This window comes from Pseudomonas sp. HLMP (assembly GCF_046365545.1).
Lineage (GTDB): Bacteria > Pseudomonadota > Gammaproteobacteria > Pseudomonadales > Pseudomonadaceae > Aquipseudomonas > Aquipseudomonas guariconensis_B.
In genome coordinates, this window is record NZ_JBDLLR010000001.1 from 3,432,437 (window position 1) to 3,486,709 (window position 54,273).

The window sequence follows — 54,273 nt, forward strand, 5'->3', positions numbered from 1 at the left end:
GACATTGGCGCTGCTGACTACATTGGCGATTTGCCCACGGCCAGGATGAACCTCAAGCTCAACCTGCGCGCCCAAACGATCCTCAGGCAACTGATCGCCGAGCATGGCATCGACTGCCAACTGCGCCCGGACGGCAAGTACCAGGCGGCGGTGGAGGACAAGGGCCTGGCGGTGCTGGATGCCTACCGCAGCGGCCTGGACAAGCTCGGCCAGCCCTACGAGATGATCGACGCCCGTGACCTGCCCGCGCACCTGGGCACTGCCTTCTACCGCAAGGCGCTGTACACCCCCGGCACCCAGCTGCTGCAACCGGCGAGCCTGGTCAAGGGCCTGGCCGATAGCCTGCCGGGCAATGTCACGCTGTACGAGAACACGCCGATCAGCCACCTCGAGCAAGGCCGGCGCACCACCCTCAGGCATCCGGATGGCGAGATCGTCGCCGACCAGTTGCTGCTGACCAACAACGCCTTCGCCAGCCACTTCGGCTTCTTGCCCGGGCGCCTGCTGCCGATATTCACCTACGCCAGCATGACCCGCCCACTGAGCGAGGAGGAACAGGCGCGCCTGGGCGGCAAGCCGACCTGGGGCATCATCCCCGCCGACCCGTTCGGCAGCACCTTGCGCCGCACCCCCGACCAGCGCCTGCTGGTGCGCAACAGCTTCAGCTTCAACGCCGACGGCCGTGCCCAGCAGCGCTACCTGGACCGCGCCGGGCGCCAGCACCGCGAATCGTTCGAACGGCGCTTCCCGATGCTCTCGGGCATGCCGTTCGAATACACCTGGGGCGGTTCCATGTGCCTGTCGCGCAACCACCTGTCGTTCTTCGGCAGCCTGGCGCCGAACATCCATGGGGCACTGTGCTGCAATGGCCTGGGCATCACCCGCGGCACCGCCACCGGCACCCTGCTGGCCGACTGGCTGGCGGGCGAGCGCGACGAACTGATCGATTTCCTGCTCGGCGGCGCTGGGCCGAACCGCAACCCACCAGAGCCGTTCCTCAGCCTGGGGGTCAACATGAACCTGTTCTGGGGCCAGCGTCGCGCCGGCCTGGAAAGCTGAAGGAGGCGGCATGCACAGCCTGGGCATCCTAGGGGTCGGCGAGCTGACCGAAAAAGTGGTACATGGCCTGCGCCGCAGCGGCTTCACCGGCGCCATCCTGCTCTCTCCACGCAATGCCCAGCGGGCCGCGGCCCTGGCCCGGGAATACGGTTGCCAGGTGCTGCCCGACAACCAGGCGGTGGTCGAGCAGGCCGAGCTGCTGGTGCTCGGCGTGCGCCCCGGGTCGCTCGGCGAACTGGCGGCGCAGGTGCAGGTGCGGCCTGGGCAGCGCCTGGTGTCGCTGGCGGCCGGGGTGAGCCTGGAGCAGTTGGCGACGGCCTTTCCTGGCGCCCGTTGCGTCCGCGCGATGCTGTCGTACGCGGCGCAGTACAACCAGTCCACCGTGGTGGTCTGCCCGGCGGATGGGCCCACCGAACAATGCCTGGGCCCACTCGGCAACCTGGTGGTGGTCGCTGACGAGTCGGCGTTCGAACTGGCCACCGTCGCGGCGTGCATGAACGGCTGGTTCTACTTCCTGCTGCACGACCTGCAGCAGTGGCTGAGCGATAAGGGCCTGCCGCCGGAGCAGGCGCGGGCCCTGGTGCTGGGCAACCTGCAGGACTGTGTGGCCAGTGCCCAGCGTCAGCCCGAACAGCCCCTCAAGGCCCTGGGCCAGGCGATCGCCACGCCGGGCACCTTCACTGCCGACGGCCTGGCGGTGCTCATGCACCAGCCTTCCAGCACGAGCTGGGGAGCGGCCTGCGAAGTGGTGCTCGATGGCCTGTTGACACGGTCGCGGTAGCGGTATTCGCGGGCACACCCCGAGGCCGGTTCAGCGGTCATGGGCTGCAAAGCAGCCCACGCGAGCCGCTGCGGCCCTCACAACTGCCGGTACACCCGCGCCGTATCCTCCTCGAAATACCGCAGCTCTTCCTGCCGCCGCACCTCGGACCAGCCCAACGCCGCCGCCATGCCCTGCGATAGCTGCTCCACGCGCTGGCGCCCCAGGTCCGGGTCCAGCCCCCAAGGCAGGCGCCGGCGCACCAGGTCCACCAGGCGTACCACATGCTCGCGGGCAACGAGGCGGGCAATGTCGTCCGCCGCCACCCGCTCCCGCTCGAGCATGCCCTTCGGCGCGGCGCCACGCTTGCCCAGCCGCCGCTCCACCGCCCGGGCGATTACCCGCGCCGCGTGGCGGTGGAGCATGATGGTCGAGCCGGTCAGGGTGAGCAGGTCCGGCTTGTCCGCCGCTTCGCTGAGGCGCACCGGCAGGTAGGCGGTGCGGCCGTCGAGGGTCGAGGTAGGACGCACGCCGCACCAGCAGTGCTGCACGTCGGCGCGGGTCAGCCCGAGCTCGGGGAACAGGTGGTTGGCCTCGCCGAGGATGTAGTCGATCTCGCTGTCCTGCACACGCACCTGGTCCGGGTTGTCGGTGAACGTCGACTCGGTGGGGCCGATGAAGTGGAAGTCGCGCCAGGGGAAGACATAGAACGGCTCGCCTTTGCTGGAGAACGCCTCCAACCCCTGGCCACGGTAGGACTCGGGCAGGCGCACCATGACGTTGACGCCCTTGATGCCCAGCACGCGCGTATCGCTGTCGCCACCCGCGCCCGGTACCCGGTCGACCCAAGGCCCGGCGGCGTTGATCACCACCCGGGCCTTGACCCGGGCCTGACCCAGGCATTCCGGGGCCTGCTCATCCAGGGTGCCCCACCAGTGGCCATCGGCGCGCTCGAGCTGGCTGACGCGGGTGTAGGTGCGCAGCGTGGCGCCACGCCATTCGGCGTCCAGCGCCGTGTCCACGCAGATGCGCTCGGGCCAGGCGTACATGTACTCCTCGAACACCCCGACTCCGCGCAATGGCCCGCCCAGGTCGGCGGCCATGGCACTCTCGCCTGCGGCCTTGTCCCGCGACAGGCGCCGGTAGGCCAGCGGCACCTTCCAGCCGCCCAGGGCCTCGACCAGGCGAAAGCCCATGTCCACCAGCCATGGCGGATAACGGTCGCCCTGGCGGAACGGATAATGGAAGCGGTGCTTGGTCAGGTGCCCGGGCATTTCCTTGACCAGCTCGGCGCGACAGCGCATCACCTCGCGGGTGTAGCGCAGGCGCTGCCACATGTCGAGCGGGCGCAGCGGGATCTGCCACAAGGGGTAGCGCGCAGCCAGGTAGCCCAACCCGGAATACAGCATGCGGCTGGAGCGGGATGAGGTGCCGGCGCCGATATCGCCACGGTCCACCAGCAGGGTGCGGAAATTGCGCGCGGCCAGTTGCCGGGCGGCGGCGCAGCCCACCGCGCCAGCGCCGACGACCAGCACGTCGAAGCATTCGCCGTCGAGGCGCTCCAGTGCCGAGCGGGTCATGCGGCGTGCTCCATTGGGATGGCCTGGGTGTTTTTCATGTCGAGGGTCTCCGGTTTCTTGTGATTGTCCCGACACGATAGAAAGCCTCCTGCCTTGCCCCCTAGAACATCCATGACAACTTGCATAAGCCGGCGGCCACCTTCCATGACTCGTCCCAGGCGTTATATGGCCGGCCAGCGCCCCGGTGCGATAGTCCCTGCATGACCACCCCTGCTCGCAACACCTCAAGGAGCCTGTTTTCATGAGCCAAGTACTGACTGTCGTGCGCAATGCCGCCGAATCGCCCCTGGGCGAGCTGGCACCTGCCAAGTTGCCGATCGGCGAGCCGATCGCCCAGGCCGCCACCGGGCAACACCAGACCGATGAGGCGGTGAACGCCAGCATCGGCGTCTGGGAAAGCAGCCCGGGCGTGTTCCGCCGGCACCTGAAGAACCGTGAGTTCAGCCATATCGTCAGCGGCTGGTGCACCTTCACCCCGGACGGTGGCGAACCGGTGGAACTGCGCGCCGGCGATGCCGTGCTGTTTCCGGAGAACTGCGAGGGCGTGTGGGATATCCGCGAGCCCCTGCGCAAGACCTATGTGCTGTTCTGAAGGAGCGCCAGGATGATCGAACGTATCAACCCCGGAGCGCGCGCCAGCCAATTGGTAATCGTCGATGGGCGCATCGAGACGTCGGGGATCGTGGCCCTGGCGCCTGGGGATATCGCGGCGCAGACCCGCTGCGTGCTGGCCCAGCTCGACGACTGGCTGGCCCAGGTCGGTGCCACCAAGAGCAACCTCACCCGCATGCAGATCTGGCTGGCCGACATGGGCGAGTTCAAGGCGATGAACGAGGTGTACGACGCTTGGGTTGGCGACCGACCACCGGTGCGGGCGTGCGTGGGCGCGGCGTTGGCAGCGCCTGAGTACCGGATCGAGATCCAGGCCTTCGGGCAGCGTTGAGAACGCCGGGGCTGCTGTGCAGCCCCTACAATCCTCCTGCTACAACTCCGGGTCCAGCCCCACCTTGTCCCCATGCCAGTCGAAGCGTTCCACCTCATGCCGCCGCTTGCGGAAGCTGTACGGCGTCTCGCCATACTGCTTGCGAAACCACAGGATGAAGTGCGAAGCATCGGAAAACCCGCAAGCCAGGGCGATGGTGGTGATGTTCTGGCTGGTATTGACCAGCAGCCGCCGCGCATGGTCCAGGCGCAGCTTGCGCCAGTAATTGGCAGGCGGCTCCTGAGTGTTGGCGACGAACTCCCGGTGCAGTTGCCGGGGGTGGGTGCCGACCGCCTCGGCCACAGCCTTGAGGGTCATCGAGGCATCCAGGTTGGCGCGCATGAAGGCAATGGCGCGCTGGACACGATCGTTCTGGTAGACGCTGGCCGCTTCCTCCCGCGCCTCCTCCGCCCGCTCGTCCACCAGCAGGTACTCCAGGCCCTTCTGCGCCCGCACCGCGCCGCAGTGTCGGCGGATCAGGCTGGCCGCCAGGTCGATGGCGGTGCCGCCGGGGCAGGTGATGATGCCGCGATCGTCCACGTAGCTCTTGTCGATCACCATGGTGGCCAGGGGAAAGCGCTCCTTGAACTCATCGCGCAAGGTGAAGTGCACCGCGCAGCGCCGGCCATCGAGCAGGCCGGCCTTGCCCAGCACGAACGAGCCGGAACACAGGGCGATGATCGGTACGTTCGCCGCATGCAGGTCGCGCAGCGCCTCCAGCAACCAGGCCGGCGGATTGCGGGTCTCGCCCAGCAAGCCGCCGGCGAGGACGATGTAGTCGTACTGCGCCCACAGGTTCAAGGGCTTGGTCGGCGAGACGGGCATGCCGCAACTGGCGCTGATCGGCTGGTCGTCGAGGGTCATCCAGTCCCACTGGCAGTACACCTGCTGGCTGCGGAACGACTTGTCGGCGGCAAAGCGCAGCGAGTCCACCAGGCCGGCCACCGGCACCAGGGTGAACTGGTTCATCAGCACGAAGCCGACGCGCAGTTCCGGCTTGACCGATGTGGCGATCTGCGGGGCTTGCAGGGGTTCTACTCGTTCTTGGGAAACCATGGACGCGGGCCTTGCGACATCCGGGATAACGCCATTCTAAGGGGCGGTTTCGGTCCGGCATATCATATCGATCCCAAGAAATAGTAGATCCAGGACAAAAGGTGAGCTGGGTTGGCTGAACTGCCGGTCAGTCAAGACGTTCTGTTGCCATTTGGGGCCGCTTCGCAGCCCCCTGCACACTCAATGCCCCCTGAGATACGCCAGCAACCGCCCAAGCATCGCATCGCACCCTTGCAACTGCTCGACACTGAGGTACTCATCCGGCTTGTGCCCCTGGTCCATGCTGCCAGGCCCGCACACCACGGTGGGAATGCCCGCCTGGTCGAACAGCCCGCCTTCGGTGCCGAAGGCCACGGTGGTGAACTCGCTCGAACCACTGAGCAGCGCGACCCACTGCGCCGCCTCGCTGTCAGCCGGGGTGGCCAGCCCCGGGTAGGCGCTCAGCGGCTGCAGGCGGATATCGCTGCCGGCATCCACCGCACGCATGCGCGGCAGCAGCTCGGCCTCGGCGTAGGTCTGCAACTGGTCGACCACGGCCTGCGCCTCGAAACCGGGCAAGGCACGTACCTCGAAGTCGAACTCGCACTCGGCCGGGACGATGTTCAGCGCCCTGCCCCCTTTGATCACGCCGGTCTGCACCGTGGAGAACGGCGGGTCGAAGCGGGTGTCGTGCTGCTCCGGGCGGGCCAGGCCGTCGCCGATCTCACCGAGCCTGCCGATCAACCGCGCCGCGTATTCGATGGCATTGACCCCATAGGGCGCGTAGGCCGAATGGCAGGCCGCACCGTGCACCTGGCAACGCATCGCAAGCTTGCCCTTGTGGCCGAGCACTGGCTTGAGTTCGGTCGGTTCGCCGATCAGGCACAGGCGCGGCTTGTGCGGGCGCTGCTCGAGGGCCGCGAGCATGGAGCGCACCCCCAGGCAGCCCACTTCCTCGTCATAGGAAAACGCCAGGTGCACCGGCACCTTCAAGGGTTCGGCGAGCATCGCCGGTACCGCCGCCAGCACCGAGGCGATGAAGCCTTTCATGTCGGCGGTGCCGCGCCCGTACAGGCGGCCATCCTGTTCGCTCAGGCGAAACGGCTCGACACTCCAGGCCTGGCCATCCACCGGTACCACGTCGGTATGCCCGGACAACACCACGCCGCCGCGGTCCGTGGGGCCGATGGTGGCGAACAGGTTGGCCTTGGTGCCTTCGGCGTTGTGGAACAACTCGCTGTGCACGCCCAGGCCCGCCAGGTAGTCGCGGACGAAGGCGATCAACTCGAGGTTGGAGTCGCGGCTGACCGTGGCGAAACCGACCAGCCTGGCCAGCAGCTCACGGCTGGTGAACTCACTCATCGCCAGGCACCCCGTAGCTCGGCGCGGCGGTGGGGTTCAGGGCGCGGGTCACGTAGTCCTGCATCTGCGGCCGGTAGGCTTGCCAGAGCTGGTCGAGGGCCGCGATGGGGTCTTCGTCCGTCCAGTCCACGCGCAGGTCGACCAGCGGCCAGGTCAGCTCGCCGGCGATCTTCAGCGCCGCCGAATGCACAGGCCCCGCCTCGCCGCCGGCGGCGATCGCGGCGTGCATGGCGGCCAGCAGGCGGTCAGCCAGGTGCCCGTCGGCCTGTTCGAACGCCTCGACCATGGCTTCGATGACCTGGGTGGAGGTCAGCAGGTTGCCCGCCGCCGCGCATTGCTCGCCCGCCACGGCGTTGTGCACGCCCAGGGCCTCCTTGCCGGTGAACAGCGCCACCTGGCCTTGGCTGTCGATCACCGTGACCTGGCGATACTCGCTCCAGCCGTTGGCGCTGAGTACCCGGTCCAGGGCGGCGGCAGGTGGCAGTTGGGCCTGCTCCAGGACATCGAGGATCTGCGGGCCGAGGGCCGGCAAGGTGATGTTCTGGGTGGCCACGGCACCCACACCGGCGCGTACCCAGGGGCAGCGGGCGCCCACGGCGATGCTCGACGAGCTGATGGCGATGCCCAACTGGCCGGTTTCCTGGCAGCGGCCAATGATGGAAAAGGTCATGTCTGCGACTCCTGATCGTGTCTGTCCCATGCACTGCGAAAAGCGAACTTTCGCGTAATCGAAGGCATTCTGGGCAGAAGCGGCCGGCCCACGAAACCACCTTTTTCCTGGGTCTTGGGCAGGAAAAAACTAAGCCGGGCCAAGGGCCAGGAAATTGCCCGCGCCAATGGCCTCCAGCATGGCTCAAAGCCCCGTATCACAAGGCCTTCGTCAATTTATGGGCAAGCATTAGCTAAATAATAATTTCGCGATCCAAAGCGCATCCCTAGTCTGGCCCCAGGCAAAGACGGTCTCCCAACCGACCTGAATAAAACCGCCTTTCAAGAAGGGATCGGACATGACAATGAACACAATCGAAATCGACACCCTCGTGGTGGGTGCCGGCCAGGCCGGCGTGGCCATGAGCGAGCACCTGAGCAAACTCGGCGTGCCCCACCTGGTGCTGGAGCGCAAGCGCATCGCCGAAGCCTGGCGTACCGGCCGCTGGGATTCCCTGGTGGCCAACGGGCCGGTCTGGCACGACCGCTTCCCAGGGCTGGAATTCGACCTCGACCCCGATGCCTTCGCTGGCAAGGACCAGGTCGCCGACTACTTCGAGACCTACGTGCGCAAGTACAACCTGCCGGTGCGCACCGGCGTCGAGGTGAAGAAAGTGGTGCGCAACGCCGACCGCCCGGGCTTCACCATCGAAACCAACGAGGGCATGATCCACGCCAACCGTGTGGTGGCCGCCACCGGCCCGTTCCAGCGCCCGGTGATCCCGGCCATCGCACCGAAGGACGAACGCCTGCACCAGATCCACTCGGCCGCCTACTACAACCCCCAGCAACTGCCCGAAGGCGCGGTGCTGGTCGTCGGTGCCGGCTCCTCGGGCGTGCAGATCGCCGAGGAACTGATGCGTGCCGGGCGCAAGGTCTACCTGTCGGTAGGCGCCCATGACCGCCCGCCACGCAGCTACCGTAACCGTGACTTCTGCTGGTGGCTGGGCGTGCTCGGCGAATGGGACGCGGAAATCGCCAAGCCTGGCCGCGAGCACGTGACCATCGCCGTCAGCGGCGCCCGTGGCGGCCATACCGTGGACTTCCGCGCCCTGGCCCACCAAGGCATGACCCTGGTCGGCCTGACCAAGGCCTTCGCCGACGGCGTGGTCACCTTCCAGCCCGACCTGGCCGACAACATCCGCCGTGGCGACGAGAACTACCTGGCCCTGCTCGATGCCGCCGATGCCTACGTCGAGCGCAACGGCCTGGACCTGCCGGAAGAGCCCGAGGCCCGCAAGCGTCTGCCGGACCCTGCGTGCATCAGCGAGCCGCTGCTGCAACTGGACCTGGCCGAGGCTGGCGTCAGCACGATCATCTGGGCCACCGGCTATGGCGTGGACTTCAGCTGGCTGCAGGTCGATGCCTTCGACGCCAATGGCAAGCCGCAGCACCAGCGCGGCGTGTCCAAGGAGCCTGGGGTGTACTTCCTCGGCCTGCCCTGGCTGTCGCGCCGTGGCTCTTCGTTCATCTGGGGCGTGTGGCACGACGCCAAGCACGTGGCCGGCCATATCGCCACCCAGCGCACCTACCTGGCCTACCGCGACCGCGAGCAGCGCGCGGCGGATGCCGAGCACACCCCTTCCCCGATCAAGAAAGTCAGCACCCTCGGAGTTCACTGATGCCTACCCATACCCGTATCCGCATGTTCAACACCAAGGCGACCTACCCCAACCAGTCGCTGGACAACGACCTCTGCCAGGCCGTGCGCGCCGGCAACACCATCTATGTGCGCGGCCAGGTCGGCACCGACTTCGAAGGCCGCCTGGTGGGCCTGGGCGATCCCCGTGCCCAGGCCGAGCAGGCGATGAAGAACGTCAAGCAACTGCTCGAGGAGGCCGGCTCGGACCTGTCGCACATCGTCAAGACCACCACCTACATCACCGACCCTCGCTTCCGCGAGCCGGTGTACCAGGAGGTCGGCAAGTGGCTCAAGGGTGTGTTCCCGATTTCCACCGGGCTGGTGGTGGCGGGGTTGGCCCAGCCTGAGTGGCTGATGGAGATCGATGTGATCGCGGTGGTGCCTGAGCAGGTGTAGGCCCTTTACCCATTTTGGGGGCGCTTCGCGCCCCTTTCCGACCGGCCCGGCCGGAAAGGGCTGCAAAGCAGCCCCAGGACTACGGCTCAGAACCGCGCCAGCTCCTCCCGGCAGAACTCGACGAACAGCTGCGCCGGCTTGGTCAACTGCACCCGCTTCAAGCGCGCCGCCGCAAGCCCCGACAGGGCCACCGGCTCGGCGATGTCCACGGTCACCAACCGCTGCCCGTCATAGGTGCACTCCGAATGTGGCCGGGTCACCAGCAGCGAGAACCCGAACCCCTGCCCCACCATCCCCCGCACCATCTCGATCGACGGCGAACTGAAGACGATGTTCGGCGTCAGCCCCAGCTCGTTGAACAGGCTGACGAAGTAGGTACGGCTGGGCGCCACGTCGAGCAGGATCATCGGCTCCGGGCACAGGTCGCGCAGCGACACCTGGGCCTGTCCGGCGAAGCGGTGCTTTTCCGGCAGCAATACATAAGGTTTCTGCGGCGGCATCAGGGGTTCGGCCTCGATGGTGCCGTCCAGGTCATGGTCGTAAAGGAAGGCCAGGTCGAAGGTACCGGCGGTCAGCCCCTGGATCAGGTCCTGTTGCTCGCCGTCGCGCAGGCGGATGTCCACGCCGGGGTAGCGCTCGCGAAAGCCGGCGATCAGCCTGGGCAGGTACAAGGGCGCCACGGTCTCGAAGCAGCCGATGTCGATCTGTCCGGCCACCGTGTCGTTGTCGGCCAAGGCATTCTGCTCGAACTCGTGAGTCATCTGCAGCAGGGCCTTGGTCTTGGCGTAGAAACGCTTACCGCTGGGGGTCAGCGACACGCCCTGGGCATGGTGGCGGATGAACAGCTGGACGCCGAAGCTCTCCTCCAGGCTCTTGATCGCCGTCGAGATCGACGGCTGGGCGATGTACAGCTGGCGGGAGGCCTCGGCCACGCTGCCGGCCTCCACGGTGGTGACGAAGTACTTGAGTTGTCGCAAGGTATAGGAAGCCACAGGCACCTCTCTGGCGCCTAAGGGCGGCGCGCGGGGATCTTTCCTGCCACCTTACCCCAGCGCCGGCCTGGCGGGCGCAGGAAAGACGCAAGGATTTGCCTAAGGCCTGGGCATATTTGCGCTATCCAGGCCGGCCCCGCGCAGGGGTGGCGCTACTGCACCACCCCGCAGGCCACCCGATCCCCGCCACCACCGAGCTTCTCGGGGTGGTCGCTGTGGTTGTCACCACCGGCGTGCACCATCAAGGCATGCCCCTTGAAGTCACCGGCCTTCAGGCGTGGTGCCAGCACCGGGTAGGTCGCCGTGCCATCGGCCGCGACATACAAGGCCGGCAGGTCGCCACGATGGCCACTGTCGTCGTAAGGGCCCTTGTGGGCATTGGTGGCGTCCGGGTCCCAATGGCCGCCGGCGGCACCGGCCGGCACCGGCTTGCCGTTTTCCTCGGCCGGCTCGCACGAGGGCCGCTGGTGCAGGTGGAAGCCATGCACGCCCGGTGGCAGGTCCTTCAGGTCTGGCGTGAGCACGGCGCCGTACTGGCTCTGCTCAATGCTCACGGTACCGATCGGCTTGCCGGGCCCGTCGGGCGCCGCGAGCGTCAGCTCCACGGTCTGGGCGGCCTGGGCGAGGCCAGCGGCGGCCAGCAATGCGGTCATTAGCACTGTTTTCATGACAATTCTCCATGGCTTGGATGCGTCGGGCGTCGTACCCGCCTGGGCAGGCACGCAACGCGCCCGCATAACAGGTGGGACTGCCCAGCCTGGCGACGATTCCATCCAATCACGGCCGGATACACGTCCATCCTGTGGAAGGAACCTCCTGGCCCCTGGGCTTTCTACCCAGCATCCCAGCGAAGGAGGCCCGTCCCATGCTCGACCCCGCAACCGGCATGCAACCTGGCGAACGCTATACCCTCGACAACGAGGAGCGTACCTGGCAGTTCTCCGGTTTTTTCCTCGACGGCAAGTACTACCTCGGCCCCGACCTGCAGACCGCCCTCGGCTGGCTGGAGGGCACGCGCTTCTACTACGACGATGTCGACCCGGACGGCCAGCCGATCTTTCCCGATCGCCTGGCCGGCACCATCGAGGACTTGGTCCTGACCCTGGCCGACGGCACGACGCTCAAGCTGCTAGGTTCGCTGCAAGGCCACCCGAGCGACCGCCGCAAGGGCCTGTGAGGCACACGCCGCCGATCGGCGAAACGGCCGGGCCGCCCGGCGATTCTTGACGAAGCGGCCATACTTGGACTCCGTCGCCCCTGCGCCGAAGGCCCCGCATGCCCAGCCGCCGCCCATTCTTCGACTTGCGTACCCTCGTGCTCGGCATGGTAGTGCTGGCTTGCCTGGCCACCTTGTGCAACAGCCTCTACGTGGCCTACCGGGTGCAACGCGACGCCCTGGTGCAGGTCGCCCTGCAGGCCAACCAGGCCTACGCCAGCAAAGTGGCGTCGAGCATCGGCGAATTCCTCCGCTCGGCGCACAGTCACCTGCGCTACAGCGCCGGCCTGCTGGCCGCGGGTCTCGACGATCCAGCCCTGCTGCGTGCCGAAGCCGTGCGCTTGCAGGCCCAGGACGAGGACTTCAATTCCATCGTCATCGCCAATGCCGAGGGCCACGTGCTCACGGCCTACCCGGACATCCGCCAGATCGCCAGCCTCCCGTACCGCTCGCCCGAGATCCAGCAAGCGGTGAGCGAACGCCGCCCCCTGGTCAGCCGGGCCTACACCTCCCAGGGCGGCGACCTGGTGGTGTTCATCTGCGAGCCGATCTTCGCCGACGATGGCCGCTTCCTCGGCATCGTCGGCGGCTCGGTGTTCCTCAAGAAAGAAAGCGCGCTGCATACGGTGATTGGCGCTCACTACCACCACGATGGCACCTACGCCTTCGTCGCCGATGCCAACGCGCGCCTGCTCTATCACCCGGACTACCAACGCATCGGCGAAGCGATCAGCGGCAGCCCGACCCTCAGCGCAGCGCTGCGCGGCGAGAGCGGCACCCTGCAAGCCCCCAACTACATCGGCATCCCCATGCTCGCCGGCTTCGCCCCGGTACCCGCCGCCCATTGGGCCGTGGTGGCCCAGCAACCCGAAGCGCGTGCCCTCGCCCCGCTCACCGAACTGATGCGCAAGATGCTGCTGCATATCCTGCCGGCCAGCGTGGTCGGCCTGCTGCTGGTGCTGTGGATGACCCACCGGCTGACCCGGCCACTGCGCCAGTTGGCCCGCCGCGCGACCCACCTGACGGCCAACGAGGCCGGCGAGGAGCAGCCGCGAATCGATGCCTGGTATGCCGAGGCCGCCGCCATCCGCAGCGCCCTGCTCACCGGCGAGCGGCTGCTGCAGGACAAGCTCGGCCTCCTGCGCCTGGAAGCCCAGAGCGACGCCCTGACCGGGCTGGCCAACCGCCGGGCACTGCAGGCCGCCCTAGACACGCTCATGGCCAGCGGCCGCGACTTCGCCGTACTGGCCCTGGACATCGATCATTTCAAGCGGGTCAACGACACCCACGGCCACGATGCCGGCGACGAGGTGCTCAAGCACCTGGCCAACCTGCTGCGCCATGGCTCGCGTAGCCACGACCTGGCCTGCCGGGTCGGCGGCGAGGAGTTCACCATGCTACTGCCGGACACTGGCCCGGCCGATGCCCGGCAAATCGCCGAACGTATCCGCCAGGCCGTCGAGCAGGCCGAGACGCCCTACGTCGGCCGGCTGACCCTGTCCATCGGCGTGGCCTGCCGCCAGCCCGATACCCTGCTGGCCGAGACGGTACTCAAGCAGGCCGACGAACAGTTGAACAAGGCCAAGCAGAATGGGCGGAACCGGGTCGAGGCGCTCACATCCTGATGCCGATGATGTGCGACGTTGAAACGGAGGGTGCGCTGCTGGGTTTTCCAAGCGAAGCGCGCAAAGGGCTGTCGCTACCTACGTATGCCGGATACCACCGCAACCTCTCCCGGTAGTATCCAGCCATTCACGTCATTCAAACTCAACGTCGGCAAGTACGCAGTCATCCCCAATAGGCTTGTAGCCCGACTCGCAGGGTATAGGTAGCACCGGCCCGATCGACCTGGGTGTTCTGCGCAGTGGCACCTGCTCCGGATTGGCAGCCTCGCCATCCCCCCGACTGTTTTCGGCCACGTTCTGCCCGATGCCGACGGGGCTGGTCGTCTTCGGCATCACTGCCGTCGCCTCCTGCGCCTGTGCGACCTGGACCGGCCCTGCGATCGCCAGCAAGGCAACCATCACCGTTACTTTCATGATTAGCGCTCCTCGGTTTGCGTTGGTCGGCCTTATGCCAACAACCGGCAAACGCTACGCAGTACCCGAGCAGAGATACATCTGGAAAGGGTGCGCGCTCCAGCCTTTGGCAGCCGCTAGGCGCAGGCCCGATCACCTGACGCCCAGCATCCCCCGCTCGACGATGAAGTCGATCACCGCCTGCAGCCCCTCGCCCTTTTTCAGGTTGCTGAAGGTCCACGGCCGCTCCGGGCGCATGCGCTGGGTGTCGCGCGCCATCACCTCCAGCGAGGCGCCGACGTACGGCGCCAGGTCCGTCTTGTTGATCACCAGGAAATCCGACTTGGTGATGCCCGGCCCGCCCTTGCGCGGGATCTTCTCGCCTTCGGCGACATCGATCACGTAGAGGGTCAGGTCGGCGAGCTCCGGGCTGAAGGTAGCGCTCAGGTTGTCGCCGCCGCTTTCCACGAAGATCACCTCGAGGTTGCCGAAGCGGCGCGCCAGCGCTTCCACCGCGGCCAGGTTCATCGAGGCGTCCTCGCGGATGGCGGTGTGCGGGCAGCCGCCGGTTTCCACGCCGACGATGCGCTCAGGCTCCAGGGCGCCGGCCTCGGTGAGGATGCGCTGGTCTTCCTTGGTATAGATGTCGTTGGTCACCACGGCGATCTGGTAATGATCGCGCATGGCCTTGCACAGCGCTTCGAGCAGCGCGGTCTTGCCGGAGCCGACCGGGCCGCCGACACCGACGCGCAGGGGTTGCTGGTAGCTTTGCATGGAGGCAGTCCTCAGGAACGGAACAAACGGGTGTATTGGGTTTCATGGCGTGACGAGGCGATCGCCAACAGCGGCAGGCCGCCACCGAGCTGGTCGTCCTCCAGCGCCAGGGCCTGGTCGAGCGCCGTCGGCAGCGCCTCGCCCAAGTCGCGCAGCAGAGTCTGGGCAGCCTGCTGGCCGAACGGCACCAGCTTGACGCCAGCCATCACCGCGCCTTCCAGCCAGGCATAGCCATGGCCCAGGGCCAACTGGCGTAGCGGGATCGACCAATGTGCACCCAACCAGGCCATACCGCCCAGTTGGCTGAGTTCGAGGCTAGCCCGCCAGGCCGGTGCCTGGGCCAGTTGCCAACCGTCCAGCAGGCGCGCCAGGGCGCTGCCGCGCTGGCGCTCCTCCAGGCGCAGCTCGGCGGTCTCGCGGTTGGCCAGCAGGAAGCGACTCCACTGGCCGAAGGCCTCGGCATCGCCGGCCTGGCAGGCGCGGTACAGGCGCGCCAGCACCGGCCAATCGAGATAGCCCAGGGTGTCGTGCAACTGCTCGCGCTGCCACGCGCCGAAACTCGCGACGTCGCCCACCCAGCCCACCTCGACGGCCCACTCCAGGCCCTGCGAGTAGGTGAAGCCACCCACCGGCAGGCCCGGGCTCGCCAGTTGCAGCAGGCGCAGCAGCGCCAGGTCGCTGTCCATCAGCCGGCCAGTACCATGGCGGCGCCGGCCAGCAGGCCGCCACCGAAGGCCTTCTGCAGGCCGCTGTGCCGACGCAGCAGGCAACCTACGGCGAAACCGGCCAGCAACAGGAGGCCGCTTACCGTGACGAAACCTGCGCTGAACAGCCAGAACGCGCTCGGCGTGGCCTCCACGCCATGGGCCCAGCCATGGAACAGGGCGAACACCGGCATGGCCAGGGCCAGCAGCAGTTGTCGGTCGGGCACCAACAGCGCGGCGGCGGCCACCAGCAGGGAACCGATGATCATCGTCTCCATGCCCAGCACGTCACCGAACAGGTGCCCGCATACGGCACCGGCGAACATCGCGCCCAAGGTCGCCAGAGGCAGTGCCAGGTTGCGTCGGGTCAGTGCCGCCAGCACACCGGTGCCCAGCAGCATCAACAGGTGGTCGAGGCCGGTCAGCGGATGCAGCAGGCCATCGTGCAGCGGGTTGCTGTCATGGCCCGGGTGAGCGAACGCAGGTACCGCTACCAGCAGCAGGACAAGGGCGAGGGTCTTTTTCATCGAGGGCTCCAACGGCAGTTCAGGAATGGGCGTGCAGACGCACGAAGGGGTGGTCGTGGCCATGGTTGTGCGGGGCGCTCTGGTAGGCGCCGGCTTCCGGCTCGAACGGCGCCTGCTCGGCCTCCACGGCCAGGCCGAGGCCGCGCAGCATGTCGTCCAGCACGTGGTCGTGCTGGTAGCGCAACAGGCCGGGTTCGATCTGCAGCGGGACATGGCGGTTGCCCAGGTGATAGGCAGCGCGGGCCAGCAGGTGCGGGTCGGCGCAGCGCACCGTGGACACCGCCTCCGGCGCGGCCAGCACGCGCACCACTTGCGTGCCGTCGGCGTCGGCGAGCAGCTCGCCGCCGCGCAGCAGGTGACCGCGCTCGAGCATCAGGCCCGCCTCGCGGCCATCGTCGAGGGTCACGCGCAGACGGCTCTTGATGCGGCTGTCCACATCCAGGGTGACGGTGCCGGTGACCGTGGCGGCCTCGGCGATCCGGCGGGTCAGGACAATCATGTTCGCTCCTTCAGAACAGGAAATAACGCTGGGCCAGCGGCAGTTCGCGGGCCGGCTCGCACACCAGCAGCTCGCCATCGGCGCGCACCTGGTAGGTCTGGGCATCGACTTCGATCACCGGCTGCAGGCCGTTGTGCAGCATGTCGGCCTTGCGCACCCGGCGGCAGCCCCGGGCCACGCCGATCAAGCTGTGCAGGCCGAGCGCATCGGGCAGGCCACGGTCCAGGGCGGCCTGGGACAGGAAGGTCATGCGCGTGGCATGCCGTGCCGCGCCCAGGGCGCCGAACATAGGCCGGTAGTGCACCGGTTGTGGGGTCGGGATCGAGCCGTTGATATCGCCCATCGGCGCCGTGACGATCATCCCGCCCTTGAGTACCAGGGCCGGCTTGACCGCGAAGAACGCCGGCGACCAGAGCACCAGGTCGGCCAGCTTGCCGACTTCCACCGAGCCCACCTCGTGGGCGATACCGTGGGTCAGCGCCGGGTTGATGGTGTACTTGGCGATGTAGCGCTTGACCCGGAAGTTGTCGCTGTACGCGCCATCCGGCGCCAGCGGCCCGCGGCGCAGCTTCATCTGGTGCGCCACCTGCCAGGTACGTAGCACCACCTCGCCGACCCGGCCCATGGCCTGGGAGTCGGACGAGGTCATGGCGAAGGCGCCCAGGTCGTGGAGGATGTCTTCGGCGGCGATGGTCTCGCGGCGGATGCGCGACTCGGCGAAGGCCACGTCCTCGGCGATGCTCGGGTCCAGGTGGTGACAGACCATGAGCATGTCCAGGTGCTCATCGACCGTGTTGACCGTGTACGGCAGGGTCGGGTTGGTCGAGGACGGCAGCACGTTGGCCTGCCCCGCTGCGCGGATGATGTCCGGGGCATGGCCGCCGCCGGCGCCTTCGGTATGGAAGGTGTGGATGGTGCGATCGCCGATGGCGGCCAGGGTGTCCTCGATGCAGCCGGACTCGTTGAGGGTGTCGGTGTGGATGGCCACCTGGATGTCCATCTCTTCGGCCACGCCCAGGCAACAATCGATGGCGGCGGGCGTGGAGCCCCAGTCCTCGTGCAGCTTCAGGCCCACCGCGCCGGCGGCGATCTGCTCGCGCAGCGCCTCAGGCCGCGAGGCGTTGCCCTTGCCCAGCAGGCCGATGTTGATCGGCAGGCTGTCGGCGGCCTGGAGCATGCGCGCCAGGTACCAGGGGCCTGGGGTGCAGGTGGTGGCGTTGGTCCCGGTCGCCGGCCCGGTGCCGCCGCCGATGAAGGTGGTGACGCCACTGGTCAGCGCCTCCTCCACCTGCTGCGGGCAGATGAAATGGATGTGCGAGTCGATACCGCCGGCAGTGACGATCTTGCCCTCGGCGGCGATCACCTCGGTGCCCGGCCCGACCGGCACGGTGACACCGGGCTGCACGTCGGGGTTGCCGGCCTTGCCGATCGCGGCGATACGCCCCTGGCGCACACCGATGTCGGCCTTGACGATGCCCCAGTGGTCGATGATCAGGGCGTTGGTCAACACCAGGTCCATGGCCTCGGCGGCGAGCATCTGGCCTTGGCCCATGCCATCGCGAATGACCTTGCCGCCGCCGAACTTGACCTCTTCGCCGTAGATCGTGAAGTCCTGCTCCACCTCCACCCACAGCGCGGTGTCGGCCAGGCGCACGCGGTCGCCGACGGTGGGGCCGAACATGTCGGCATAGGCCTGGCGGGAGATACGGCTCATGCCCTGCCCTCCAACGGCCCCATCACCTTGCCTTGGAAGCCGTATACCTCACGGTTGCCGGCGTAGGCCACCAACTGCACGGTACGCGCCTGGCCCGGTTCGAAGCGCACGGCGGTACCGGCCGGGATGTCCAGGCGAAAGCCTCGGGTCGGCTCGCGGTCGAACACCAGGGCGTCGTTGACCTCGAAGAAATGGTAGTGCGAGCCGACCTGCACCGGCCGGTCGCCGTGGTTGGCGACGCTGACGCTGACGGTCGCGCGGCCGGCGTTGAGCTCGATGTCGCCAGCGGCGACCTGGACTTCTCCGGGAATCATGCGGGGCTCCTCAGACAATGGGGTCGTGCACGGTCACCAGCTTGGTGCCGTCGGGAAAGGTCGCCTCGACCTGGACGTCGTGGAGCATCTCGGCGACGCCCTCCATCACCTGGTCGCGGCTGAGCACTTCGCGGCCCAGGCTCATCAGTTCGGCGACACTGCGCCCATCGCGGGCGCCTTCGAGCACCGCCGCACTGATCAGCGCCACCGCCTCCGGGTAGTTGAGCTTCAGGCCACGGCCCAGACGCCGCTCGGCCAGCAGCGCGGCGGTGAACAGCAGCAGTTTGTCTTTCTCTCTCGGGGTCAGCTCCATGGCGTTTCTCTCAGGTGGCCCAGATACGCGGCGGGCACGGCGCCAGGCCGAGGACGGCCGGGCGCAGCAGGTGCCAGAGGCGCTGCAGGGTGTGTTGCAGGTGTTGGTTGTCATGGTCGAGCAGGCGAATCACCAACAGTTGCCCGAGCAAGGTCGCGCCGGCGGGAATCTTTAGCTCATCGAGCAGTAGCCGTACCTGTTCGAGCACAGCCTGGCCGGCGGGCGCCGCGCAGAACGTGGCGACCAAGGGGTGGTCGCCGAGCTTCTCCAGGCGCCCGCCGACGATGCGCAGGCGCTCGTGCAGACCCGGGTCGTCGGGCAGGTCGATACGCAGCCGGCTGTCCAGGCAGCCGTGGTCGAAACGCTCGTTCATCACCGGGCGTCCCAGGCACAGGGTTTCCCAGGCCAGCAGGCGGGCACCGGGCTCGAGGGTGAAGTGGCTGTCGAGGCTGGCGCGTGCGCCGGCGAAGAAAATGCTGTCCTGGGGCAGCCACTCCAGGGTGCTGCCAGCGGCCAGGTGAAAGCGCTGCGCGAGCCGGGCGGTGGGGCCGATGCTGCGGTAGAACTTGCTGGCGCCGGGCATGGTGAGCAGCGCATGGCTGCCCGCTTCCAGGTGAATGTCCAGGTCCAGGCGGTCGCCTGCGACGATGCCGCCCGGGGGGTGGAGGATGTATACATGGCACGGCGCGCCTTCGGGATGGAACGGCCGCTGCACCAAAAGAGGTCCGAAGTGTCGGCGCGCACCAAGACGGGTCACACCATCGCGCTGGACGAAGCGCAACTGCAGGTGGGCACTCCAGCCCTCCTGGTCATCCTGGTGTTCGATCTGTTCCGCCAACGACATTCTGGAGCCCCTGAAATCCCTGGCCTGACGGCCAGCTGCATGGCATTGCACGGCACCCATTGGCACCTGCCCTGACCAGTCGATCAAAATTCTCAGGCTGGATATTGCAGATAACGGGCCAGGCCCGCAGATGAAGGCTCATGAAGTCCTTGCCATGGCGCGCGCCGGCGCCGATCACAGGGGCTTGCCAGCGCACAACGCAGGGGCGAGACGGGCGCCCTGTTCCAGTGCCTGCCGCATACAAGGGCGAAGGATCGGGGACCTGCCCTGGTCCAATTCGTGACTGGACGTTTCCGATCCGCGGCGGATGTATTATCGTGGCGAGGTGCGCAAATAACAGCAGCCTGAGCGATCAGGCCTCTGCAAGACAATCGAGGGTGTCATGAGTAACGAGAGCATTAACTGGGACAAGCTGGGCTTCGACTATATCAAGACCGACAAGCGCTACCTGTCCTACTGGCGCAACGGCGAATGGGACAAGGGCACCCTGACCGAAGACAACCAGCTGCACATCAGCGAAGGCTCGACCGCCCTGCACTACGGCCAGCAATGCTTCGAGGGCCTGAAGGCCTACCGTTGCAAGGATGGCTCGATCAACCTGTTCCGCCCCGACCAGAACGCCGCGCGCATGCAGCGCAGCTGCGCCCGCCTGCTGATGCCGCAGGTGCCGACCGACGTGTTCGTCGAGGCGTGCAAGCAGGTGGTCAAGGCCAACGAGCGCTTCGTCCCGCCGCACGGCAAGGGTGCCTTGTACCTGCGTCCGTTCGTCATCGGCGTGGGTGACAACATCGGCGTGCGCACCGCTCCCGAATTCATCTTCTCGATCTTCGCCATCCCGGTCGGCTCGTACTTCAAGGGCGGCATGAAGCCGCACAACTTCGTGATCTCCAGCTACGACCGTGCCGCGCCCCAGGGCACCGGCGCGGCCAAGGTCGGAGGCAACTACGCGGCCAGCCTGTTGCCAGGCGCCGAGGCCAAGAAGGCCCACTTCGCCGACGCCATCTACCTGGACCCGCTGACCCACAGCAAGATCGAGGAAGTCGGTTCGGCCAACTTCTTCGGCATCACCGCCAACAACGAGTTCATCACGCCGAAATCGGCCTCGGTGCTGCCGGGCATCACCCGCCTGTCGCTGATGGAGCTGGCGGCCTCGCGCCTGGGCCTGAAGGTGATCGAGGGCGACGTGGAGATCGACAAGCTCGACCGTTTCGTCGAGGCCGGCGCCTGCGGTACCGCAGCGGTGATCACGCCGATCGGTGGTATCGAGTACAACGGCAAGCTGCACGTGTTCCACGACCTGGAGAAGGTCGGGCCGGTCACCCAGAAGCTCTACAACGAGCTGACCGGTATCCAGAGCGGTGACGTCGAGGCGCCGGCGGGCTGGATCGTCAAGGTCGCCTGACGGCCCGCCTTGCACTGACCACGGGGCATGCCAGCGATGGCATGCCCCGTTTTTTCTGGCCTGCCAGAAGCGGCCCCGTGTTTCCAGATGAATTTTTCTTAAATCCCCACTTGGCTATTCTTTGGCACAATCAGGTTTCCATTCGCTGCCCAGGAACCCGCATGCCCCGCGTACTGACCATCGAAGACGACGCCGTCACCGCCCAGGAAATCGTCGCCGAACTGTCCAGCCATGGCCTGGAGGTGGACTGGGCCGACAATGGCCGCGAGGGGTTGTCCAAGGCCATCGCCGGCGGCTACGACCTGATCACCCTGGACCGCATGCTCCCAGAGGTCGACGGCCTGACCATCGTCACCACCCTGCGCAACCTGAAGATCGCCACGCCCATCCTGATGATCAGCGCTCTGTCCGACGTCGACGAGCGGGTACGCGGGCTGCGTGCCGGTGGCGACGACTACCTGACCAAGCCGTTCGCCTCCGACGAGATGGCCGCGCGGGTCGAGGTGCTGCTACGGCGCAACAGCGTGCCCATGACCCAGACCCGCCTGCAGGTCGCCGACCTCGAGCTGGACCTGATCAGCCATGAAGCACGCCGCGGCGAGCAGACCCTCAACCTGCTGCCCACCGAGTACAAGCTGCTCGAATACCTCATGCGCCATGCCGGCCAGGTGATCACCCGGATGATGATCTTCGAAGAGGTCTGGGGCTATCACTTCGACCCGGGCACCAACCTGATCGACGTGCACATCGGCCGCCTGCGCAAGAAGATCGACCCGCCCGGCCAGACACCGCTCATCCGTACCGTGCGGGGCTCCGGCTATGCCATTGCCGAACCCGTCTAAGGGCTGGAGCTCCTCGACCAGCCGCCTGCTCGCGCTGTACAGCTTCCTCTTCGTAGCCTGGAGCTGCATCCTCATGGGGGTGCTGTACTTCGAGGTCTCCAGCTACCTGAACAAACTGACCCGCCATTCCATGCTGCAACGCCAGCACCTGTTCGCCCACATGAGCGGCAAGCAACTGGACGACGCGCTGATCGCCAGCCAGGCGTTCGAGGAGCGCAGCTTCGACGCCTTCGGCCTGTTCGATGCCCAGCTCAACCCCATCGGCGGGCGGATCCGCGCCATTCCGCCGGAGCTCGGCCTGGACGGCCAGGTCCATGAACTGAAACGCTGCCTGGACGCCGATGACCCGCACATGCCACGCGACAGTTGCGACGCGGTGGCGATCAAAGTGCAGGATGGCCGCTGGCTGATACTGGTACGCGACAACGGCTCGTTGTTCGTGGTCACCCGCATCATCCTGCATGCGCTGCTGTGGGGCATCTCCCTGACCCTGATCCCTGGTTTCGCCGGCTGGTACCTGCTGCGTCGCCGGCCACTCAAACGTATCCGCGCCATCCAGGCCCAGGCCGAGCTGATCGTCGCTGGCGACCTCACCCACCGCCTGCCGCTGTCGGCACGGCGTGACGAGTTGGACATGCTGGCCGCCATCGTCAATGCCATGCTCGACCGTATCGAGCGGCTGATGCACGAGGTCAAGGGCGTGTGCGACAACATCGCCCACGACCTGCGCACTCCGCTGACCCGCCTGCGCGCCCAGCTCTACCGGATTCGCCAGCAAAGCGGTGACGACTCGCCCGAGGCCGAGGCACTGGACCAGGCCATCGGCGAAACCGATACGCTGATGGCGCGCTTTCGCGGGTTGCTGCGTATCAGCGAGCTGGAGGATCGCCAGCGGCGTGCCGGCTTCGTCCAGCTCGATCCGCATGAGCTGCTGGTGGAACTGCACGATTTCTACCTGCCCCTGGCCGAGGACGGCCGCATTCATCTGTCCCTGGAGCAACCGGCGCAGTTGCCGGCACTGTACGGCGATCGCGAGCTGCTGTTCGAAGCACTGGCCAACCTGGTGGGCAATGGCATCAAGTTCACGCCCGAGGGTGGGCGGGTGTCCATCACGGCGACGCATGACGAGACGGGTGTGCATATCGCCATCGAGGACAGTGGGCCGGGGATTCCCGAAGAGGAGCGTGCCGCGGTGTTGAAGCGCTTCTACCGTAGCGAGGAAGGTCACCGGCACCCTGGGTTCGGGCTCGGGTTGTCGATCGTCGCGGCGATCGTCGACTTGCACGGGTTCAGGCTGGAGGTAGGGGCTGGTGGGCTGGGTGGGGCCAGGTTGGTCCTGCATTGCCCGCTGGTGGGGTGAGTCGGGGCTTCGCGGTGCAACCTCTGCATGGCTGGGGCCGCTGCACGCCCCTTTCCGAGCAGTCCGGCGCCCCGGCAAGGCCGCTCCAGGTTCAGCATTGTGCCTGTGGAGCGGCCTGGTGTCGCGAAAGGGGCGCGCAGCGGCCCAACGGGTCTTGCCCGGTCAGTCAGCCAGGCGCCAGGTGGTGCCACCCTTGCCGTCTTCCAGCACCACGCCCATGGCGGTCAGCTGGTCGCGGATACGGTCGGACTCGGCCCAGTTCTTGTCCGCACGCGCCTGCAGCCGCGCCTGGATCAGTGCCTCAACTTGCGCGGCATCGACCTTGCCTTCGGCGCCCGCACGCAGGAATTCGTCGGCATCCAGCTGCAACACCCCCAGCACGTCGCCCAGCTCGCGCAGGCGACCAGCCAGGCCGGCGGCGGCTTGCGGATCGCTGTCGCGCAGGCGGTTGATCTCACGCACCAGGTCGAACAGCACGGCGCAAGCTTCCGGGGTACCGAAGTCGTCGTTCATCGCTACGCTGAAGCGCTCGACGAACGCCTCGCCCCCTTTGGCCTCGACACGCGGCAGGCCGCGCAGCGCATGGTAGAAGCGCTCCAGGGCGCCCTTGGCCTCGCGCAGGCTGTCCTCGGAGTAGTTGATGGCGCTGCGGTAGTGGCTGGCCACCAGCAGGTAGCGCACCACCTCTGGGTGGTACTTGTCGAGCACGTCGCGGATGGTGAAGAAGTTGTTCAACGACTTGGACATCTTCTCGCCATTGATGCGGATCATGCCGCAGTGCATCCAGGCATTGGCATACGGCTTGCCGGTGGCCGCCTCGCTCTGGGCGATCTCGTTCTCGTGGTGTGGGAACTCCAGGTCGCTGCCACCGCCGTGGATGTCGAAGCTCTCGCCCAGGCAGCAGGTGGACATCACCGAGCACTCGATGTGCCAGCCCGGACGGCCCGGGCCCCACGGCGAATCCCAGCTCGGCTCGCCCGGTTTGGCGGCCTTCCACAGGACGAAGTCCAGCGGGTCCTGCTTGGCTTCGCCGACCTCGATCCGCGCACCGATGCGCAGGTCTTCGATCTTGCGCCGCGATAGCTTGCCGTAGCCGACGAACTTGCCGACCCGGTAGTACACGTCGCCGTTGCCCGGCGCGTAGGCATAGCCCTTGTCGATCAGGGTCTGGATCATCGCGTGCATGCCGGCGATATGATCGGTGGCACGCGGCTCCTGGTCCGGCGGCAGGATGTTCAGCCGGCGCTCGTCCTCGTGCATGGCATCGATCATGCGTGCGGTCAGCGCGTCGAAGCGCTCGCCGTTCTCGTTGGCGCGGTTGATGATCTTGTCGTCGATGTCGGTGATGTTGCGCACGTAGGTCAGCTCGTAGCCGCTCTTGCGCAACCAGCGGGTGACCAGGTCGAAGGCCACCATGCTGCGGCCGTGGCCCAGGTGGCAGTAGTCATACACGGTCATGCCGCACACGTACATGCGCACCTTGTTGCCGTCCAGGGGCTTGAAGGCTTCCTTGGTCTTGCTCAGGGTGTTGTAGATGGTAAGCACGGCGGTTCCTCAGCTGCCCCAGGAGTCACGCAGGGTGACGGTGCGGTTGAACACCGGACGGCCCGGCTGGCTGTCCTTGAGGTCGGCGCAGAAATAGCCTTCGCGCTCGAACTGGAAACGGTCCTCGGGCTGCGCCTGGGCCAGCGACGGCTCGGCACGGCAACCGGTCAGCACCTGCAGCGAATCGGGGTTGATGTTGTCCAGGAAGCTGCCGCCCTCCTCGGTCTTGTCCGGGTTCGCCGAGCGGAACAGGCGGTCGTACAGGCGCACCTCGCATTCCACGCTGCCTTCGGCCGGGACCCAGTGGATCACGCCCTTGACCTTGCGGCCCTCGGGGTTCTTGCCCAGGGTGTCCGGGTCGTAGGAGCAGCGCAGCTCGACGACGTTGCCGTCGGCGTCCTTGATCGCCTCGTCGGCGCGGATCACGTAGCTGCCGCGCAGGCGTACCTCGCCATTGGGCTCCAGGCGCTTGTAGCCCTTGGGCGGCGTTTCCATGAAGTCGTCGCGGTCGATGTACAGCTCACGGGCGAACGGCAGCACACGCACGCCCATGTCTTCCTTGGGATGGCGCGGCAGTTCGAGCTGCTCGACCTGGCCCTCGGGGTAGTTGGTGATGACCACCTTCAGCGGGCGCAGCACGCACATGGCGCGCGGAGCGGTGCGGTCGAGGTCGTCACGGATGCTGAACTCGAGCATGGACATGTCGACCACCCCGTCGGAGCGGTTGGTGCCGATCATCTCGCAGAAGTTGCGGATCGACGCCGGGGTGTAGCCGCGGCGACGGAAGCCCGAGAGCGTGGACATGCGCGGGTCGTCCCAGCCGTCGACGTGCTGCTCGTCCACCAGTTGCTTGAGCTTGCGCTTGGAGGTGATGGTGTAGTTCAGGTTCAGGCGGCTGAACTCGTACTGGCGCGGATGGGCCGGCACCGGCAGGTTGTCCAGGAACCAGTCGTACAGCGGGCGATGGCCTTCGAACTCGAGGGTGCAGATCGAGTGGGTGATGCCCTCGATCGCGTCGGACTGGCCATGGGTGAAGTCGTAGTTGGGGTAGATGCACCACTTGTCACCGGTCTGGTGATGGTGGGCATGGCGGATGCGGTAGAGGATCGGGTCGCGCATGTTCATGTTCGGCGACGCCATGTCGATCTTCGCGCGCAGCACGCGCTCGCCATCCTTGAACTCGCCGGCCTTCATGCGCGCGAACAGGTCCAGGTTCTGCTCGACGCTGCGCGTACGGAACGGGCTGTCCTTGCCTGGCTCGGTCAGGCTGCCGCGGTATGCGCGGGCCTGCTCCGGGGTCAGGTCGCAGACATAGGCCTTGCCGGCCTTGATCAAGTCCACCGCCCAGTCGTGCAACTGGTCGAAGTAGTCCGAGGCATAGCGCACCGGGCCTGCCCACTCGAAGCCCAGCCACTTGATGTCGCGCTGGATGGCGTCGATGTATTCCTGGTCTTCCTTGGCCGGGTTGGTGTCGTCGAAACGCAGGTGACAGACGCCACCGAACTCCTGGGCCAGGCCGAAGTTGACGCAGATCGACTTGGCATGGCCGATGTGCAGGTAGCCGTTGGGCTCGGGCGGGAAGCGGGTGACGATGCTGCTGTGCTTGCCCGAGTCCAGGTCGGCCTGGATGATCGGCCGCAGGAAGTTCGCAGGGACGGCGGGAGCGCCTTTGGCAGCGGCGTTGGGCGCGTTGTCGGCAGTGGGCTTGCTCATAGGTTCCTTGAATGCAGGTGTTCGGCCCGGGTAGGCCGATTGAATCAAAGGGCCTATCATAGCCGAAGCAGTCAAGCTGCCGACAGCCGGGCGCCGACAAACTGGCGCGATTTATCGCAGGCCGGGCAAAATGGCCGGCGCACGCCCTGTGTCGCGGTCGCCCGATCCTGCGTCAGGTGACAGTACGCGCCCTGCGCACCCTATTCATGAATGCCTTGAAAGAGCGAATTCCAGTATGTCCAAAGTCAAACTGAGCACCAACCACGGCGACATCGTCCTGCAACTGGACGCCGAGAAGGCACCGAAAACCGTCGAGAACTTCGTTCAGTACGTCAAGGACGGCCACTACAATGGCACCGTGTTCCACCGCGTGATCAACAACTTCATGATCCAGGGCGGCGGTTTCGAACCGGGCATGAAGCAGAAGTCCACCCGCGCACCGATCCAGAACGAAGCCGACAACGGCCTGCCGAACAAGCGCTACAGCATCGCCATGGCCCGTACCATGGAGCCGCACTCCGCGTCGGCGCAGTTCTTCATCAACGTCGCCGACAACGACTTCCTCAACCACAGCGGCAAGAACGTGCAGGGCTGGGGCTATGCGGTGTTCGGCGAGGTGATCGAAGGCCGCGAGATCGTCGACGCGATCAAGGGTGTGTCCACCGGCTCCAAGGCCGGCCACCAGGACGTGCCGAAAGATGACGTGATCATCGAGAAAGCCGAGATCGTTGAGTGATCCTGCTGATCTCCGACCTGCACCTGCAAGAAGAACGCCCGGACATCACCCGGGCGTTTCTTGATCTGCTCGATGGCCGTGCGCGCCATGCCAGGGCCTTGTACATCCTGGGCGACTTCTTCGAAGTGTGGATCGGCGACGACGCCATGACGCCCTTCCAGCAGTCGATCTGCCAGGCCTTGCGCCGGCTCTCCGACAGCGGCACGGCCATCTACGTGATGCACGGCAACCGCGACTTCCTGATCGGCCAGCGCTTCTGCCAGGCGGCCGGCTGTACCCTGCTGGACGACCCGTGCGTGGTGGAACTGGGCGGGGAGCCGGTGCTGCTGATGCATGGCGACACCCTGTGCACCCGCGACCTGGGCTACATGAAACTACGCCGCTACCTGCGCAACCCGCTGAGCCTGTGGCTCCTGCGGCACCTGCCGCTGGCCACCCGGCAGAAGCTGGCCCGCAAGCTGCGCAGCGAGAGCCGCACGCAGACACGCATGAAGAACACCGAGATCGTCGACGTCACCCCCGAGGAAGTGCCGAAGGTAATGGCTGCCCATGGCGTGCGCACCCTGGTCCATGGCCACACCCACCGGCCAGCGATTCACAAGCTGGTGGTCGATGGCGAGCCGGCACGGCGTATCGTGCTGGGGGACTGGGACCGTCGCGGCTGGGCCTTGCAGGTGGATGAACAGGGTTTCCAGCTGGCGCCGTTCGAGTTTCCCTGAGGCCAGGCCCTGCCCCATTCGCAGGCTTGCTCCAATGCCGGGGCCGCTAAGCGGCCCCAAATGGGCGGCACAGTGGATAGATTCCAGCCTGACCGCCCTCGCCTCCCTGGTTACTGACCGCTGCTGGCCACTGCGCTGTGGTCGCGCTCGCTGATCACATACTGCCGATACTGCGGATCCGCCTTGATCTGCGCCTCGGTGAACGGGATCGGCGCCAGTTGCTTGGCCGAGAAGGCGCGGGTCTGGTCACCGGCATGCGGCGAAGCGGACTCGCTGGACTGGGAGAACGCCAGCAGGCCCTGGGCTTGCGGTCCCTGGTCGGTGAAGCTGACCAGTTGCAGGTAGCTGGTACCGCTGACCACCAATCGCTTGCCCGCCCCGCGCGGGACGCTGTAGATGGCGTTGTACACCCCCAGGCCCTGTGGCCCACCCGGCACGGGCGTGCCGTCGGCCGCCTGCTGGATCTGGCCCCAGCGGCTGTCGGCGCTCACGCCAGCCTCGGCCACCTGCTGCTGGGAGGCCAGCGCCGCCTCGCGCAGCAGCTTGCGTACCGCCGCCTGCTCGACGGCCAGGCCGCGCGGGGTATGCTGCGGGTCGGCCGGGTCGAAGGCCACGCGCCAGCTCTGCGGGTGCTGCGCCAGGGCGCCGAGGATGTTCTCGAAATGCACCAGGCCGATGCCGCTGTCCAGGTCGGCCTTGCCGTTCCAGTCCGCCAGGCTGCTGCACACGGCTTGCAGGTCGGCCCCGGTGGATTTGCACCATTCCAGCAAGTCCGGCAGCAGCAGGCTGGCCAGGTAGACCTCGTCGTCCAGCACCATGCGCTGCAGGTCAGCGACACCCAGCTTGCCATGGCCTTGCAGACGCTGCAGGGCAAAGCGGCCACGCATGCCCAGGGGCTGGTCGTCACGGCTGACCAGCGGCGAGAACCCGGTCAGCGGCTGCGCCGGGTTGGTCATTCGCGCCGGGTCGTTGGAGTTCTGCACGAAATCTCGACGCTCCAGGCTCGGCAACAGCCGCGCCGGGAAGATCCCGGGTTGGGCGGCTTCGTCGTCGACCTTCCACTGGCAGGCGCTGCGCGAACCGTCCAGCACCACCAGCGGCCCGGGCGCGGCGGGGTCGCTGCAGTGGGCGAGCAGCGCCTGGTCGACGTACGGCACCACCGACTGGTTCAGGTACAGCGCCTGACCATCGGCATCGACGGCCAGGGTGTTGACCCAGGGAATGCCCTGCACCTGCCCTACGGCCGTCTTCAAGGACGCCAGGCTGTCGGCTCGGTTGATCCGGTACCACTGCTGCAATACCCGGGTGTTGTCCAGGTTGGCATCGCGCAGGCTGTAGGCGTAGCGGTTGTCCCAGTCCAGCCGGCCGGGCCACTGCACCACCGGGCCGAAGGCCGAGGCATAGACTTGGCGCGCGACCTGGCTCAGTTGGCCATCGTCGCCCTTGACCGTCACGCTCAGGGTCTGACGGGCCAGCGGTAGCGACTTGCCGTCGAGCAGGTAGCGGGTCGGGTCCTTGGGGTCGAGCTGCAGGCGGTAAAGGGTGAAATGCTTGGACGTATCGACCGTATGGGTCCAGGCCAGATGCTGGTTGAAGCCGATGTTCACCACCGGCAGGCCGGGCAGCGCGGCCCCCATGACATCCAGCTGACCGGGAATGGTCAGTTGCATCTGGTAGAAGCGCAGCCCACCCATCCACGGGAAATGCGGGTTGGCCAGCAACAGGCCGCGACCGTTGGCCGAGCGTTGCGAGCCGACCGCCACCGCGTTGCTGCCACGTTCCGAGGCGAATTGCGCCTGACGCGCCAGCGCCACGCTGAAATCCTCACCCGCTCGCTGCGCCGCCAGCTTCGGCGGGGCCGCCGCCACCAGCGCCTCGGCGAACTGGCCGACGCCTCCCTCCACCAGCAGGCGGCGGGTCAGCTTGACAAGGTCGAGGCTGGTGATCGGCCGCAGCCAGTCGCCTTGCCCACACTCACCGGGCAACCCCTGGGCCCGGCGTTCGGCCAGGGCCCGGTTGTAGCCGCTGGCATAACCTTCGAGCAGGTCACGCACCTGGGCCGGCTGGGCCTGGAGGAAGTCTTCCGTCGCCGCCTGGGTGTTGAGCCAGGTGAAGAACAGGTCGCTATCGAGGTTGTCGCGCTGTTCGACGGTCTTGCCCTTGGCGCCGAAATAGCGGGAGCGCTCACCGTTGACCGTCAGCACCTCGTTGGCCAGCAGGCAAAGGTTGTCCTGGGCGTAGGCATAGCCGATGCCATAGCCCAGGCCGCGTTCATCCTTGGCCAGGATGTGCGGCACACCGAAGCTGGTACGGCGGATCTGCGCCGAGGCATCGCCAGCGGTTTCCCGGGCCTGTGCGGCCAGGCTGGCGGCAACCAGCGCGGCCACCAGGCCAAGACGGGTCATGGGACGCGAAAGTGTGGTCACGGGCACTCCTGGAGTTGTAAGGGTGATCCCGATCAGACGAATGGCTGGATGAAAATTTTACGCCTGGCGGGGCTTTGCAACGTCTTGAAAAGGACGCGGCAAATTTTTTCAGGCAAAGGTTGCAGTTTTGCCGATCTCATTCGTCTTAGTAAGTGAGGCACCCATGATTTCGGGACAGATCACGAAAAGGAGCATTCACATGTACAACCCACAACCCTCGCCACAGAGCGCTCGAAGCCCGGGCAAGGCGAGTGCCGGGCAGCTCGCCGGCACGGCGGAACGCGTCGGCAACGAGCAGATCCGCGAACTGCTGCGCACCTACGGCCTGCGCACCAGCCTGATCCGCCTCAAGGTCATCGACGCCCTGCACAACGCCGATCGCAATGGCCGCAGCATTGGCGTGCGCGGCGTTCATGCGCAACTCGAGCAACTGGACATCCCGCTGTCGTTCCTGAGCGTGCGCGAAGTGCTCAAACGGCTGTGCGCCGAAGGCGTGATCAGCCTCGGCAGCGACAAGTGCTACAGCCTCAACCCCCAGGCCAGGGCCGTGCTGGAACAACCCGCCGCGCGCTGAGCGCATGGCCGGCCAAGGCAGGCCAGCCCGTGCAGGTCAACGCTTGACCTTGCGCCGCAGGATCCCGTTGAGCACCACCACGACGACCGCGATGGCGATGGCGATGTACTGGAACGTCTGCTCGCTGATCGTCCCCTGCCGCTGCAGGTAGCTCAGGCCCACCATCAGGCCCATCATCACCAGGATGATCAGGATCGAGTACTTCAAGCGTTGCATGTGTGTCATCAATGGTTCCTTGCGACATCAGGGACATAGGGCTCGCGACAAGCCGCGCCCATGATACAACGATGCAAGGCGCAGGCGGGGCATTTCCTGCTGAGCCCACCTGCCCGCACCTGAAAGCATGAAGCCCCCACCACCACTCCCTGATGGAGGCCCCATGCTCAACGCCATGCTGATCGCAGGCCTGCTCCTGCTTGCTCCCTCTCCTGCCCACGCACTGGAGACCACCCACCTTCCCCCTGAACGACTGCATGCCCTTGGCAGCGCACTGGCCAACAAGGCCGGCTCCAGCCAATGGCAACTGCTGTGGCAGAACGTACGCACCGCCGGCTACCTGACAAACCACCCCACCCGCCTGCACTTCAGCGTGCCGCACCGGGAGTTGCCGATCCTGGCCCGCGAGACCCTGGCCCAGGCCGACCAGGTCGAGGCCCTCGAACGGACTCGGGCGCGCTATCGCCGTGACTTTCATCCGCAGGTCATCGGCCGACGCGATGGCCAGGCACTCAATGCTCTGTGCCTGGTCGTGGACTGGCGGGCCGTGCCCCACGGCATGCGCGACAGGCCCGAGGCCTACCTGCGCCTGGCCAGGTTGCTGGACAGTTATCCCTGTGACTGAGGGTGGTACTACCCAATGAGCCACCTGGAAATCGCTACCACGGAAAACCAAGGCCTGCCGGGCAAAGCTGAAGCGATGTCCTACGCGAGCAGCCATCGCTGCCTGCGAGACATGCTCACTGGGGCTACAGGCCTTGGCCCGCATGGCGCCTAGCGACGTTGTCAGGCCCTGCTCGACAATCCAGTCACGCCACCACAGCACTGGTGGCGTACCCGACAGCCATCCCGGATGTCCATGCATTGCGCCACCCCACACGCCCGAGGGAGCCCATATGGAATTGCCAGACCTCAGCCACATCGAAATCACCCAGTTGCCGCATTCGCTGCAATCGCTGATCGAGTGCATCGGCATCGAGAACGCCTACCGCCTGACCTGCGCCTACGGCGGGCGGCCGAAATACATCCCCAAGCACCGCGAGCGCACCCGACTCGCCGATGTCCTGCCAGCCGAAGCGTTGGAAGCGTTGATCAAGCGCTTCGCCGGCGTGGCACTGGAGATCCCCAAGGCGGATCACTTCCTGCGCCAGCTGCGCAACCAACAGATCCAGAAGGAAAGCGCCGACGGCCTGTCCCGCAGCCTCTTGGCCAACAAGTACGGCCTGAGCCTGCGCCAGATCGGCAACATCCGCCGCCTGGAGAGCCATGCCCGCTGATGGGCATGACACCCACCCACCCTCACCTCAATCTCCCTTGACGAAAAGGAATGCCACCCATGGCCACGATCGACAACAACCTCATCGGCTCCGTGCTCAATGCCCTGCCGATGGACAGCATGATTGCCGCCCCGCTGCAGGCGATGATCGATGCGCAAGTGACAGCCAGCAAGTCCTACGCCGAGTTCCTCATGCAGGTCTGCGTGGAAAACGGCAAGGCCCGCGCCGTCGAATTCAACTACGAAGAAACGGTGGTCGACGAGCAGGGCCAGGCCCAGGGCACCATTGCCCGGAAAATGCAGATCCCGCTGATGGCGGCCATCACCCACCCCAACATCTGCATCGAGCAAGGCACGGTCGAGTTCGAGCTGACCATCAGCCAGATGGCCGAGAGCAGCAAGTCCACCGAGGCCAATGCCGAACTCGAGGCCTCGCTTGGCTGGGGCCCGTTCAAGCTCAACGTCAAAGGCAGTGTCAGCCACAAGTCGGCGCAGACGCGCAAGACCGACACCCGCGCACGCTATGCCTTCAACACCACGGTGCGCCGCCAGGAACCACCCGAAGCACTGCAGCGCGTCATGGACTTCCTCACCGAAGCCGCCATCAAGCCCGTACCGGTGAGCAACGCGGACAAGGCGCCGAACCTGCCGCCGGCGCAGGCGTAGCAAGCCACCCTCCACCCATCCCCTGCCCCCGCTGCCCGCGGGGGTAGCCCCTTAGCGCTTGAGGAGCCTACCGCGTGGAATCCAGCATCCCCAGCCAAGCCCCGATGACTTCGAGCGACCTGAGCGACATCACCCGCGGCCTGCAAGAAGCCGCCGCGGCCACCAACACCTTGGTCGCCCAGCAGTACATCAGGCTGTTCGACCAGTTCTTCGACTACGACCCGAACGCATTGGGCAGCCCGATGAAGGCCAAGATGGTCGAAGTGGCCATGGACGGCCAACACAGTTTGCAGATCCCGCTGATCACCCTGGTATCCCCCCGTGGCCTGGCCCTGGAGCGCATGCAGGTCGACCTGTCGGTGCGGGTCAACGGCCTCGACGCCGGTGCCGCCGTCGAATCGGGCGCCGTTGGCGGCACTCGCTTCCAGGTGACGGTCGGCGCCGGTGGCAGGCGTACCGACCAGCGCGACCCGGACGAAGTGCAGATCCGCATGCAGTTCCAGGCCTGCGAGCCTCCCGAGGCGATCAATCGCCTGATCGAGGAATACACCAACCTCATCCTGCCCCGGCGCCAACCCGCCCCAGCCGCCACGGACGAGCAGCGCAACGAGTTCATCGACGCCGCCACGGTCCGTTAGAAATCCCGCTTGTAGAAAATGTCCAGCGAGCTGGCCAGCCCGCTGGCTGCCTCCAGGTACACCTTCTTGCTCAGCTTGTAGCGCAGGGCGATGGTATTGGCCGGCTCGAACACCCCGACGCCGTAACGCAGGCTCAGCCGCTCGGTCAGGTTGCCGCTGGCCACCACGCTGGTGCTGGTCCCCGAACCCTCGGTGTCGAGTTGGAAATCATCGATACCCAGGCTCGAGGCCAGGCTGCCGGTGAGCCCGGCGCTACCGGCCAGGCCCAGGCCGAGGGCCGCCTCGGCGAGCATGTTGCTGTCTTCGCCGGAGGCGCCCAGTGGCCGGCCGAGTACCAGGTACGACAGGGCCTGCTCCTGGCTCATGGCCGGCTCGGAGAATACCTGGCTGGTGGGTTGCTCGGCGCTGCCGCTCAGGCGGATGCCGGCGATCACATCGTCGACCCGGCGGATCGCTTCGATGTCCAGGTAGGGTTGGTCGATGGGGCCGGCGAACAGCAGGCGTGCGCGGCGAATGGTCAGGCGCTGGCCATAGGCCCGGTAGCGGCCGTCGGCCAGGCGCAGCTCGCCCCGGGTATCGAGGTTGTCGCCAATGTGCACGTGGCCCAGCAGGTTGGCCGTCAGGCCGAAGCCTGTGAACGACAGCTTGTCCTGGCCGACCTCGACATCGATATCCATGGCCACCGCCATGGGCGGCTTGCCCTCTTCGGTCTGGCGACCGACGATCACCGTGTCGTCGGACACCTTGACCGTCGACGGCGGTAACTCGCGCACAGTGATCTCGCCCTTGGGCACGTGCACCTTGCCAGTCACTGCCAGCCTTTCGTCGACCAGGCGGATGGTCAGGTCCGGCGCCACTTCCAGCGCCGCATAGGGCTCGACGTTGACCGGCAACTGCTGGCCTTGCAGGCGCAGGTCCACGCCCAGGGCCTGCCCCCAGGTCAGGTTGCCGTCGAGCTGGCCACGCCCGGCCTGGCCGCTGCGCCAGTTGCCTTTCAACTGCACCTGCTCGCCGGCGATCAACGCCTGTAGCGACAGGTCCTGCAGGCTGACCGGCAGCTGCGCGCCGCTCACCTCGCCCCCGGTCAAGGCCAGGCTGCCATTGACCTGGGGCGCCAGCAAGGTACCGGACAACCGACCACTGCCATTGAGCTGGCCGACCAGGCGCTCGACCATCGGCACGAACGGCCGGGCGATCGACAAGTCCAGCCCGGTGAGACGGAAGTCGCCGGACAGCGGCTTGTCCTTGCCCAGTGGATCGAGCCGGGTCGTCAGGTTCAGCTCGCCCAGGCGCTCGCCACGAAAATCCAGGCGGGTATCGATGCGCCGCGGATCGAGCGTGCTGTCCAGGCGCAGCACCTGGTACGGGAAATCGATCCAGCGCCCGTTGTCGCGTACCCGCAGGGTGCCGCCGCTGGCGTCGACGTGGACGCTGCCCTTGGGCCCGCTGGCGGGTATGTCCAGATTGATGTCGGCGCCGAGCAGGCCCTGCCAGGCGAAATCCTTCGGCAACCACTGGGCCAGGCTGTCCAGCGGGAACTGCTTGAGGTGAAAGCGCAGGCGCGGCTCCGGCGCCAGGCGCTGGTCTTCGCCGCACAGGCTGGCTTGGCCGGCGCGCCAGCAATGGGCACCCAGGTCCAACTGGCCGTTGGCCAGGCGCTGCACCCGCGCCGGGGCCTGCAAGCGCCAGTCCTGGCCGCCGGCCTGGATTCGCCCGCTGGCCAGGCGGCCGTGCCAGTCCCCTTTGGCCAACTGGCCGTCCGCGGCCAGGTCGAGCTTGAGTTGTGGCCCATCGAGGCCCACGGTGGCCGCCTGCTGACGGATGTCGCCCTTGCCTTCGACGTCCAGGTTGCCCAGCGCCGTGTCACCCAGGCGGATGTCGCCTGCCTTGAGCGTGACCAGCCCACGCTGGGCATTGTCCAGGCGGGCGTCCAGGGCCAGGCGCTGGATGCGGTTGTCGGCCTGGCCCAGCCGCTGACCCTGCAGGGTCAGGCTGCCTTGTGGCGCCGCCAGGGTACCGGCCAGGTCCAGCCGCCCCTTGACCTGGCCGTGCAACTGCGGCCACAGCTGGCCCAGGCGCGGCAGGTCGAGATCGATGCGCCCGGCCAGACGCTGCTGCAGGCTGCCGCTGCCATTGATGCGGTTATCGCCCAGTTGCACCGCCAGGCTGCCCAGGGTCCAGTGCTCACCGGCGCCCTCGGCCTCGACCTTGAGCAGTGCCGGCTGGCCACGCAGGCGCCCCTTGAGGTCGAGTTGCGCCTGCAACTGCAAGCGCTCGTTCTTCATTTCCCCCTGGCTGCGCAATGGGCCGGCCAGGGTGCCCGGCAGCTCCGCGACCCAGTAGGCCGGGTCGAGGGCCGACAACTGCAAGTCGACATCCCAGGCCAGGGTATCGGCGAAGCGCAGCGCGAGCATGCCGGTGGCCTTGCCCTGCCCGGCATTCAGGGCCAGCTGCGGCAGGCGCACTTGGGTCAAGTCACCCTCGAAGGGGCTGGCCAGGCTGAAGGCGCCCGCCGGACCATCGAGGTCGCCGGCGAAGGTGCCCTGGTAGTTGCCGTCGCGGTACTGCACCTGGGCGTTGAAGCGCTTGAGGGTGACCTGCGGCGCCTCCTCCAGGGGGTAGAGGCGCAACCAGGGGAAGTCCAGCCAGTCGACCTTCGCGTCGGCCGCCAGCCCCTGCTGCCAATCGGCACTGGCCTGCAGCTTGACCCGCTGCTGGTCGTCGGCATTGAGGTCGAGGGCATCGAGCCTGGCGCCCTTGGCATCCACCCGCCCCGCCAGGACCAGGCCGATCGGCCCCTGCTCGGCCGGCAAGCTGGCCGAGCCGGACAGCTGGTAGCCCTCGAGCAAGTCGCCCTTGGCATCGAGGCGAAGCTGGTTCAACTGCAAGGTGTCCGGCAGCGACGCGGAAGGTTTGAAGGCATCGGCGCGAATGCTCAACATCGCGGGCAAGTGCTCGGCCAGTGGCTGCAGCGCGCCGCTCAGGTGCGCGTCGAGATAACCGCTGCTGGTGGCCTCGAGGTCGAGGGTCTTCTGCAGGTCGCCCTGGGCGTTCAGCCCCAGTTGCCAGGGCTGGCCATCCACGGCAGGCAACTGCAGCGTGCCGCCCAGTTGCAGCGGCCAGTCGCCTTGCGGTTGGAGGTTGCCTTGCAGGCTCAGGTGCAACTCGTCGCGCTGCAGTTGCAGGGTGTCGATGCGCAGGCCTTCGGCCGTCCAGTGCGCGGCCAGTTGCAGGTCGCCCAGCAGATCGCTGCCATCGAGGCGCAGTTGGCCGACCTTGACTTCGCCCAGCTCGATGGCCAGCGGCAGACGCAGCGCTGGCAACTGCAACGGGCCGCTGTCCGGCGCTGGCTCAGCGGGGGCGAAGCCCATGTCGACCCGCTCGGCTTGCAGCCGCTCGATGCACAGCCTGGCCCCCAACAGGCACCCCGGCGACCAGGCCATGTGCGGCGCCAGCACCTCGACCCGATTGCCAGCGCCGGCCCAGAGCAGCCGCTCGGCCTGCCAGCCACCGCCCAGGCGCCCCTGGAAGCCCGTGACCTCCAGTCCCGGCACCTGCTTCAGGGCCCAGCCGCTGCCGGCCTGGGTACCGAGCACCAGGCCAAGCGCCAGCGCGACCAGGGCCAGCAGGCCCAGCACGGTCAGCAGGAGGTATTTGAAAACACGCGTCACAGCTCAGGCCCCATGGAAAAGTGCAGACGCAAACCTCCGTCGTCGTCCAGCGCCCGGGCCACGTCCAGGCGCAACGGCCCGACCGGAGAGACCCAGCGCACGCCGATACCGACGCCGGTCTTGAGGCTGGGCAGCTCCAGCGTATTGAACGAGTTGCCCTGGTCGATGAACGTCGCCACGCGCCATTTTTCGGTCAGCGAGTACTGGTACTCGGCGCTGCCGGCCACCAGGTAGCGGCCGCCGATACGGTCGCCATCGCTGTTCTTCGGCGACAGGCTCTGGTAGTCGTAACCCCGTACGCTCTGGTCGCCGCCGGCGAAGAAGCGCAGCGATGGCGGGATGTTGTGCTTGTAGCCGTTGGTGGCACTGCCGCCGAACTGCACACGACCCAGCAGGCGGTGGCGCTGGCCGAGCGTGGTCAGGCCCTTGAGCAGGACGTTGCCATGCAGCAGGTTGGTGTCCGAGACCAGCCCTTCCTTGGCGGCCTGCAGGTCGAACTGCAGGCGGTAGCCATTGTGCGGGTCGATACGGTTGTCGCTGCGCAGGTAGGCGAAGCTCACCCCAGGCATCAGCAGGTTGCTCAAGCCCGAGTCGTCGCCCAGGCGGTATTCCTCGCGCTGGTACTTGAGCGAGATCACCCGTTGCCAGCCGCTGGGCAGCTTGCTGTGCCACTCCGGGCCGACCGTCAGCAGCTTGCTCAGGGTATCGGTGCCGGCGATCTCTTCGTTCTGGTAGCCACCGGCGAAACGCAGCTTGTCGGTCAGGGGTGGGTCGAGGGGGATGTCGTACCACAGGCCGACGTTCTGCCGTGGCGCCGACAGTTCGGTTTCCCAGCCGTAGCTATGGCCCTGGGGGTTGACCCAGTGCCGGGTCCAGTTGGCCTTGCCGCGCGGGCCGACGTCGGTCGAGAAACCCAGGCCCAGCCCCATGGTGCGGGGCTTGCGGGTCTCAAGCAGGACATCCACCGGCACCACCTCGTCGACCGCGGCGGTCGGCGCCGCGTCGACACGCACGCCCTCGAAGTAGCCACTGGACTGCAGGTCATTGTTGAGTTCGGCGATCAGCTCCGAGTCGTAGGGCGTGCCAGGCTTGAAGGCAACCATGCGCTGCAGCAGGTCGTCGTCCAGCGGGGTGTCGCCGCCGAAGGTGACCGCGCCCAGGCGGTAGCGAGGACCGCTCTGGTAGACCAGTTCGATATCGGCGACCCCGGCCCGTGGGTCGACGGCCAGGCGTTGCCGACTGAAGCGGCCCTCGAAGAAGCCATAGCGCGAAGCCTGGTTCTGGATCAGCCGCTTGGCGTCCTCGTAGACGCCATGGTTGAGCTGTTCGCCCGGGCGCAGGGCCTTGGCGTCGGGAATGCGGAACGCTTTCATCTCGCTGGCCGGCCCTTCGATGCGCACGGTCACGTTGCGCAGGCGCACCGGCTCACCCAGCTCGATGTGGATGATCAATTGCGCTGGGTGGTCCTTTTCGCTCGGCGGCTTGACCTCGCTGGCGATCCGCACCTGGTAGTAACCCAGGGCCTGGGCGGCTTTGCGCGCCTGCTCCTGGGCGCCGCGGCTAAAGCGCAGCAAGGCCTCTTCGTCGCGGTCCCCGAGGCTGCCGATATAGCCTTCCACATTGGCCTTCAGGGCCTTGTTGGCCGGTTTCACCCGCACCAGCAATTCGCTCTGGGCCCACACTACGCTGCTGGCGGCCCAAAGGATCAGGCCCCAGGTAAGTCTTCCTGAATACGTCATGCGGCGCATGCTACCAGAGGCGCGCCACGAGTGCGCCGCTTGTCGGCTTCGTCACGCCGTCGCCGGCCTCGACGACGACGGATTGGGGTGGAAGAACACCCGCTCGCGGATCGGCCCCACGGCGATCTCACCGATCTCCTGGTAGCCCTGGCGCTGGTAGAACGCCAGGTAGTGGGCGTTGCCGGTATCCAGGATCACGCCTTGGGTGTCAGGGTCTTCGGCGCACCAGTCGTGCACCGCCTGGAGCAACTGCTCACCATAGTGCTGCCCCTGGAACTGCGGGTGCACGCCCAGCAAGGGCAGCACATGCACCTGGTCCGTGGGCAGGCAGGCGGCCAGCGCGGCCTGGTAGTCGAGGTAGCGCCGGGTGCAGCGCAGGCCCGTACCGAGGATCATGCGCAGGCGCCAGCTCCAGCTGTCGGCCACGCCCAGGCGGCGGTACGGCGGCACGATCAGCGCCAGGCCCACCAGGCGATCGTCCAGCAACAGGCCGATGGCCGGCAGTTGCATGTAGAAATGCTGGCGCACCCACTCGCGCACCATCGCCCGTAGGCGCCGCTCGTAGCCCGGGCGCTGGGCCTCGAACACATAGGCGAAGGTGGGCTCGTGGCGATAGGCATGGAACAGCAGCGAGCGCGCCTCGCTGCTGTAGCCATCGTCGAGCATGCAGATCCGGGCCGGGGCGGCAGTGGCGTCGGGCATCGTCGGCAGTCCTCCTGGAATGGTCATGCAGTGTCTTGGAGGTGATCCTCCACGCATCGTTCAGCCCCCCAGCACGTTAGCAGTGCCAGCGCTTGGGTGCCATGCTGGTGGTGACGGCCGATGTCGGCTAGCATCCGAGGCTTTTACCAGGATTGTCTTTCCATGAAGATCGTCTCGTTCAACATCAATGGCCTGCGCGCCCGCCCTCACCAGTTGGCGGCGGTGATCGAGAAACACCAGCCGGACGTGATCGGCCTGCAGGAAACCAAGGTCAGCGACGATCAGTTCCCGCTGGCCGACATCCAGGCGCTCGGCTACCACGTGCATTTCCATGGCCAGAAGGGCCACTACGGGGTCGCCCTGCTCTCGCGCCGGGAGCCGCTTTCGCTGTTCAAGGGCTTCGCGGACGATGAAGAAGATGCCCAGCGGCGTTTCATCTGGGGCACCTTCGTCGACGCCAACGGCACGCCCATCACCGTCATGAATGGCTACTTCCCCCAGGGCGAAAGCCGCGACCACCCCACCAAGTTCCCGGCCAAGCAGCGCTTCTACCGCGACCTGCAGAGCCTGCTGGAAGGTCAGTTCCGCAGTGACCAACCGTTGCTGGTGATGGGCGACATGAACATCTCGCCCCAGGACTGCGACATCGGCATCGGCCCGGACAATGCCAAGCGCTGGCTCAGGACCGGCAAGTGCAGCTTCTTGCCCGAGGAGCGGGAGTGGATGGAGCGCCTCAAGAACTGGGGCCTGGTCGACAGTTTCCGCCACCTGCACCCGGAGGTGGACGACCGCTTCAGCTGGTTCGACTACCGCAGCCGCGGCTTCGAGGACGAGCCCAAGCGCGGCCTGCGCATCGACCTGATCATGGCCTCCCATGGCCTGGTGCCGCGACTCAAGGCAGCGGGCGTGGACTACGACCTGCGGGGCATGGAAAAGCCCTCTGACCATGCGCCTATCTGGCTGGAATTGCACTGACTCAAGCGGCAAGCTGCAAGCTGCAAGCTACAAGCGGCAAGAGAACGTGAGCACCGCACCGCTTTACTTGCGGCTTGGCGCTTGCCGCTCCCCCCATCGCACCGGACTCCCCCCATGAATGCTGCAAAGGACACTGCACCCCCGCCCGCCACCTCGACCCTGGACATGCGGCCGTTGTTGTTGGTCAACATGGCTTGCACCATGTCGATGATGGCGTTCGTCTCGCTGATCGGCCCGATCGCCCGGCTGCTGGGCATGGCCACCTGGCAGGCCGGTGCGGCGGTGACCGTGGCCGGCGTGGTCTGGGTCGTGCTGGCACGGCCGTGGGGGCGCGCCGCCGACCGTCATGGGCGGCGACGGGTGTTGCTGCTGGGCAGCGCAGGCTTCGCCCTGGCCTACTGGGGGCTGTGCCTGTTCATCGATGGCGCGCTGCGCTGGTTGCCGGGTGCCACCCTGGCCTTTCTCGGCCTGATGCTGGCACGCGGGCTGATCGGCGCGTTCTACGCGGCCCTGCCGGTGGGCTGCAACGCACTGATCGCCGATCATGTCGAGCCGCAACGGCGTGCCGGGGCCATGGCGTCGCTGGGCGCGGCCAACGCCGTCGGCCTGGTGATGGGGCCGGCCCTGGCGGCGCTGCTGGCACGCCATAGCCTGAGCCTGCCGTTCTATATCATGTCGCTGCTGCCGGCGACTGCCTTCCTCGTGCTGCTGTTCAAGCTCAAGCCGCAACCCCTGCCCCAGCGCCATGCCCCCAGCCCGGTGCGCCTGGCCGACCCGCGCCTGCGCCGCCCGCTGCTGGTGGCCTTCAGCGCCATGCTCAGCGTGACGGTGGTGCAGATCACCGTGGGGTTCTTCGCTCTCGACCGCCTGCAACTGGGCTCGGCCGAGGCGGCCCAGGTCGCCGGCATCGCCCTGACCACGGTCGGCGTGGCGCTGATCCTGGCGCAGGTGCTGCTGCGTCGGTTGCAGTGGCCACCGCTGAAGATGATCCGGGTTGGCGCCAGCGTGTCGGCCCTGGGCTTCGCCTGCGCCGCCCTGGCCCTCAGCGCCCCCTGGCTGTGGGCCTCGTTCTTCGTCGCCGCGGCCGGCATGGGCTTCGTCTTCCCGGCCTTCTCGGCGTTGGCGGCCAATGCCATGCAGGCCTCGGAACAGGGCGCTACCGCAGGTTCGGTCGGCGCCGCCCAGGGCATGGGCGCGGTAGTCGGGCCCCTGGCCGGTACCCTGGTCTATGCGCTCGACCCGCGCCTGCCGTTCCTGGCGGTGGCGGCCCTGTTGCTGCTGGTCGGCCTGTGGCCGATGCCCGGCGCGCAACGCCGCTGACAAGCACAGCGCGTTGCCGCCCAGAGTGTGTTTTAATGCGTCGCCCATTATTTTTGACACCTCTTACTACAAGGCGGCTATGGACACGGGGACACGACTCAAACTGGTGCGTGAACGCAACAACCTCTCCCAACGGGAACTGGCCCGCCGCAGCGGCCTGACCAACTCGACGATCTCGCAGATCGAGCAGAACCGCGTCAGCCCCTCGGTCAGTTCCCTGAAGAAACTGCTCGAAGGGATCCCCATGACCCTGGCCGAGTTCTTCGCCTTCGACGAGCCGGTGCGGGAAGAGCGCTACGTGTTCCGTGCGGGCGAGCAGCCCGACCTGGGCCGCAACGGCCTGCGCATGCTGCTGGTCGGCGCCAGCGTCGAAGGCCGGCAGATGCGCATGCTGCGCGAGCTCTATGCGCCCGGCGCCGACTCCGGCGAGCCGATCGTGCATTCCGAAGGCGAAGAATGCGGCCTGGTCACCCGGGGCACCATCGAACTGTGGGTCGATGGCCAGGTGAGCGTCCTCAACTCCGGCGATGGTTACTACATCCCCACCACGCTGCCGCACAGCTTCAAGAACATCGGCCCGGACGAAGCGGAAATCATCAGCGCCAACACCCCGGCCAACTTCTGACCGGCGCCCAGGTCAGGCGCGCGCCAGGGCCTCCTCGACGAAATCCAGGCGGTCCTGGCCGAAGAACATCCGCTCGCCGACGAAGCAGGTCGGCGCGCCGAACACACCCCGTGCCACCGCCTCCTCCGTCGCCCGCTTGAGCGCCTCCTTGACCTCGGCCTGGGCAACCAGTGCATGGAACACCGCGGGGTCGAAGCCACCCTGCTCCAGGGTTTCGTCCAGCACCGCCGCCTCGCCAAGATTGCGCCGGTGCACCCAGAGCCCGTTGAACAATACCTCGAGCAGCGCCTCGAAGCGCTCCGGTGCCCGCAACTGGATGCCGATGGCGCCGCGCATCAGGGTCAACGTGTTCACCGGAAAGCCCGGCGGCAAGCCGAATGGCACGCCGTAGCGGTCGGCGAAACGCTTGAGGTCATCGAACATGTAGTGGCCCTTGGCCGGGACCATCACCGGCGACGCATTGCCCGTGGCCTGGAACACCCCGCCCAGCAACATCGGCCGGTAGCGCAACGTAGCGCCGTGGCGGGTACAGAGGGTGGGCAGTTGGGTCCAGGCCAGGTAGCTGGCCGGGCTGCCCAAGTCAAAGAAGAATTCGACGTGCTTGCTCATGACGTAGTCCTTTTTCTCGGCAACGGTGGCTACCAGCGCTCCATCCACGGGCGCAGGTCCAGTTCGAAGGTCCAGGCATCCCGTGGCTGGGCATGCAGGAACCAGTAGCTGTCGGCGATGTGCGCCGGATCGAGGATACCGTCCTGGTCCTTGAGTGCGTAGCGCTCGGGGAAGCTGTCACGGATGAACGCCGTATCGATGGCGCCATCCACCACCACGTGGGCCACATGGATGTTCCGTGGCCCCAGCTCGCGCGCCATGCTCTGGGCCAACGCACGCAGGCCATGCTTGGCCCCGGCGAAGGCGGCGAACCCGGCGGCGCCCCGGGTACCTGCCGTGGCGCCGGTGAACAGTAGCGTGCCGCGCGCGCGGGTGACCATGCGCCGGGCCACCGCCTGGGCGGTGAGAAAGCCGGCGAAGCAAGCCATTTCCCAGATCTTGAAGTACTTGCGCGGCGTCTCGTCGAGGATGCTGCAAGGCACGTTGGCGCCGATATTGAAGACGAAGACCTCGATCGGGCCGATGTCACGCTCGATGGTCTCGACCAGCGCCGCCACTTCATCCTCCTTGCGTGCGTCGGAGCCGAAGCCATGGGCCTGGCCACCGGCGGCACGGATCTCGTCCAGCAGCGGTTGCAGCTTGTCGACCTGGCGCCGGGTGACGCAGGCGATGTAGCCCTCGCGGGCGAAGCGCTTGGCGATCGCCCCACCAGTGGCATCGCCCGCCCCGATCACCAGGGCCACTTTGGGTTGTGCGGACATCGGCGCCTCCTTTTGATGAATGATCGTTTAGTAAACGAACGCTATGTTATGATCGCGACCATCGTCAAGCCCGCGCCCAGAGGTTCCTCGATGCGCTACTCCACCGAGCACAAGCAACAGACCCGCGAGAAACTGCTGGCCAGCAGCGGCGCGCTGGCCAAGCGCGGCGGTTTCGCCACCACCGGCGTGGCCGGGCTGATGAAGGCCATCGGCCTGACCGGCGGTGCGTTCTACAACCACTTCCCGTCCAAGGACGACCTGTTCACCGAGGTGGTGCGGCGCGAGCTGTCCAACAGCCCACTGGCTCGCCTGGCCGAACAAGGCGCCAGCCGCGAGCGCCTGCAACGCTGCCTGGAGCAGTACCTGAGCCTGGCGCACCTGCACAATGCCGAGGGCGGCTGCCCGTTGCCGCCGCTGGGCGTGGAGATCGCCCGCGCCGGGCGCGAGGTCCGTGAGGAGGCCGAGCACTGGCTGGTGGCCTTGCACACGGCCTGGAGCGCGACCCTGGAGGATGGTGAACTGGCCTGGGCGTTGATCAGCCAATGCGTCGGTGCCCTGGTGGTCGCCCGCATGCTCGCCAGCGAAGCGGTGCAGGCCCGGGTACTGGAGGCCAGCCGGCAGGTCGTCGCGAGGGCACTGGATGAAACTCGCTAGCGCCTTTCTCGGCCTGGTCCTGGCGCTCCCGGCGGCGGCCGAGAACGCGTGCCCGCCAGGGCAATACCAGGTGTGCCTGATGGGCTGCTTCTGCGCCCCGATCGATCCCGGGCAGGCCGGCAAGGTACTGGAGGACGTCGAGCGCATGGCCTCCTCGAGCCTCGCCTTCGCCCTGCGCCAGGCCCGCGACGAGGCCACGGCCAGCGGTACCCAGCCGATCCCTCTGCATATCCGCGCCCAGCTCGAGCCCTGGTACGACTTCGCCGTGCTCGACGCGGTGCGCTACCGGGTCGGCGACGAACAGCAGGTCAGCGCGGCCAATGCGCTGTTGCACAATCCGGATGTGAATGCGGTGACACTGATCGATACCATCATCTTCCGCCATGCCCGGGATGCCGAGGACAACGTCGCGCTCTGGGCCCATGAACTCATGCATGTGCAGCAGTACCAGACGCTAGGGGTGGAGGGATTCGCCCAGCGCTACACCCGCGACTACCAGGCGCTCGAGGGGCCGGCCTACGCGATCGAGGCCGAGGTGGCCAAGGTGCTGCGCGAGCGTGCGGCGGGGCGGCGGCGCTGAGTTGCAAGCAGGCTGCGAGAGGGGGTGCTGGCCCGTCAGGAACAGCGCTGCGCCTCTGCCGCCCCCGCCTCCTCTCGGCTGGCGTACCGCTGCGCCAGTACCGCACAGACCATCAGCTGGATCTGGTGGAACAGCATCAGCGGCAAAATCATCGCCCCGATACCGCCGCCAACGAACAACACCTGGGCCATGGGCACACCGGTGGCCAGGCTCTTCTTCGACCCGGCGAAGAGGATGGTGATGCGATCCTCCAGGTCGAACCCAAGCAGGCGCCCGAGCAGCCGCGTGCCGAACAGCACCACGGCCAGGAGAATGCCGCACACCGCGAACAACCCGGCCAGGTGCTCTGGCGAGACGGTGTGCCACAGCCCGGTGACCACCGCTTCGCTGAACGCCGTGAAGACCACCAACAGGATCGAACCCTGGTCCACCAGCTTCAGCCAGCGTGCATTGCGCTTGACCCACGCCCCGATCCAGCGCCGGGCGACTTGCCCGGCCACGAAAGGCACCAGCAGTTGCAGGGTGATCTTGAGCACCGCATCCAGCCCCGAGCCGGTGTCGCCGCTGGCACCGAGCAGCAACATCACCAGCAAAGGCGTCAGGAAGATGCCCAGCAGGCTGGACGCCGCGGCACTGCAGATCGCCGCTGGCACGTTGCCGCGCGCCAGCGAAGTGAAGGCGATCGCCGACTGCACAGTGGCCGGCAGCGCGCACAAGTAGAGCACGCCCAGGTACAGCTCGTTGCCCACCAGCGGCACGAACAGCGGCTTGAATGCCAGGCCCAGCAGCGGGAAGAGCACGAAGGTGCAGGCGAACACCAGCAAGTGCAGACGCCAGTGGCTGGCCCCGGCGATGACCGCCTCGCGCGACAGCTTGGCGCCATGCAGGAAGAACAGCAGGCCGATGGCCAGGTTGGTCAGCCAGCCGAAGAACACCGCGCCGTCGCCCGAGCAGGGCAGCACGGTGGCGACGAGGACCACCCCGAGCAGGGCCAGGGTGAAATTGTCGAAAAGCATGCGCAGGTACTTCATGGCAGGGTCCATCTTGTCATTGTCCAAGGCCAGACGATAAGGTCTGCCGTCTCCCGCCGCTAACGCCGGAACCCCCAGCCGTATCGCCGAACGGACACCTCGAGGCCCGCCTCGCCCCATCAGCCCCTTCCAACCTGGAGCCATGACATGCTGAAAATCCTCGGCAAGGCCTCATCGATCAACGTGCGCAAGGTCCTGTGGACCTGCGACGAACTGGGCCTGCCCTACCAACGGGAGGACTGGGGCAGTGGCTTCCAGCCCACCGACGCCCCGCAGTTCCTGGCGCTCAACCCCAACGCCACGGTGCCGGTGATCGTCGATGGCGACTTCGTGCTGTGGGAGTCCAACAGCATCCTGCGCTACCTGGCCAACCAGCACGCTGGCGAACACCTCTACCCTGCCACGCCCCGTGCCCGCGCCAGCGTCGACCAGTGGCTGGACTGGCAGGCCACCGACCTCAACGACGCCTGGCGCTATGCCTTCATGGCCTTGGTACGCCAGTCCCCGGCCCATCGCGACCCGTCTCTGCTGGAAGCGTCGTGCGCGCAGTGGACGGCGAAGATGCAACTGCTCGAGCGGCGCTTGCAGGACACCGCGGCCTATGTCGCCGGCGACGACTTCAGCCTGGCCGACGTGGTGATCGGCCTGTCGCTGAACCGCTGGCGGCGCACCCCCCTGGCGCACCCGCCCCTGCCCGCGCTGGATGCCTACCACGCCCGCCTGAGCCAACGCGCAGGCTTTCTCCGGCACGGCGACAACGGCGTCGCCTGAGCCGTGCACGCAGGATTGTCCGACAAGATGTAGTGCGGAAAAATTTTCACTACAAAACGGTTGACGCCGTTCATCGCCCTTGGGCATGATGAAGCCGTCTCCCTGATCGGGAGCGGTGGCAAGGGTGTTCCAGACGGCCTGCGCGGTAACGCAGGCCGTCCGTGGAGAGGGAAACTGTCCAAAAGGCAGCGTGAGAAAGCCCCTGTTGCGATGCTGCTGTAGCAGCCTTGGTAGTGCGCTACACGTTGTGGCGCCGAGTGCGAAATCACTAACTGACGGGTAATGGGGGCTTTATGATGAACTTGAACAACAATCCCACGATCGACCAATTGGCCCAGCTGTTCGCCGCGCGCAAGGACAGCCTCGACGACCATCTGCTGTGGGTCAGCCAGACCGGCGAGGTACGCCTCGACCGCCTGCCGCCCAACACGGTCGAAGATGAATTCGAATCGCACATGCCCAGCATGCGCGCCCGCTTCAAGGTCTACCGCCGTGGCCAGGGCTACGTCGGCAAGAAGGCCGCCGCCGACACCGAGTTCGTCGGTCGCGTCCTGCAGACCCTGCAACAAGAATGGCCCGCCGCCCGTGAGCGGCAGGCAGTCAAGGTGATCGACCCACTGAACTGAGTCGTACCGCCATCTCTTGAGCCCGGCCCACAACGCCGGGCTTTTTCATGCCTGCTACAATGCCCGCCCCTGTTTCCCGGAGCCCCCGATGAACACTCCCGCCTACGGCACCGGCGATGCCTCCTACCAGGCCGCCGGTGGTATCGACGGCCTGCGCCGGCTGGTCGACGACTTCTATCGGCTGATGGATGAAAACCCCGAGGCTGCGAGCGTACGGCGTATGCACCCGGACGACCTGGCAAGCTCGCGGGACAAGCTGGCCTGCTTTCTCAGCGGCTGGCTCGGCGGGCCTCGCCTGTACAGCGAACGCTATGGCTCGATCGCCATCCCGTCGTTCCATGCCCAGTGGCCGATCGATCAGGCGCAGGCCGACATCTGGCTGACCTGCATGGCCCAGGCCATCGCCCTGCAACCTTGGCCTGCGGATTTCGCCGAGTATCTGTTGCGCCAGCTGCGGGTGCCGGCCCAGCGCATCGTCCAGGCCAGCCGCAACCGGCATCCTCAAGCCTGACGCCGCCGACGCTCCGGCAATGCCACGGCACCGATCGCCAGAGCCCGCGCCCGCTCCACGCCCCACACCAGCGCACGGGTCATGGTCTCGCCGGGGCGCGATGGGTAGTACTCCTCCACCAGGGCCTTGCCACCCCGGGCGTACAGGCCGAGGAACAGTTGCGTCGCCCCCAGCCGCGACAGCCGCACCTGTACATCGAGGGTGGTGCCGTCGCTCAATACCTCATCGTGGCAACGGCTATGCAGGTGGGCATCGGCCCACTCCCAATACGTCTCTTCCCTGACTCGCATGGCAACCATCCTCCCTTTCTGACAATGCCGCGCAAGAAAAGCACAGCCGTGGCCATCCGGCGAGGGCAACCCGCCGATGCCATGAGCAGGATCAAGGAATGCGAAAAAAACCCGCCGTCGGGCGGGGTAACCGTCGAGACTGCCAGGTGGCCTCCCGATGGATCGGCAACGAACAACCCAGCGCCCCTGAACGGGGCGCTGGCGGGATTCACTTCTTCTGTGGCACCCGCGGCGTGAAGCGGCCTTTCTTGCTGCGCTGCAGATGTGCAGGCTGCAGTTGCTCCGATTCGTCCAGCGTCATGTTGGCAAAACCCAGGCGAAACGCCGACTGGCCGCAGCGTACCTGGCTGTTGATGGGAAATGCATCGTTCATGTCTTCGAAAAAGGATTCGCTCATGCCCTGTCTCCCTCCAATGACGACCGCGCCGACAAGCAGCGTGCTTGCCTAGATAAACGACGGTCCGTTGAAGTGAGACTAGCCGGTCATTTGCGGACTGCCTGGGCAGCCCTCCCGTACCCGACCGGCGGCATCCCAAGCTCCAATGCCAGGACCGTGCCCGGCTCGCATAGGCGCCGCCTGCTTCTTCTTGCCGCTTGCAGCGTGTTTCAGTGCGCGCTGGCCGCCCGCAGGCGCTGGCCCAGACGCGGGCCGAAGACATTGATCAGCAGCCCCAGCATCACCAGCAACGCGCCCCAGCCTTGTACCGCAGTCAGGCGCTCGCCCAACAGCCAGGCCGAGGAACTCAGCCCGATCACCGGCACCAGCAGCGAGAATGGCGCCACCTTGCCCGCCGGATGGCGCGACAGCAACGTGCTCCACAGGCTGTAGCCGAGCATGGTAGCGACGAAGGCCAGGTAGGCCAGAGCCAGCACCGAACTCCAGCCGATATGGGCCAGCGCATGGCCGATGCGCTCAGGCCCTTCCAGCCACCAGGACAAGGCGAAAAATGGCAGCGGCGGAATCAACCCACCCCAGATCACCAGCGCCACCAGGTCCACCGAACCGAAACGGCGAGTGATGATGTTGCCCATGCCCCACATGGCACCGGCACAGAGGGTCAGCAACAGCGCCAGCAACGGCACGTGCCCACTGTCTTCGCTACCGATCAGAGCCAGCCCGCCAGCGGCCACCAGCAACCCCAGCAGGCTGGCCAGACGCAGGCGCTCGCCCAGAAACAGCGCGGCGAAACCGAGGGTGAAGAAGGCCTGAGATTGCAGCACCAGCGACGCCAGCCCCGGTGGCATGCCGCTGTACATGGCCTGGAAGAGGAACGCGAACTGGCCCAGGGAGATGGTCGCGCCATAGGCGCACAGCCAGCGCCAGGGCAGCTTCGGCCGCTTGACCAGAAGGATCGCCGGGAAGGCCACCAAGGCGAAGCGCAAGGCTCCGAGCAACATGGGCGGCAGGCCATCGAGGCCGATCTTGATGACCACGAAGTTGACTCCCCATGCAATGATCACGACCAGGGCGATCAGCAAGTCCTTGAGCGGCATTGGCCTTTCCTTCTCGGCGTTCTAGACATATTTCGTTACAGCATAAGGCTATTCCTTCCACGCGGACCAGCACAGTTGGGGGCCAGCCTTGCGCAACAGTCCCCTGTAAAGCCCTCTATCCACGGGGGCTCCGTTCGCACGGAACACCCCTGCCGGTAGTTGACCAATCTTGTATATACATGCTCATATAAGCCAAGGTCATCCACCCCGCGTCCTGACGATGGCCGTCGCCCCCACAACAACAACGAAGCGGAGCCACCCGATGTCCAGCAACCCCGTGATCGAACGGCGTTCGATCGACTACATCCCCGAAGCTGAACGCCATGGACGCGTCTACAGCCAGTTCACCCTGTGGCTGGGAGCCAACCTGCAGATCACCGCCATCGTCACCGGCGCCCTGGCCGTGGTGCTCGGCGGCGATGTGTTCTGGTCGTTGATCGGGCTGCTGCTCGGCCAACTGGTCGGCGGCACGGTGATGGCGCTACACGCCGCCCAGGGGCCGCGCCTGGGCCTGCCGCAGATGATCTCCAGCCGGGTGCAGTTCGGCGTGTACGGCGCCGCCATCCCCATGGTCCTGGTGTGCCTGATGTACCTGGGCTTCACCGCCACCGGCACGGTGCTGTCCGGGCAGGCCATCGGCCAGTTGCTCGACGTCAGCGACAGCACCGGCATCCTGGTCTTCGCCGGGGTCATCGTACTGGCCACCCTGGCCGGCTACCGGGTGATCCACTGGATCGGCCGGCTGGCCAGCGTGCTGGGGATCATCGCCTTCGTCTACCTGTTCAGTCGTATCCTGATGCTGGCCGACATCGGCCAGTTGCTTGATAACCGCCACTTCAGCTGGGCGACCTTCCTGCTCGCGGTGTCGCTGGCCGCGTCCTGGCAGATCGCCTTCGGGCCCTACGTCGCCGACTATTCGCGCTACCTGCCCAGCGGCACTTCGCCGCTGAAGACCTTCCTCGCCGCCGGCCTCGGCTCGGTGATCGGCGCCCAAGCGTCGATGATCCTCGGGGTCTTCGCCGCCGCCATCGCCGGGGGCCAGTTCTCCGGGCGCGAAGTGGCCTACATCGTCGGCCTGGGTGGCGCTGGCACCACCGCGGCGCTGCTGTACTTCAGCATCGCCTTCGGCAAGGTGACCATCTCGACGCTGAACTCCTATGGCAGCTTCATGTGCATCGCCACCATCATCAGCGGTTTTCGCGGCCACCTGCAGATCAGCCGCCTCCAGCGCCTGCTCTTCGTCCTGGCCATCGTCGGCGCGGCGACCCTGGTGGCCCTGCTCGGGCAGCATTCGTTCCTCACGGCGTTCAAGTCGTTCATCCTGTTCCTGCTGACCTTCTTCGTGCCCTGGAGCGCGGTCAACCTGGTGGACTACTACTTCATCACCCGCGAGCGCTACGACATCCCCGCCCTGGCCGACCCCAATGGCCGCTACGGGCGCTGGAACTGGCCGGGCATCATCGTCTACACCGTTGGCGTGCTGGTGCAGATGCCGTTCATCGACACCAAGCTGTACACCGGCCCCATGGTCGCCCACCTAGGGGGTGTCGACGTGTCATGGCTGATCGGCCTGGTAGTGCCCAGCGTGCTGTACTACTGGGTGGCCCGGCGCCGGGCCGCCGAGGCGCCGGCGCAGCTCATCGTCCCCGACGCACGCTGATGCCTGTCCCTGCCATAGGCGCCCAAGCTCGTTGAAGGCTGCTGCTCGGCGGGCCGGTTGGTGATAACCAGCGCGGCCCGCCTGTATGATACGGCCCAGCCCAACCGAGACCTGACGATGGCCAAAGACAACGAAACCGAAGGCGGCGCACGCCGCCACAGCGGTCGCTACATCTACGAGGAACTGCGCAAGCAGATCCTCACCCTCAAGCTCAAGCCCGGCGTGCAATTGGACGAAGTGTCCCTGGCCGCCCAGTTCGGCCTGTCCCGCTCGCCGGTGCGCGATGCCCTGGCGCGGCTGATCACCGAGGGGCTGGTGACCATCCTGCCCAACCGCACCACCCTGGTGACGCCGTTCGAGATCGCGGAATTCCCCAACTACATCAGCGCCCTGGACCTGATCCAGCGCGCGGTCACCCGGCTGGCGGCGACCCAGCATCGCGACGAGGACCTGGCGCATATCCGCCAGGCCGATGCCGCCTACCTCGAGGCCGTGACCACAGGCGACTTCCAGGCCATGTCCGAGCTGAACAAGGCCTTCCACATGGCCGTCGCCCAGGCCGGGCGCAACCCCTACTTCATCACCTACTACGAGCGCCTGCTCGGCGAGGGCCAGCGGCTGTTGCACCTGCACTTCGACCATATCGTCAGCTCGGCCGGTACGCAGCAACTGGGGCGTGACCATGAAGACATGATCGAGGCCATCGCCGCCCGCGACGCCGACGCGGCGGAAAGGGCCGCGCATGAACACACGATGCTGTTCCAGCGGCGCTTTCTCGACTACATGCGGCAGAACCTGACGGCGCGCATGCCGGTGTCCTGAGCGATAGGCCGCAGGATCCTGGGGCCGCTACGCGCCCCCAAGGGCTCACCTAAGGCGCGGCGACCTGCGTCTCGCCTGTCGGTGGCGGCGCCAGTTGCAACGCCTCGTTGGTATAGGTCCACACCTGCTGGACCTTGTCCGGGTGATCGTTCAGGCGGATCCCGTAGGACGGGATGATCTGGTGCAGCTTTTCCTGCCAAGGGGCGGAGGCCATCTTGTCCTTGAACACCTTCTGCATCAGGTCGAGCATGATCGGCGGCGCGGTCGAGGCACCTGGCGAAGCGCCCAGCAGTCCGGCGATGCTGCCGTCCTTGGAGGCGACCACTTCGGTACCGAGCTTGAGTACCCCACCCAGTTCCTCGTCCTTCTTGATGATCTGCACCCGCTGGCCGGCCTGCCACAAGCGCCAGTCCTGCTGCTTCGCTTCGGGGAAGTAGGTGCGCAGCGCCTCGAAACGGTCGTCGTCCGACTGCAGGAGCTGGCCGATCAGGTACTGCACCAAGTCGAACTCACGTACGCCGACACGCACCATCGGCCAGGTGTTGTGCACCGACATGCTGGCGAACAGGTCGAGCAGCGAACCCTCCTTGAGGAAACGGGTGGAGAAGGTGGCGAACGGCCCGAACAGGATCATGCGCTTGCCATCGAGCACTCGGGTGTCCAGGTGCGGTACCGACATCGGTGGCGCACCCGTCGCCGCGATGCCATAGGCCTTGGCCATGTGCCGCTGGGCGATGGCCGGGTTGTCGGTCACCAGGAACGACCCACCCACCGGGAAGCCCGCGTAGTCCTTGGCCTCGTCGATGCCGGATTTCTGCAGCAACGGCAACGCGGCGCCTCCGGCGCCGATGAACAGGAACTTGGCATCGGTGGCGGCCTTGCTGCCGTCCTTGAGGTTCTTGTACTCGACGTGCCAGGAGCCATCGTCGTTGCGGGTGATGTCCTGGACCTCGGTCGACAGCTTCAGGTCGAAGTTCGGCTGGCCTTGCAGGTAGGACACGTACTGCCGGGTGATCTCGCCGAAGTTGACGTCGGTGCCGATGGGCGTCCAGGTGACAGCCAGCTTTTGGTTCGGATCACGCCCTTCCATCATCAACGGCACCCATTTGCGGATCTGCTCCGGGTCCTCGGAATACTGCATGGGCTTGAACAGCGGGCTGGCCTGCAGCGCCTCGTAGCGCTTCTTCAGGAAGCGGATGTTGTCGTCCCCCCAGACGAAGCTCATGTGCGGCGTGGTGTTGATGAACGAGCGCGGGTTCTTCAGCACCCCTTGCTTGACCTGCCAGGCAAGGAACTGCCGGGTGACCTGGAACGATTCGTTGATCTCGATGGCCTTGCTGATGTCGATCTTGCCGTCCTTCTCCGGCGTGTAGTTCAGCTCCGCCAGGGCGGAGTGGCCGGTCCCGGCGTTGTTCCAGCCGTTGGAGCTTTCCTCGGCCACCTTGTCCAAGCGTTCGACCATCTCCATGGACCAGCCCGGCTCCAGCTCGTTGAGCCAGATGGCCAGGGTCGAACTCATGATGCCGCCACCCACCAGCATGACGTCGACCTGCCGGGTCTCGGCCGCCTGGGCATTGAGCAGCCCGCACGTCAGGCCCACCAGGACCCACCTCAACTTGATCATGTTTTCCTCCTGCAAGGCGCTGTGCCTCGATATGGTCTCCATGGCTCTTCCTGCCGGGTCTTGCCGACCAGCTCACGCGCCGCCCCCTGTGTCTGGCATCAGCCTCACAAGCGAAGTCAACCCACTAGATTGTTAGCGCATTTTTCTGAATGCCTCCACTCTGGCGCCTGGCTGGCATCGAGGCAGATGCCCCCTGGCGCGTACCTGCTCCCCTCCCCGCGCCCCAGACAAATGTGAAAATTTCATTGAATTTCTA

55 protein-coding genes and 2 pseudogenes (1 of these 57 running past the window's edge) are annotated in these 54,273 nt (G+C 66.6%); 28 read left to right on the forward strand and 29 right to left on the reverse strand.

Features of this window, described 5'->3' with window-relative positions; all coding sequences use genetic code 11:
• Both ABFA30_RS15900 and ABFA30_RS15905 read left to right on the forward strand, forming a co-directional pair.
• On the forward strand, positions 1–1,059 hold the 3' portion of the coding sequence (locus tag ABFA30_RS15900; RefSeq protein ID WP_225790084.1) for an NAD(P)/FAD-dependent oxidoreductase. The gene continues 261 nt to the left of window position 1, outside the view; only the last 1,059 of its 1,320 coding nucleotides appear in the window; its start codon lies off the left edge, out of view; the stop codon is at positions 1,057–1,059.
• Between the two features lie 10 nt (positions 1,060–1,069).
• Positions 1,070–1,840 (forward strand): NAD(P)-binding domain-containing protein, encoded by a 771-nt coding sequence (locus ABFA30_RS15905; RefSeq protein ID WP_225790083.1) that lies wholly within the window; start codon positions 1,070–1,072, stop codon positions 1,838–1,840.
• 77 nt (positions 1,841–1,917) lie between these two features.
• On the opposite strand, the gene ABFA30_RS15910 is transcribed toward ABFA30_RS15905, so the two are convergent.
• On the reverse strand, positions 1,918–3,399 hold the full coding sequence (locus ABFA30_RS15910; protein WP_410045668.1) for an FAD-dependent oxidoreductase: 1,482 nt from the start codon (positions 3,397–3,399) through the stop codon (positions 1,918–1,920).
• Between the two features lie 241 nt (positions 3,400–3,640).
• Here ABFA30_RS15910 and ABFA30_RS15915 point away from each other — a divergent pair, with 241 nt between their 5' ends.
• Positions 3,641–3,991, forward strand: coding sequence for a cupin domain-containing protein (locus ABFA30_RS15915; RefSeq protein ID WP_225790082.1), 351 nt, complete (start codon positions 3,641–3,643; stop codon positions 3,989–3,991).
• Between the two features lie 12 nt (positions 3,992–4,003).
• Positions 4,004–4,342, forward strand: a complete 339-nt coding sequence (locus ABFA30_RS15920) for a RidA family protein (RefSeq protein WP_410045669.1) — start codon at positions 4,004–4,006, stop codon at positions 4,340–4,342.
• Positions 4,343–4,381: 39 nt separating this feature from the next.
• Here the strand turns inward: ABFA30_RS15920 and ABFA30_RS15925 are convergent, their stop codons facing one another.
• The 3 genes from ABFA30_RS15925 to ABFA30_RS15935 all read right to left on the reverse strand — a co-directional run bounded on the left by ABFA30_RS15925 (position 4,382) and on the right by ABFA30_RS15935 (position 7,448).
• On the reverse strand, positions 4,382–5,437 hold the full coding sequence (locus tag ABFA30_RS15925; protein ID WP_225790080.1) for a GlxA family transcriptional regulator: 1,056 nt from the start codon (positions 5,435–5,437) through the stop codon (positions 4,382–4,384).
• A gap of 180 nt (positions 5,438–5,617) precedes the next feature.
• On the reverse strand, positions 5,618–6,778 hold the full coding sequence (gene argE / locus ABFA30_RS15930) for an acetylornithine deacetylase (RefSeq protein WP_225790079.1): 1,161 nt from the start codon (positions 6,776–6,778) through the stop codon (positions 5,618–5,620).
• Entirely contained in the window at positions 6,771–7,448 is a 678-nt protein-coding gene (locus ABFA30_RS15935) for a DUF1028 domain-containing protein (RefSeq protein WP_253080069.1), read from the reverse strand. The genes argE and ABFA30_RS15935 overlap by 8 nt, the downstream gene beginning before the upstream one ends.
• Positions 7,449–7,718: 270 nt before the next feature.
• Between ABFA30_RS15935 and ABFA30_RS15940 the strand changes: the two are divergent.
• Together ABFA30_RS15940 and ABFA30_RS15945 are read left to right on the forward strand one after the other, a co-directional pair.
• Positions 7,719–9,108, forward strand: a pseudogene (locus tag ABFA30_RS15940) (flavin-containing monooxygenase).
• Positions 9,108–9,524, forward strand: a complete 417-nt coding sequence (locus ABFA30_RS15945) for a RidA family protein (protein WP_225790076.1) — start codon at positions 9,108–9,110, stop codon at positions 9,522–9,524. Before ABFA30_RS15940 ends, ABFA30_RS15945 begins: the two are co-directional and overlap by 1 nt.
• An 86-nt stretch (positions 9,525–9,610) precedes the next feature.
• On the opposite strand, the gene ABFA30_RS15950 is transcribed toward ABFA30_RS15945, so the two are convergent.
• A complete protein-coding gene (locus ABFA30_RS15950; RefSeq protein ID WP_225790075.1) occupies positions 9,611–10,516 on the reverse strand; it encodes a LysR family transcriptional regulator in 906 nt (301 codons plus the stop codon).
• A 152-nt stretch (positions 10,517–10,668) separates the two neighbouring features.
• On the reverse strand, positions 10,669–11,184 hold the full coding sequence (sodC, locus tag ABFA30_RS15955; protein ID WP_225790074.1) for a superoxide dismutase family protein: 516 nt from the start codon (positions 11,182–11,184) through the stop codon (positions 10,669–10,671).
• A gap of 197 nt (positions 11,185–11,381) precedes the next feature.
• Here sodC and ABFA30_RS15960 point away from each other — a divergent pair.
• Both ABFA30_RS15960 and ABFA30_RS15965 read left to right on the forward strand, forming a co-directional pair.
• Positions 11,382–11,645: pseudogene (locus ABFA30_RS15960) on the forward strand (short chain dehydrogenase); the annotation flags it as partial.
• A gap of 146 nt (positions 11,646–11,791) precedes the next feature.
• The gene (locus ABFA30_RS15965; RefSeq protein ID WP_410045670.1) at positions 11,792–13,357 is read left to right on the forward strand and encodes a sensor domain-containing diguanylate cyclase; all 1,566 of its coding nucleotides are present in this window, start codon (positions 11,792–11,794) and stop codon (positions 13,355–13,357) included.
• Between the two features lie 132 nt (positions 13,358–13,489).
• Here ABFA30_RS15965 and ABFA30_RS15970 read toward each other — a convergent pair whose 3' ends face one another.
• The 9 genes from ABFA30_RS15970 to ABFA30_RS16010 form a co-directional block, all read right to left on the reverse strand.
• Complete coding sequence (locus ABFA30_RS15970; protein ID WP_225790071.1) at positions 13,490–13,771, reverse strand: hypothetical protein; 282 nt, start codon at positions 13,769–13,771, stop codon at positions 13,490–13,492.
• Positions 13,772–13,903: 132 nt separating this feature from the next.
• Entirely contained in the window at positions 13,904–14,524 is a 621-nt protein-coding gene (gene ureG / locus ABFA30_RS15975) for an urease accessory protein UreG (RefSeq protein ID WP_225790070.1), read from the reverse strand.
• A gap of 11 nt (positions 14,525–14,535) precedes the next feature.
• The gene (locus ABFA30_RS15980) at positions 14,536–15,210 is read right to left on the reverse strand and encodes an urease accessory protein UreF (RefSeq protein WP_225790069.1); all 675 of its coding nucleotides are present in this window, start codon (positions 15,208–15,210) and stop codon (positions 14,536–14,538) included.
• Entirely contained in the window at positions 15,210–15,755 is a 546-nt protein-coding gene (locus ABFA30_RS15985; protein WP_225790068.1) for a HupE/UreJ family protein, read from the reverse strand. Before ABFA30_RS15985 ends, ABFA30_RS15980 begins: the two co-directional genes overlap by 1 nt.
• Before the next feature lie 19 nt (positions 15,756–15,774).
• Positions 15,775–16,254 (reverse strand): urease accessory protein UreE, encoded by a 480-nt coding sequence (gene ureE, locus ABFA30_RS15990; RefSeq protein ID WP_225790067.1) that lies wholly within the window; start codon positions 16,252–16,254, stop codon positions 15,775–15,777.
• A gap of 10 nt (positions 16,255–16,264) precedes the next feature.
• A complete protein-coding gene (gene ureC / locus ABFA30_RS15995) occupies positions 16,265–17,968 on the reverse strand; it encodes an urease subunit alpha (RefSeq protein WP_225790066.1) in 1,704 nt (567 codons plus the stop codon).
• Entirely contained in the window at positions 17,965–18,282 is a 318-nt protein-coding gene (locus ABFA30_RS16000) for an urease subunit beta (protein WP_225790065.1), read from the reverse strand. Before ABFA30_RS16000 ends, ureC begins: the two co-directional genes overlap by 4 nt.
• 10 nt (positions 18,283–18,292) lie before the next feature.
• Positions 18,293–18,595, reverse strand: coding sequence for an urease subunit gamma (locus ABFA30_RS16005; RefSeq protein ID WP_225790064.1), 303 nt, complete (start codon positions 18,593–18,595; stop codon positions 18,293–18,295).
• A gap of 10 nt (positions 18,596–18,605) precedes the next feature.
• Positions 18,606–19,439, reverse strand: coding sequence for an urease accessory protein UreD (locus tag ABFA30_RS16010; RefSeq protein WP_253080065.1), 834 nt, complete (start codon positions 19,437–19,439; stop codon positions 18,606–18,608).
• A 382-nt stretch (positions 19,440–19,821) separates the two neighbouring features.
• Here ABFA30_RS16010 and ABFA30_RS16015 point away from each other — a divergent pair, with 382 nt between their 5' ends.
• The 3 genes from ABFA30_RS16015 to ABFA30_RS16025 all read left to right on the forward strand — a co-directional run bounded on the left by ABFA30_RS16015 (position 19,822) and on the right by ABFA30_RS16025 (position 23,043).
• The gene (locus ABFA30_RS16015) at positions 19,822–20,841 is read left to right on the forward strand and encodes a branched-chain amino acid aminotransferase (RefSeq protein WP_225790062.1); all 1,020 of its coding nucleotides are present in this window, start codon (positions 19,822–19,824) and stop codon (positions 20,839–20,841) included.
• A gap of 161 nt (positions 20,842–21,002) precedes the next feature.
• Positions 21,003–21,683: a response regulator transcription factor gene (locus tag ABFA30_RS16020; RefSeq protein WP_253080064.1), complete on the forward strand. Its 681-nt coding sequence runs from the start codon at positions 21,003–21,005 to the stop codon at positions 21,681–21,683.
• Positions 21,661–23,043 (forward strand): sensor histidine kinase, encoded by a 1,383-nt coding sequence (locus ABFA30_RS16025; RefSeq protein WP_410045671.1) that lies wholly within the window; start codon positions 21,661–21,663, stop codon positions 23,041–23,043. Before ABFA30_RS16020 ends, ABFA30_RS16025 begins: the two co-directional genes overlap by 23 nt.
• A 162-nt stretch (positions 23,044–23,205) precedes the next feature.
• On the opposite strand, the gene cysS is transcribed toward ABFA30_RS16025, so the two are convergent.
• The gene (gene cysS / locus ABFA30_RS16030; protein ID WP_225790059.1) at positions 23,206–24,588 is read right to left on the reverse strand and encodes a cysteine--tRNA ligase; all 1,383 of its coding nucleotides are present in this window, start codon (positions 24,586–24,588) and stop codon (positions 23,206–23,208) included.
• A gap of 9 nt (positions 24,589–24,597) precedes the next feature.
• Positions 24,598–26,301, reverse strand: coding sequence for a glutamine--tRNA ligase/YqeY domain fusion protein (locus ABFA30_RS16035; RefSeq protein ID WP_225790058.1), 1,704 nt, complete (start codon positions 26,299–26,301; stop codon positions 24,598–24,600).
• Between the two features lie 235 nt (positions 26,302–26,536).
• Here ABFA30_RS16035 and ABFA30_RS16040 point away from each other — a divergent pair, with 235 nt between their 5' ends.
• The gene (locus tag ABFA30_RS16040) at positions 26,537–27,037 is read left to right on the forward strand and encodes a peptidylprolyl isomerase (RefSeq protein ID WP_225790057.1); all 501 of its coding nucleotides are present in this window, start codon (positions 26,537–26,539) and stop codon (positions 27,035–27,037) included.
• On the forward strand, positions 27,034–27,756 hold the full coding sequence (locus ABFA30_RS16045) for a UDP-2,3-diacylglucosamine diphosphatase (protein ID WP_225790056.1): 723 nt from the start codon (positions 27,034–27,036) through the stop codon (positions 27,754–27,756). Before ABFA30_RS16040 ends, ABFA30_RS16045 begins: the two co-directional genes overlap by 4 nt.
• 110 nt (positions 27,757–27,866) lie before the next feature.
• On the opposite strand, the gene ABFA30_RS16050 is transcribed toward ABFA30_RS16045, so the two are convergent.
• The gene (locus ABFA30_RS16050) at positions 27,867–30,161 is read right to left on the reverse strand and encodes an acylase (protein ID WP_253080106.1); all 2,295 of its coding nucleotides are present in this window, start codon (positions 30,159–30,161) and stop codon (positions 27,867–27,869) included.
• A 220-nt stretch (positions 30,162–30,381) separates the two neighbouring features.
• On the opposite strand from ABFA30_RS16050, the gene ABFA30_RS16055 reads away from it, so the two are divergent.
• Entirely contained in the window at positions 30,382–30,756 is a 375-nt protein-coding gene (locus ABFA30_RS16055) for a fe2+ zn2+ uptake regulation protein (RefSeq protein WP_225790055.1), read from the forward strand.
• Positions 30,757–30,792: 36 nt separating this feature from the next.
• Here the strand turns inward: ABFA30_RS16055 and ABFA30_RS16060 are convergent, their stop codons facing one another.
• A complete protein-coding gene (locus tag ABFA30_RS16060) occupies positions 30,793–30,981 on the reverse strand; it encodes a hypothetical protein (RefSeq protein ID WP_225790054.1) in 189 nt (62 codons plus the stop codon).
• A gap of 154 nt (positions 30,982–31,135) precedes the next feature.
• Between ABFA30_RS16060 and ABFA30_RS16065 the strand changes: the two genes are divergently transcribed.
• From ABFA30_RS16065 to ABFA30_RS16080, 4 genes are all read left to right on the forward strand, one after another.
• On the forward strand, positions 31,136–31,597 hold the full coding sequence (locus ABFA30_RS16065) for a hypothetical protein (protein ID WP_253080062.1): 462 nt from the start codon (positions 31,136–31,138) through the stop codon (positions 31,595–31,597).
• Between the two features lie 271 nt (positions 31,598–31,868).
• A complete protein-coding gene (locus tag ABFA30_RS16070; protein WP_225790052.1) occupies positions 31,869–32,249 on the forward strand; it encodes a Mor transcription activator family protein in 381 nt (126 codons plus the stop codon).
• Positions 32,250–32,308: 59 nt separating this feature from the next.
• The gene (locus ABFA30_RS16075) at positions 32,309–32,914 is read left to right on the forward strand and encodes a DUF2589 domain-containing protein (RefSeq protein ID WP_225790051.1); all 606 of its coding nucleotides are present in this window, start codon (positions 32,309–32,311) and stop codon (positions 32,912–32,914) included.
• 104 nt (positions 32,915–33,018) lie between these two features.
• Positions 33,019–33,552 (forward strand): DUF2589 domain-containing protein, encoded by a 534-nt coding sequence (locus tag ABFA30_RS16080; protein WP_225790131.1) that lies wholly within the window; start codon positions 33,019–33,021, stop codon positions 33,550–33,552.
• Here the strand turns inward: ABFA30_RS16080 and ABFA30_RS16085 are convergent.
• Genes ABFA30_RS16085 through ABFA30_RS16095 form a run of 3 tightly spaced genes read right to left on the reverse strand, consistent with a single transcriptional unit; the run spans position 33,549 to position 39,664 of the window.
• Positions 33,549–37,223, reverse strand: coding sequence for a translocation/assembly module TamB domain-containing protein (locus ABFA30_RS16085; RefSeq protein WP_253080061.1), 3,675 nt, complete (start codon positions 37,221–37,223; stop codon positions 33,549–33,551). The two genes, ABFA30_RS16080 and ABFA30_RS16085, sit on opposite strands and share 4 nt — an antisense overlap.
• On the reverse strand, positions 37,220–38,962 hold the full coding sequence (locus tag ABFA30_RS16090; protein WP_253080060.1) for an autotransporter assembly complex protein TamA: 1,743 nt from the start codon (positions 38,960–38,962) through the stop codon (positions 37,220–37,222). The genes ABFA30_RS16085 and ABFA30_RS16090 overlap by 4 nt, the downstream gene beginning before the upstream one ends.
• A 51-nt stretch (positions 38,963–39,013) precedes the next feature.
• Complete coding sequence (locus ABFA30_RS16095; RefSeq protein WP_225790048.1) at positions 39,014–39,664, reverse strand: GNAT family N-acetyltransferase; 651 nt, start codon at positions 39,662–39,664, stop codon at positions 39,014–39,016.
• A gap of 162 nt (positions 39,665–39,826) precedes the next feature.
• On the opposite strand from ABFA30_RS16095, the gene xthA reads away from it, so the two are divergent.
• From xthA to ABFA30_RS16110, 3 genes are all read left to right on the forward strand, one after another.
• Positions 39,827–40,639, forward strand: coding sequence for an exodeoxyribonuclease III (xthA, locus tag ABFA30_RS16100; protein WP_225790047.1), 813 nt, complete (start codon positions 39,827–39,829; stop codon positions 40,637–40,639).
• Between the two features lie 114 nt (positions 40,640–40,753).
• Positions 40,754–41,959 carry an MFS transporter gene (locus tag ABFA30_RS16105; RefSeq protein WP_225790046.1) on the forward strand — a complete coding sequence of 402 codons (1,206 nt, stop codon included), beginning with the start codon at positions 40,754–40,756 and terminating at the stop codon, positions 41,957–41,959.
• Between the two features lie 79 nt (positions 41,960–42,038).
• Positions 42,039–42,584: a cupin domain-containing protein gene (locus ABFA30_RS16110; protein ID WP_225790045.1), complete on the forward strand. Its 546-nt coding sequence runs from the start codon at positions 42,039–42,041 to the stop codon at positions 42,582–42,584.
• A 12-nt stretch (positions 42,585–42,596) separates the two neighbouring features.
• Here the strand turns inward: ABFA30_RS16110 and ABFA30_RS16115 are convergent, their stop codons facing one another.
• Both ABFA30_RS16115 and ABFA30_RS16120 read right to left on the reverse strand, forming a co-directional pair.
• Positions 42,597–43,193: a 2-hydroxychromene-2-carboxylate isomerase gene (locus tag ABFA30_RS16115; protein WP_225790044.1), complete on the reverse strand. Its 597-nt coding sequence runs from the start codon at positions 43,191–43,193 to the stop codon at positions 42,597–42,599.
• 29 nt (positions 43,194–43,222) lie between these two features.
• The gene (locus ABFA30_RS16120; RefSeq protein ID WP_225790043.1) at positions 43,223–43,954 is read right to left on the reverse strand and encodes an SDR family oxidoreductase; all 732 of its coding nucleotides are present in this window, start codon (positions 43,952–43,954) and stop codon (positions 43,223–43,225) included.
• Between the two features lie 90 nt (positions 43,955–44,044).
• Between ABFA30_RS16120 and ABFA30_RS16125 the strand changes: the two genes are divergently transcribed.
• Together ABFA30_RS16125 and ABFA30_RS16130 are read left to right on the forward strand one after the other, a co-directional pair.
• Positions 44,045–44,608, forward strand: coding sequence for a TetR/AcrR family transcriptional regulator (locus ABFA30_RS16125; protein ID WP_225790130.1), 564 nt, complete (start codon positions 44,045–44,047; stop codon positions 44,606–44,608).
• Positions 44,595–45,188 carry a DUF4157 domain-containing protein gene (locus ABFA30_RS16130; RefSeq protein WP_225790042.1) on the forward strand — a complete coding sequence of 198 codons (594 nt, stop codon included), beginning with the start codon at positions 44,595–44,597 and terminating at the stop codon, positions 45,186–45,188. Before ABFA30_RS16125 ends, ABFA30_RS16130 begins: the two co-directional genes overlap by 14 nt.
• Positions 45,189–45,223: 35 nt before the next feature.
• Here the strand turns inward: ABFA30_RS16130 and ABFA30_RS16135 are convergent, their stop codons facing one another.
• Positions 45,224–46,219 (reverse strand): bile acid:sodium symporter family protein, encoded by a 996-nt coding sequence (locus tag ABFA30_RS16135; RefSeq protein WP_410045672.1) that lies wholly within the window; start codon positions 46,217–46,219, stop codon positions 45,224–45,226.
• A 147-nt stretch (positions 46,220–46,366) separates the two neighbouring features.
• On the opposite strand from ABFA30_RS16135, the gene ABFA30_RS16140 reads away from it, so the two are divergent.
• The 3 genes from ABFA30_RS16140 (at position 46,367) to ABFA30_RS16150 (ending at position 48,127) form a co-directional block, all read left to right on the forward strand.
• On the forward strand, positions 46,367–46,990 hold the full coding sequence (locus tag ABFA30_RS16140; RefSeq protein ID WP_225790040.1) for a glutathione S-transferase family protein: 624 nt from the start codon (positions 46,367–46,369) through the stop codon (positions 46,988–46,990).
• A 293-nt stretch (positions 46,991–47,283) separates the two neighbouring features.
• Positions 47,284–47,616, forward strand: coding sequence for a hypothetical protein (locus ABFA30_RS16145; protein WP_225790039.1), 333 nt, complete (start codon positions 47,284–47,286; stop codon positions 47,614–47,616).
• An 88-nt stretch (positions 47,617–47,704) separates the two neighbouring features.
• Positions 47,705–48,127 carry a group II truncated hemoglobin gene (locus ABFA30_RS16150; protein ID WP_368816431.1) on the forward strand — a complete coding sequence of 141 codons (423 nt, stop codon included), beginning with the start codon at positions 47,705–47,707 and terminating at the stop codon, positions 48,125–48,127.
• On the opposite strand, the gene ABFA30_RS16155 is transcribed toward ABFA30_RS16150, so the two are convergent.
• From ABFA30_RS16155 to ABFA30_RS16165, 3 genes are all read right to left on the reverse strand, one after another.
• Complete coding sequence (locus tag ABFA30_RS16155) at positions 48,118–48,417, reverse strand: hypothetical protein (RefSeq protein WP_225790037.1); 300 nt, start codon at positions 48,415–48,417, stop codon at positions 48,118–48,120. The genes ABFA30_RS16150 and ABFA30_RS16155 overlap by 10 nt on opposite strands.
• Positions 48,418–48,625: 208 nt before the next feature.
• Positions 48,626–48,814 carry a hypothetical protein gene (locus tag ABFA30_RS16160; protein WP_225790036.1) on the reverse strand — a complete coding sequence of 63 codons (189 nt, stop codon included), beginning with the start codon at positions 48,812–48,814 and terminating at the stop codon, positions 48,626–48,628.
• A 209-nt stretch (positions 48,815–49,023) separates the two neighbouring features.
• On the reverse strand, positions 49,024–49,911 hold the full coding sequence (locus ABFA30_RS16165; protein ID WP_225790035.1) for an EamA family transporter: 888 nt from the start codon (positions 49,909–49,911) through the stop codon (positions 49,024–49,026).
• A 262-nt stretch (positions 49,912–50,173) separates the two neighbouring features.
• On the opposite strand from ABFA30_RS16165, the gene ABFA30_RS16170 reads away from it, so the two are divergent.
• Positions 50,174–51,571: a purine-cytosine permease family protein gene (locus ABFA30_RS16170; protein WP_225790034.1), complete on the forward strand. Its 1,398-nt coding sequence runs from the start codon at positions 50,174–50,176 to the stop codon at positions 51,569–51,571.
• Between the two features lie 117 nt (positions 51,572–51,688).
• Positions 51,689–52,393, forward strand: a complete 705-nt coding sequence (locus tag ABFA30_RS16175) for a GntR family transcriptional regulator (RefSeq protein ID WP_253080055.1) — start codon at positions 51,689–51,691, stop codon at positions 52,391–52,393.
• Between the two features lie 49 nt (positions 52,394–52,442).
• Here ABFA30_RS16175 and mqo read toward each other — a convergent pair whose 3' ends face one another.
• Positions 52,443–54,017: a malate dehydrogenase (quinone) gene (gene mqo, locus ABFA30_RS16180; RefSeq protein WP_253080054.1), complete on the reverse strand. Its 1,575-nt coding sequence runs from the start codon at positions 54,015–54,017 to the stop codon at positions 52,443–52,445.
• Between the last annotated feature and the right edge of the window lie 256 nt (positions 54,018–54,273).

Excerpts from the sequence above, each read along its gene's own strand:
- ABFA30_RS15905 (WP_225790083.1), top strand. The coding sequence starts at position 1,070 with ATGCACAGCCTGGGCATCCTAGGGGTCGGCGAGCTGACCGAAAAAGTG.
- ABFA30_RS15910 (WP_410045668.1), bottom strand. The coding sequence starts at position 3,399 with ATGACCCGCTCGGCACTGGAGCGCCTCGACGGCGAATGCTTCGACGTG.
- ABFA30_RS15915 (WP_225790082.1), top strand. The coding sequence starts at position 3,641 with ATGAGCCAAGTACTGACTGTCGTGCGCAATGCCGCCGAATCGCCCCTG.
- ABFA30_RS15920 (WP_410045669.1), top strand. The coding sequence starts at position 4,004 with ATGATCGAACGTATCAACCCCGGAGCGCGCGCCAGCCAATTGGTAATC.
- ABFA30_RS15925 (WP_225790080.1), bottom strand. The coding sequence starts at position 5,437 with ATGGTTTCCCAAGAACGAGTAGAACCCCTGCAAGCCCCGCAGATCGCC.
- argE (WP_225790079.1), bottom strand. The coding sequence starts at position 6,778 with ATGAGTGAGTTCACCAGCCGTGAGCTGCTGGCCAGGCTGGTCGGTTTC.
- ABFA30_RS15935 (WP_253080069.1), bottom strand. The coding sequence starts at position 7,448 with ATGACCTTTTCCATCATTGGCCGCTGCCAGGAAACCGGCCAGTTGGGC.
- ABFA30_RS15945 (WP_225790076.1), top strand. The coding sequence starts at position 9,108 with ATGCCTACCCATACCCGTATCCGCATGTTCAACACCAAGGCGACCTAC.
- sodC (WP_225790074.1), bottom strand. The coding sequence starts at position 11,184 with ATGAAAACAGTGCTAATGACCGCATTGCTGGCCGCCGCTGGCCTCGCC.
- ABFA30_RS15965 (WP_410045670.1), top strand. The coding sequence starts at position 11,792 with ATGCCCAGCCGCCGCCCATTCTTCGACTTGCGTACCCTCGTGCTCGGC.
- ABFA30_RS15970 (WP_225790071.1), bottom strand. The coding sequence starts at position 13,771 with ATGAAAGTAACGGTGATGGTTGCCTTGCTGGCGATCGCAGGGCCGGTC.
- ureG (WP_225790070.1), bottom strand. The coding sequence starts at position 14,524 with ATGCAAAGCTACCAGCAACCCCTGCGCGTCGGTGTCGGCGGCCCGGTC.
- ABFA30_RS15980 (WP_225790069.1), bottom strand. The coding sequence starts at position 15,210 with ATGGACAGCGACCTGGCGCTGCTGCGCCTGCTGCAACTGGCGAGCCCG.
- ABFA30_RS15985 (WP_225790068.1), bottom strand. The coding sequence starts at position 15,755 with ATGAAAAAGACCCTCGCCCTTGTCCTGCTGCTGGTAGCGGTACCTGCG.
- ureE (WP_225790067.1), bottom strand. The coding sequence starts at position 16,254 with ATGATTGTCCTGACCCGCCGGATCGCCGAGGCCGCCACGGTCACCGGC.
- ureC (WP_225790066.1), bottom strand. The coding sequence starts at position 17,968 with ATGAGCCGTATCTCCCGCCAGGCCTATGCCGACATGTTCGGCCCCACC.
- ABFA30_RS16000 (WP_225790065.1), bottom strand. The coding sequence starts at position 18,282 with ATGATTCCCGGAGAAGTCCAGGTCGCCGCTGGCGACATCGAGCTCAAC.
- ABFA30_RS16005 (WP_225790064.1), bottom strand. The coding sequence starts at position 18,595 with ATGGAGCTGACCCCGAGAGAGAAAGACAAACTGCTGCTGTTCACCGCC.
- ABFA30_RS16010 (WP_253080065.1), bottom strand. The coding sequence starts at position 19,439 with ATGTCGTTGGCGGAACAGATCGAACACCAGGATGACCAGGAGGGCTGG.
- ABFA30_RS16015 (WP_225790062.1), top strand. The coding sequence starts at position 19,822 with ATGAGTAACGAGAGCATTAACTGGGACAAGCTGGGCTTCGACTATATC.
- ABFA30_RS16020 (WP_253080064.1), top strand. The coding sequence starts at position 21,003 with ATGCCCCGCGTACTGACCATCGAAGACGACGCCGTCACCGCCCAGGAA.
- ABFA30_RS16025 (WP_410045671.1), top strand. The coding sequence starts at position 21,661 with ATGCCATTGCCGAACCCGTCTAAGGGCTGGAGCTCCTCGACCAGCCGC.
- ABFA30_RS16035 (WP_225790058.1), bottom strand. The coding sequence starts at position 26,301 with ATGAGCAAGCCCACTGCCGACAACGCGCCCAACGCCGCTGCCAAAGGC.
- ABFA30_RS16040 (WP_225790057.1), top strand. The coding sequence starts at position 26,537 with ATGTCCAAAGTCAAACTGAGCACCAACCACGGCGACATCGTCCTGCAA.
- ABFA30_RS16050 (WP_253080106.1), bottom strand. The coding sequence starts at position 30,161 with ATGACCCGTCTTGGCCTGGTGGCCGCGCTGGTTGCCGCCAGCCTGGCC.
- ABFA30_RS16055 (WP_225790055.1), top strand. The coding sequence starts at position 30,382 with ATGTACAACCCACAACCCTCGCCACAGAGCGCTCGAAGCCCGGGCAAG.
- ABFA30_RS16060 (WP_225790054.1), bottom strand. The coding sequence starts at position 30,981 with ATGACACACATGCAACGCTTGAAGTACTCGATCCTGATCATCCTGGTG.
- ABFA30_RS16065 (WP_253080062.1), top strand. The coding sequence starts at position 31,136 with ATGCTCAACGCCATGCTGATCGCAGGCCTGCTCCTGCTTGCTCCCTCT.
- ABFA30_RS16070 (WP_225790052.1), top strand. The coding sequence starts at position 31,869 with ATGGAATTGCCAGACCTCAGCCACATCGAAATCACCCAGTTGCCGCAT.
- ABFA30_RS16075 (WP_225790051.1), top strand. The coding sequence starts at position 32,309 with ATGGCCACGATCGACAACAACCTCATCGGCTCCGTGCTCAATGCCCTG.
- ABFA30_RS16080 (WP_225790131.1), top strand. The coding sequence starts at position 33,019 with ATGACTTCGAGCGACCTGAGCGACATCACCCGCGGCCTGCAAGAAGCC.
- ABFA30_RS16090 (WP_253080060.1), bottom strand. The coding sequence starts at position 38,962 with ATGACGTATTCAGGAAGACTTACCTGGGGCCTGATCCTTTGGGCCGCC.
- ABFA30_RS16095 (WP_225790048.1), bottom strand. The coding sequence starts at position 39,664 with ATGCCCGACGCCACTGCCGCCCCGGCCCGGATCTGCATGCTCGACGAT.
- xthA (WP_225790047.1), top strand. The coding sequence starts at position 39,827 with ATGAAGATCGTCTCGTTCAACATCAATGGCCTGCGCGCCCGCCCTCAC.
- ABFA30_RS16105 (WP_225790046.1), top strand. The coding sequence starts at position 40,754 with ATGAATGCTGCAAAGGACACTGCACCCCCGCCCGCCACCTCGACCCTG.
- ABFA30_RS16110 (WP_225790045.1), top strand. The coding sequence starts at position 42,039 with ATGGACACGGGGACACGACTCAAACTGGTGCGTGAACGCAACAACCTC.
- ABFA30_RS16115 (WP_225790044.1), bottom strand. The coding sequence starts at position 43,193 with ATGAGCAAGCACGTCGAATTCTTCTTTGACTTGGGCAGCCCGGCCAGC.
- ABFA30_RS16120 (WP_225790043.1), bottom strand. The coding sequence starts at position 43,954 with ATGTCCGCACAACCCAAAGTGGCCCTGGTGATCGGGGCGGGCGATGCC.
- ABFA30_RS16125 (WP_225790130.1), top strand. The coding sequence starts at position 44,045 with ATGCGCTACTCCACCGAGCACAAGCAACAGACCCGCGAGAAACTGCTG.
- ABFA30_RS16130 (WP_225790042.1), top strand. The coding sequence starts at position 44,595 with ATGAAACTCGCTAGCGCCTTTCTCGGCCTGGTCCTGGCGCTCCCGGCG.
- ABFA30_RS16135 (WP_410045672.1), bottom strand. The coding sequence starts at position 46,219 with ATGAAGTACCTGCGCATGCTTTTCGACAATTTCACCCTGGCCCTGCTC.
- ABFA30_RS16140 (WP_225790040.1), top strand. The coding sequence starts at position 46,367 with ATGCTGAAAATCCTCGGCAAGGCCTCATCGATCAACGTGCGCAAGGTC.
- ABFA30_RS16145 (WP_225790039.1), top strand. The coding sequence starts at position 47,284 with ATGATGAACTTGAACAACAATCCCACGATCGACCAATTGGCCCAGCTG.
- ABFA30_RS16150 (WP_368816431.1), top strand. The coding sequence starts at position 47,705 with ATGAACACTCCCGCCTACGGCACCGGCGATGCCTCCTACCAGGCCGCC.
- ABFA30_RS16155 (WP_225790037.1), bottom strand. The coding sequence starts at position 48,417 with ATGCGAGTCAGGGAAGAGACGTATTGGGAGTGGGCCGATGCCCACCTG.
- ABFA30_RS16160 (WP_225790036.1), bottom strand. The coding sequence starts at position 48,814 with ATGAGCGAATCCTTTTTCGAAGACATGAACGATGCATTTCCCATCAAC.
- ABFA30_RS16165 (WP_225790035.1), bottom strand. The coding sequence starts at position 49,911 with ATGCCGCTCAAGGACTTGCTGATCGCCCTGGTCGTGATCATTGCATGG.
- ABFA30_RS16170 (WP_225790034.1), top strand. The coding sequence starts at position 50,174 with ATGTCCAGCAACCCCGTGATCGAACGGCGTTCGATCGACTACATCCCC.
- ABFA30_RS16175 (WP_253080055.1), top strand. The coding sequence starts at position 51,689 with ATGGCCAAAGACAACGAAACCGAAGGCGGCGCACGCCGCCACAGCGGT.
- mqo (WP_253080054.1), bottom strand. The coding sequence starts at position 54,017 with ATGATCAAGTTGAGGTGGGTCCTGGTGGGCCTGACGTGCGGGCTGCTC.